The sequence below is a fragment of the Acinetobacter sp. ANC_7635 genome (assembly GCF_056779945.1).
On the sequence record NZ_JBWYIS010000002.1, the window covers coordinates 1 to 57,671 of the forward strand.

Here is a 57,671-nt window from a genome sequence, read left to right on the forward strand (position 1 = left end):
ATGTATAGAATGAGATGGCAGGGGCGGCTGGATTCGAACCAACGGATGGCGAGATCAAAACCCGCTGCCTTACCACTTGGCGACGCCCCTATCATTTAAACGATGATTTGATTCAATGGTGATTGTTCTAAACTATTCACTAAGTAAGCTTTACAGGGTGAATGAGCAAGAATGTCATCAATGTTCATTTCAGTCGTTACTTCAGTAAAAACACAAGCACCTGTACCTGTAAGTTTTGCAACACCGAACTGATCTAAATATTGCATTGCTTCATCGACTTCAGCATATAGACTTCTTGCCAGAGGTTCAAAGTTATTTCTGAAATCAGATGGCTTTATCTGATAGGCGCAAAATTTAGAGGTCTTCGTGTCTCTTGTCAACGATTTTTGTGAAAAAAGCAGTTGAGTGCTGATAAAACAGTCAGGTTTTAACACAATGTATTGTTTTTGATCTAAGTCTATGAATGTTAAGTGTTCACCAATACCTTCTGCCCATGCATTACGACCATGGATGAAGATGGGAACATCAGCACCCAGTTGTACACCAATTTCTGCTAATTGATCACGATTTAAGCCACATTGCCAAAGTTGATTCATGATTAATAACGCGGTAGCCGCATTTGAAGAGCCACCACCGAGTCCTGCACCCATCGGTATATTTTTTTCGATGTTGACATGAATGCCTAATTTTTCACTTTTGGCATAGGGTTTCAGCATCATCATTGCACGATAAATCAAATTTTGTTCAAGACTTACTTCTGATAGGCCTGAAATGGAGATAGATTGGTTAGAGATTGGAGTAAATTCCATCCAATCACAAAGATCTATCAACTGAAAAATAGTTTGCAACTCATGGTAACCATTTTCACGGCGCCCCGTAATGTGTAAAAACAAATTCAGTTTTGCAGGGGAGGGTACACGAATCATAAATAATCAAACTTAACGATTTTGAATTACCATTGTAATACGATTTTCAGTTCCATCTTCAAGTTGTTGCTTTAAAATCAAACGGTTTGGTTGTGTAGATTGACCGTTGTAAGATAATTGAATATGCCAACCTTGTTCTTTAATTTCACTGATTCGCATCGATTCGTCTTTTTGAATTTCAGCTTCTTCAGTCGCTTGCTTAGCTTGTACCCAATCGACTAAATAAGTAATTGGTGCTTCCCAACCTGTTGCACGAAACAATAACTCTTCAGGTGAGTTGGCTGTAATTTCACCAGTTTTGGCACTGTTCAGTGTCACTTGACCAGGTTGACCTGAGATTTGAGTTTTACCGACTCCAAGAATTCCGCTTAACTCGATATCAAACTGTTCATCTTGCTGTTGCCAAGTAAAAAAAGCACTGCCTGATTGCTTGGGGGTTTTGACGCCAATTTTACCCTGAAGATTAAATTGATTTGATTGTTCAAGGTTTTGCGTTGTTGGCGGTGATGGTTGAGTTTGAATTGCTTGACAGCCAGTTAACCCAAGAAGCGCACTACTTGTGGCAATCAGCAATAATGATTTTAAATTTAAGATCATACAGTATTAACTCTTTTTGATATTTTGTGGCAACAATAAACTATCGAGTTGATCCAATTGAGGATGATTTGGATGATTTTTATGGAGTTGATGTAACACTTGGCTAAATTCTTCCAGTGAACCCAGCATATAAAGCGATTTAGCATATCGAATGCCGATATTTGGACTTTGGCTGAGTTGATATGCTTTCGCAAGTACACGGGTGGAAGTGTCGAAATCGTTTTGAAGAAAGCAGATATAGCCTAAGGTATCTAAGATAGATGCTTGTTCTGGGGCATTGTCTAAAGCTTGTTCGGCATATTGTCTCGCCTCATCTAAACGACGATTTTGCAACGCCAGAGTATATGCATACGCATTCAGATATGTTGGACTATTGGGTTCGATCGTGAGTAATTTTTTAAGCAATTCATCTAATTGATCGCGATCCGTAAATGGATCAAGTAATAAGACTTGAGAATATAAAATTTCAGGGTCATCAGTTAAATTTTTAGCCGCTTCTTTGAGTAAGCCCAAGGCAGCTTTGTTATTGCCCATTTTTTTGAGTATTTCAGCTTGTGCTTGATATAAGAAACTCGCATGTTGGGGGTAATTCACCCGTTCCTGAGTCAGAAAGCGCAGCGCATCACTTAAGCGATTTTGTTTGTCATAGATTGAAATTAGATTTCGTCTAGAAACCATATATAAATTACCATCTACAAGTCGATAATAAGCTTTAGCTGTTTCAAAATGTTGTTTTCGTTCAGCATTTAATGCCAAATAAAAATAAGCATCATTTTGATACTGTCCAGATGCACGTAGTTCGACCAAATACTGTTCAGCAAGCTCATATTCTTTGAGATCAATTGATGTTAGACCAGCGATAAAAAGAGCTTCTTCCGAATCAGGCCATTTTTTTATGATGCGTTTTAATTTGCTTAACGCCTGTTCATTTTTATTCAGTTTAATTAAGTAGCGGATTTCAGCCAGACTGAGCTCTAAATTATTACGATTTTTACGAGCACTTTTTTCAAACCATTTTAGCGTCTCTTCTTCGTCGCCTAAAGCCATGAGTAAGTTTGCTTTCAGTAAGATAAACCCTGTTGATTTGGGGCGTTTTTTTAATGCTTTATTTAAAGTAATTAAGGCATTTTCGATTTCATTATTTTGTGCTTGTAAACTCGCAATCAAAACGAGAATTGAAGGATTGTTACGCGTTTTACTATTACGCAAAGTGTTTAATAAATATGCTCGATCCTCAGGGGATTCCGGAGAAATTCCTTCAAGAATTTGTTCTAAATCTGATTCAGGATCTAAATTTAAAATATCATCGAGCACATCAGCAGCAAGTTCATATTCGTGTGACTTTAATGCGATATGCGCAAGATAGAATTTTGCAGGTACATCTTTGGGTTCTTGCACGACCCAATGGGTTGCAATATCTAAAGCGGCTTGTAAGTCGTTTTGTTCGAGTGCGACGTTAAGTGCACGTTGTTTTAAAGCTGTTGAACTGGTTTGGATTGCAAGTACGGTATAGTTGTGTAAAGCAGTCGGTGTGTCATGTGCAGCTAAAGCAAATTCTGCAACCATAGCCTGTTGTAAAACTTTATGATTTAAATTGGCATGGTAAAATTCTCCAGATGCTCTAATATGAGCACTGTAAGTCATGCTACTCACTAACAAGAGTGTGGTAGAATACTGTCGAATTGTCATGCCGGTTGTGCGGCTCATTGTTTGACGCAATTTTTTTATCCAAGTACTGCTTTTTATGACACCGTTATTGCACAATAGCATAAATTTAGCCAATTGATGATCTGATATGTCTTTCTTTGCATTGGGTGTCAACCATCAAACAGCCTCAGTTGAATTACGAGAGCAAGTTGCTTTTAACCCTGAAAAGTTAAAACTATTGTTGGCTGAACAAAGTCACCATGACCAGCTGAACGATATGGTTGTGGTGTCAACCTGTAATCGTACTGAAGTCTACGCCATCGCTGATAATGCGGAGATGGTATTAGATTGGCTCGCTCAAAAAAATGGCATTGATGTAAAACAATTACAAAATCATATTTACCGTTATGAAAATACAGATGCTGTGACACATTTGATGCGTGTTGCATCAGGATTAGATTCACTCATGCTTGGAGAGCCTCAGATTATGGGGCAAGTGAAGTCTGCACTTAATTTAGCAAAAGAGTCTGAAGTTGTTTCACAAAATTTAAATCGTATTTTTGAATATGCATTTTATGCTGCTAAGAAAGTGCGTTCAGAAACAGCGGTCGGTAGTCATGCTGTATCCATGGGGTATGCGGTAGCACAGTTAGCACTACAAGTTTTTAGTAAGCCTGAACAATTAACCGTTATGGTGGTTGCAGCAGGTGAAATGAATAGCTTGGTTGCAAAGCACTTAGCTGAAATGGGCGTTGCTAAAATTTTAATTTGTAACCGTGGTCAGGAACGGGCGGAACTTTTAGCGCAAGAAATATCACATCGTGTTGCGGTAGAAATTATTCCTTTTGTTGATTTAGCTCAAAATTTACATCGCGCTGATGTGATTTCAAGTTGTACAGGAAGTTTACATCAGGTCATTTCCTATCAAGATGTTAAGTCAGCACTAAAAAAACGTCGTTACCGTCAAATGTTGATGGTGGATTTGGCTGTTCCTCGCGATATTGAATCTAAGGCTGAAAGTTTGGATGGTGTTTACCTTTATGGGGTGGACGATCTTCAAGGTGTTATTGATGAAAACTTAGCGCAGCGACGCCAAGCCGCTGTTGAAGCTGAAGTGATGGTCAATCAACTAGCAACACAATTGGTGACTCAGCAGAAAGTTTCACAAGCTGGAGCGACAATTAGTGAGTATCGTGCTCATGGAGATAAAGTTAAAGCATTTGAATTAGAGCATGCATTAGATCGTTTAGCCTCTGGCGATGATGCAGCCATTGTCATGCAGGAAATGGCGCATCGTTTGACGCAAAAGCTATTACATCCTACATCCATCTTACTCAGAGAAGTCGCTAAAGATGAAAATCCTGATGTCTATGAAACGATTAAAGAACATTTAGAAGATATTTTTAGTGCTCAGCGAAAACTAAAAAAATAAAAGCGGTCACTGACCGCTTTTATTTATTCATGTAGTAAGCGTAGTCCAATTTTTTTGGTTAGCTCATTCAGTTGTTGTCTTAAGTTTTTAGACTCATTTAATGATTTTGCTGCTTTAAATTTGATTCTCAGATATTTTTCTTGGAGTGAAAGTGAGTATTCTGAGGCAAGTTTATCAGCCATTTCAGGGGCTTCAGTGAGTGTTTGAATATTAGTACGTTTTAAAATCTCAGAGAGTTCATGATGAAATGGGCTACATGCACCCAAAATATAATAACTCGCCAACTCTTGGTCATCTGGCAGATCATCAAAAATGACATTAAAAATTTTTAATACTTTTGCAAGCAATTCATCTTCAGGAATCACTGCGCGTAATACTTCAAAATGAATATAAAGAAAAGGATGGTACATTAACATTGCCACTGCGAAATCTTCATCTCGTGTGCGAATATTAAATGATAATGAAGCGTCAAGACTCACTTGAGGCTGCCACTTTTTATTGAATCCTAATTTTTCTTTGAAATATTGACGAATCAAATAGCGATACGAACCTTGCTTAGGCATCAGATTGGTGAGTTGATTTAGCTCAGCCATGACCTGACTTTTACCTTCAGGTGTATTGATTTGATATTGTTGACTGAGAAGTGAAAAAGCAAACTCTGATAAGAGTGGTGATTGTTGCCAAAGTCGATTGAAAGTTTCAACACCGTCCTTACGAACTAATGAGTCAGGATCATGCTCCGCAGGTAGAATAAAAAATTTCAGTTCACGACCATCATTTAAGAGGGGAAGTGCAATTTCTAAAGTGCGTCGAGCAGCTTTTTGACCAGCCGAATCACCATCAAAAGCAATAGTTAACTGATTGTTTTGTTTAAATAATAGATTCAAGTGATCAGCATTGCTCGCCGTCCCCAAGGTGGCAACTGCGCCAGGAATGCCAGCTTGCTGTAATGCGATGACATCCATGTAACCTTCAACCATTAACCAATGATTGGCTTTGAGCTTACGACCTTCATATAAGCCATAGAGTAGTTGGTTTTTATGGAAAACTTCAGAGTCTGGAGAGTTGATGTATTTGGGTTTGATCTCGTCATTCAATGCTCGTCCACCAAATCCGACAACGCGACCTTTTGCATCACGTATAGGAAAAATGACACGTTCTCGTAGTAGATCAAAATCACGACCAGAATCACTGGTTCTGATCAATCCGAGTAGTTTTAATCCTTCAATATCTTGCGGAAATGCTTTTTCAAGATGTTGCCAATCTTCTGGGGCATAACCTAATCGCCAATACTTAATCGTGGTATCACTTAGTCCGCGTCGCTGAAAATACTGTTGCGCAATTTGGCTATTTGGAAGTTGTTTTTCATAAAATAAAGCAACATTTTCAAGAAGATCGTATAAATTACCTTCAGGTGCGACCTCAACTGAATTCAAGTTATCTGTATTAAGTTGATACTCATCGAATTCATAGTTTTGAAATGCTTCAAAAGGATCTACATCAAAAGCTGAAGTAGGCGGAGAAATGATTTCTGCTGCATCTGCTTCAATGGGTGCCTGCGGTTGCTTTTCTTGGTAAGGTTTAATAGGTTCTCTCTTGTATGAGAGTTTTTTATTGTCTTGATTGTCTTTAGGTAATTCGATACCGGTTTGGCTTGCCAGGTCTTTAATCACCTCGATGAAATTGCGATTATCAATATCCATCATAAAGCGAATTGCATTTCCATTGGCTTGGCAACCGAAACAGTGGAAATATTGCTTATCACGGTAGACGTGAAAAGAAGGTGTTTTCTCTTGATGAAAAGGACAACAGCCTGAATAGGTACGACCTGACTTTTTTAATTTCACACGTTGGCCAATAAGATCGACGATGTCAGTTCGATCTAAAATTTGATCAATCGTATGTTGTGGAATTGCCATAATTAAAAAGCCAAAAGAATGAGGAATAAAGTGATTGAATTAAGTCTATCCTAAACACTTAAGACGATAAATAAAGCCATGCAATAAAAAAGGTGGGTAATCCCACCTTTTTTGATTCATAAGAATGGATTATTGACGCTGTGGGTCGTACATACTTTCATTTGCTGGCGCACTTTCCACATTGTGATCTTTATTACCAAGCAAGCCAAAGCTTAAGCGATTCAATAAACTGGGTTGTGTATTGGTGTTGTCAGATTGCTCTGCTGATACTTCTGCTGTTGTTTGACTGCGTGCTTCACGACCTAAAATACCTAAGGTTGCACGATTTAACCAACTTCCATCTTTACGTGCTGCGCGTAAATCGACCTCACCATTAGACTTCACAAGATGAGGGTAGTTTAGCTTTAGCACTTCAACGTATTGTTGAGATGTTGCCTTGTCACCGAGTTTATCGTATCCGTAAGCAATCGTTGCAAGCGCTTCTGGTACTTGAGGTGTTTGAGGGAAATGTTCCACAACCCATTGTCCACGCTCAACTGCTGCAAGCCAAGCTTTACGCTTTAAGTTAAAGCGAGCCGCATTCATTTCACTTTCAGCAAGTTCTTGACCAATAAACTTCATGCGCTGAGCAGCATCTACAGCATACTGACTACTTGGGAAACGACGAATGAAATCAACAAAATTTTGATATGCAACTTTCAAATAGCTGACATCACGATGAGCCTGTTGGAGTGATGTGTAGCGGATGAGACCATCATAGTTTTGCTCCATATTCGCCACACCACGAACATAGTAAGCATAATCAACATTAGGATGTTGAGGGTTTAACCGAATAAAACGGTCTGCTAGAGCAATAACAGCTTCATAGTCTTTTTGTTGAAAACGAGCATATAAAAGATCGAGTTGAGCTTGTTGAGTATATTGACCTGTAGGGTAATAAGTTTCAATTGCTTCTAATGATTGTGCTGCATCGCTATATTGACCACGATCTAATGCTTTTTGTGCTTTATCGAAATAAGATTGTTCGGTTGATTTAGGTCCAGTATCCACAACATCCTTCTTGGGATTACTGCTACAGCCCACAAATGTTGCTGCTAAGCCTAGCGATAAAGCAAGCATTGTAACTTTATAACGTGGTAGCGACATAAAAATTCCTCTGTTTATACGGGCAATAGGCTACAATTGCACTATTAAACCACTTTTGTCCGAATGAGCAAATGACTTCAGCACAAACTTCTAATTCTAATTTCCCAGAAATCGACATCAATTTACTTGAAGACTCTGAGGATGCAGATAACCATACTTCAGCCCCAACTGCAACACGTTTATCGTTGCAATTTCAAGTGGATGAGAGTTCTCTTGGTCAGCGAATAGATCAAGTTGCAGCACTCGCTTGGAACGAATTTTCGCGTGAAAAATTGAAACAATGGTTGAAGGATGGTCATTTGTTGGTAAATGGTCAAGTTGTGAAACCAAAATATAAAAGTGAAGGGAATGAGCTACTCACGCTTGATGTAGAGCTTGAAGCCCAAGTCACCAGTCAACCTGAAAATATCCCTTTAGATATTATTTATGAAGATGATGACATCTTAGTCATTAACAAGCCAGTGGGGATGGTTGTACATCCTGGCGCAGGAAACCCGAATGGTACTTTGGTTAATGCACTTTTATATCATTTTCCTAAATCAGCAGAATTATCTCGAGCTGGTCTAGTACACCGTATCGATAAAGATACTAGTGGTCTCTTGGTTGTAGCTAAAAATTTAGAAGCTCAATTTTCCTTAAGTAAACAGTTAGCGAAAAAATCAGTTTATCGAATTTATGATTTAATTTGTTATGGCAATATTATTGCAGGCGGTAAAATTGATGAGCCGATTAAACGTCATCCTGTAGATCGTGTAAAAATGGCGATCTTACCAGGTGGTCGTGATGCCGTGACTCACTATAATGTGAAAGAAAGATTCCAAAATTTCACACGTGTTCAAGCACAATTAGAAACTGGACGTACTCATCAGATTCGTGTGCATTTCACTTATATTGGTTTCCCTTTGGTCGGTGATCCAGTTTATGTCAGTCGTGTCAAAGTACCTGCAGGTGCTTCGGAAAAACTTGCTACTCATTTACGAGAGTTTAGACGTCAAGCACTTCATGCATCAAAATTGGGGTTAGTACATCCACGGACAGGTGAAGAAATGATGTTTGAAGCACCATGGCCTGAAGATTTCACAGCATTACTTGAGACTCTTCGTACGGAAAATAAGGCTTACTAAATTAAAGGAAAGTTTACATGCAAATTGTGCAAGGTTTGCCCAAAGGTGTCGTGGTAGGACAAACAGAATTGAGTCACCCTCACGCACTGAAAACACCACAGACTGATTTAGAAGGTTTTAACTTGGCGTTGCATGTAAATGATCAACCAGAACGTGTTCATCGGCATAGAATGAGCTTGTTAAATGACTTTTCAGTCTATGGGGTGAATCGATTAACTTGGATGAACCAAACGCACAGTACAATCTGTCACGTTGTAAATGATGACATGAGCTTACACGCCCTAAATGGCGATGGTTTAGTGACACAGCAAAAACAACATGCATTAATGATGATGACGGCAGATTGTTTACCGGTGGTTCTCGGTAACAAAGATGGTACTGAAGTCGCTAATTTGCATGCAGGTTGGCGAGGATTGGCAAATGGCATTATTGAAAATACAGTCAATGCCATGAGCACTCAACCCTCTTGGGCGTGGTTAGGTGCGGCAATTAGTCAGCCATGCTTTGAAGTGGGTGAAGAAGTAATGCACACATTCTGCGATAGGATTCCAGAATTAAGTTCAGCATTTCAAAAGGGAGATCTAGAGGGTAAGTATTACGGAGATCTCTATGCGATTGCTCGCCATATATTGAAAAGTTTAGGGGTGGAACAGGTTCTTGGAGGTGAGCGATGTAGCTACACGGAGGATCAAACATATTATTCTCATCGCCGTAATTCAAAAACCGGCCGCATGGCGACATTTGTCTTCATGGAGTGAAAAGAATTTATTTAGTTTCAATCAGATCGTTTGGGTATTTAAATGATGACTTTCTTAAAGCTCATCATCTTTACTTATGTTTGAGATTTTATTTAATCACTTCGATCTGTTGTATATTTAAATGAAAGATTTAAATAAAAATACATTAATTTACAAGTTGCTAAGTTGATATAAGTGATTCATTACTAGACCATTTTTTTTGAAATATGAATTATTTAAATACAAAAAATGTTAGATCAATCACAATTTGATAGTAAAAATTTATATAATAGTGAATATTACATTGTCTTTTTGTTAGACAAGACATAAAAATAAAAAATTGTGGAGACAATGATGATCTTAATAGGATTCGCGAAATCAAGAAATTTTTGTATTCCTGTCATCTATGGATTGACTTCAATAACATTAGCGTATGCTGCTCCAATGCAAGAACTGACTGACGCTGAACTTTCACATGTTGAAGGTAAAGCACTCATGAGCTTAAGCTATATTTCACCTGCAGATTCCGTCAATAAGAATTCTGGTCAAAATATTGGATTTTATAAAATGGGAATGGAAGCCCAATTAGATTTAAATGCTAACATCAAAAGATTGCAACTTGGATGCGGTGGAGTAAATGGTGCAAACGGTTGTGATATTGATATCGATAACTTAAGTTTGTCAGGGGTTGCAGAAACTCGTGAAGGACGAGTCCAATCAAGTGCCCAACTAACCAATCCATTTTTAGAGTTTGCTATAAAAAACCCAGATTCAGCTTCCACACGTGAAATGGTTGGTGTTCGTTTAAGTGCAGAAAAAGTACTAGGATTATTAACGCTTGGTAGTGAGAACTCTGAAAAACCAAATGGTATCAATAGTTTAAGTGGCTATCTGAAGATTAGGGACGCTGTTGGAACTGCGACAACAGCAGCTCGTTCTGGTGTAAATTTTAACAATCTTGGAGAATTAGTTTACGGAAAAGCAAAGAGTACAATAGGTTTCGTAAGTGCAGACTTTACGTCTAATGATTATGCTTTAAATTTAGCTGAGGGAAGCGGCTCTTTAAAAATTAATGGCCAAACTATTAGTGGTAACAGAATGTCAAATGTCTATTTAACAGGTGTTGCTCGAATAGATAACATTGCATTGTCAGGTAAAATTTCTGCAAATGCTAAACTCTGGGGGCTTGTGCCTATACCACTATCTGGTGACATTACGGGTAATGTTTCAAACCTAAATGTAGATGTTAAAGTTTCAGAGAACCTTGGATATATTCACCGCTTACCTTTGAGTAATCCATTTTCTCTATCGGTGCAAAAACAAGATATACATTGGACTGGAGCGAGTGTTGCTGCTCAGACAGGTTGGTGGCTTTCAATCGAGGACCCAATTGATATAGGTAATGTTACTCCGAGTCAAAAAGTGGTTGTGACAGATGCAGTGATTAAACAAGTTGTACCGCTAATTAGTAATTATTTACAGGCTAATCCAATCGAATGTGGTTTTTTAGCAACAAGTTGTTTAGCAGGTAATTTTAGATTAGGTGAGGTTCCATTAACAAATTCAAGAGTGAATATGGATTTGGTAAACTTACAGTTAAAAAATCAATCCTTTGCCCCAAACTGTTATGGAAGTTTAAAATTCTGCTAAATAATAGATATACTTGAGTTTTAAGTTTGCATTTCATCGGATAAATTGGAATATACATCACATTTTAAAAATCAATAATGTGATGTAAGTCTCTAGAAAATATTAAATTTTATTTTAATTTCTATATTTTAATTCATTTAGCAAGTTTTAAGCCTCTTTATTTTTTTCATTAATTTATAGATAGTAATGATGTTGCTTATGGATTAAGCCTGAATAAAAATAATATGGAGACTCTAATGTTGAAGAGTTTACTTGGTTCTATCAAATTGATTTTCTCAACATCATGCTTAGTGTTGATTCCTTTGTATGCAACGGCTAATAACATTCATAATGATTTAAAAATGATGAGTGATGAAGAGTTATCAGCGACAAATGGCCAAGCTTTGTTAAGTATGAGTTATATTGATCCCAATGATGGGGCAAACAATATGCGAGGTAAAGGTGTTGGCTTTTATAAGCTTGGAATGGAAGCAGATATAGAACTCAATGCAAATATTAAGCATTTACAACTTGGCTGTGGTGGTATTAATGGAGCAGGTGGATGTGACATTGATATCGAAAATCTGAGTTTGAGTGGTATGTCAGACACTAGAGAAGGTCGTGCTGGTTCTTCAGCCAAGCTAACCAATCCATTTTTAGAGTTCGCGGTAAAAAATCCAACATCTGCATCAACTCGAGAAGTTGTGGGTTTGCGTCTCAGTGCTGAAAAAGTATTAGGTTTACTGACGCTTGGTGATGAAAACTCTGACAAACCGAATGGTATTAACTCACTCAGTGGTTATTTAAAAATTAATCCCACTCAGGGTATGGGCTATACTAATGCTCGAAGTATGACTTATGCTGATACTGGTCAAACTATCGATGGAAAAGTGAATGCAAGAATTTGTTTAATTTGTATTATCGCACCTACTTTGACACTCGATTTTAAATCGAATAATTACAATTTAGCATTACAAGAAACGACGGCACCAATTCAGATTAATGGAACTACGGTCTCTGGTACTCGAATGAGTTCTGCACAATTGACAGGTGTTGCCAATATTAATCAATTGAATTTTGGTGGTAATCTCACGGCTAATATCCAAGTGCTAGGGGTAGGATTACTGAATTTGCAAAAAGAGGTCAGTGGTAACATTACGGGCTTAAAAGCCAACATTACGGTAGATCAAAATCTAGGTTTAATTCATAAAATCCCTATAAACAATCCATTCTCACTCTCTGTTCAAAATAGTGAGATCTGGTGGCCAAATGCTGATGTTGCTGCACAGCAAGGTTGGTGGATGGCATTTAATGATTCGATCAATATTGGAGATGTTACACCTGAGAAGCGTATTGATATTACAAATGATGTGTTAAAACAAGTGGTTGGACCAATCAGTGATTATATCAGTCGAAATCCTCCATCTTGTAATGCACTTGATTGTCTGTTTGGTGACAAACTTGGTGTTGGAAATGTTCATTTGCCGAATACCAATGTAAATTTTCCATTAAAAGATCTACAACTTAAAAATCAAACCTTTGCTCCAAACTGTTATGGAAGTTTAAGGTTCTGTTAATAAAAAAACCGCTCATATGAGCGTTTTTTTTATTTATGAAAAATTCTTGCTTTATCACGCTGCCAATCGCGGTCTTTTTCAGTGGCACGTTTGTCGTGTAACTGTTTACCTTTAACAAGCGCAATTTCGAGTTTGACTAAACGACCTTTCCAATAGCACGCCAAAGGTACACATGTGTAACCTTTTTGATTGATCGCCCCTTGGAGTTTCTCGAGTTCACGACGTGAAAGAAGTAGCTTACGAGTACGTGTTGCTTCGGGAACGATATGAGTTGAAGCAGAAAGAAGAGGTTGAATTTGAGCACCAAATAAATAAGCTTCATTATTTTTGAAAATAATATAGCTTTCCGTGATACTCATGCGTCCAGCGCGAAGAGATTTTACTTCCCAACCTTGTAACGCTAAACCAGCTTCAAATTTTTCCTCAATAAAATAATCGTGACGTGCACGTTTGTTGAGCGCAATAGTGCCACTATTATTTTTTTTTACTACAATCGATTTCGACATAATACAAATATTCCAAGATTAGGCCTATTTTGCCTCAAACTTGGCTTGAGGTGAAGTCATTTCACTGTCAACAAGTGTGCGTGTGAATTGAGTTTTTGTTAAACTATGCGCCTACATAATAATCTTAGAGTATAAATGGATGTCTAAAACTCGTGTCATCTATCCGGGAACATTCGATCCTATTACCAATGGTCATATTGATCTTGTCTCTCGTGCTGCAAAAATGTTTGATGAAGTTGTAGTTGCGATTGCAATTGGTCATCACAAAAATCCAGTGTTTAGTTTAGATGAGCGAGTTGCGCTTGCAAAATCATCATTAAGCCATTTAGATAACGTAGAATTTGTTGGTTTTGATGGTTTGTTGGTGAATTTTTTTCAAGAGCAAAAGGCAACAGCTGTACTCAGAGGTTTAAGAGCAGTATCTGACTTTGAATATGAGTTTCAACTTGCAAATATGAATCGTCAATTAGATTCAAATTTTGAAGCTGTATTTTTAACGCCGTCAGAGCAATACTCGTTTATTTCATCCACGTTAGTTCGTGAAATTGCACGTTTGAAAGGTGATGTGACGAAATTTGTGCCAAAAGCAGTTGTTGAGGCATTTGAACGTAAGCATCAGCAAGGTTGGTAGAGTGTCTTTAATTATTACGGATGAGTGCATCAATTGTGACGTTTGTGAGCCTGTATGTCCAAATGAAGCGATTTATATGGGTGAACTGATCTATGAAATTGATCCAAACCTATGTACTGAATGTGTTGGTCATCATGACCAACCCCAGTGTTCATTATTCTGCCCAGTAGACTGTATTCCTAAAGATTCTAATCATGTGGAATCTGAGGATGAATTGCTGGAAAAGTATAAAAAACTAATTGCTCAAAAAAGCACGAGCAATTGATCTCAAAGTTTGTTAAGATGCGCCACTTGAAGTGAGCCAGACGATCGCTGCTGTGGAGGTCTTCGTGACTAAAGCAGGGGAGGAAAGTCCGGGCTTCATCGGGCAAGGTGCCAGGTAACGCCTGGGAGGCGTAAGCCTACGGAAAGTGCAGCAGAGAGTAGACCGCCATTTTGCAACTGAACTTCGGTTTAGCCTAGAGAATGGTAAGGGTGAAAGGGTGCGGTAAGAGCGCACCGCATGACTGGTAACAGTTCATGGCATGGTAAACCCCACTTGAAGCAAGACCAAATAGGAATCCTTAAGGTATGGCCCATACTGGATTCGGGTAGGTCGCTTGAGCATATGAGTGATTGTATGCCTAGAGGAATGATCGTTCTAGACAGAACCCGGCTTATCGGCTCACTTCAACAAATTTTGATCAAACAGTGCCGATATTACTTGACGGATACATCAATCAAGTAGATAATGCGCCCACAGTTTACGGCTATGTAGCTCAGTTGGTTAGAGCACCGCACTCATAATGCGGGGGTCACAGGTTCAAGTCCCGTCATAGCCACCATTTTTATAGACCACACTCACTAGTGTGGTCTTTTTTTATGTGTGAAATCTTGAGTTTTCATTGGCACTGAATAAGCTGAGAATCTAACTTAATTTTTGGAAACTCTTGTTCAAATTGTGCTAAAACGGCTGTCTGATTTACATTTGAAAACACAATATTTTGCAAGCTTTCAATTTTTTGCTCAGACAAATAAAGCTGTGCACAATGAAGAGCAACCGCATTCTCTTTACTCACGGCAAGTTTATGATCTTCAGGAATGACATCAATATGCACGAGCTTTTGTTGAGCACGGCTTAATTGAACTAGAGTTCGTTTTTGTTGCATGGTTATAAAGTTTTGAGCATTGATCCATTGAGCGACATCCATGCGTACACCGTGATAATTCACAAATATGGGATAAATCGTTTGGCATCCGCTCACAAGGCTTAAAGAGCATATGAGAATGAAATATTGAGGATTGAGCATGATTTTGATGTCATTGAAACCTTACTATTACAATAAAATCATATAATTATGGATTAATTTTGTTCAAATAAGGTTTATTTGTATAAAGGGTGATCATTAGTGCTTTCGTATGCTTGACGATACAACGATAACTTAAGATAATGCGCACACAGTTTACGGCTATGTAGCTCAGTTGGTTAGAGCACCGCACTCATAATGCGGGGGTCACAGGTTCAAGTCCCGTCATAGCCACCATTTTTATAGACCATGCTCACCGCATGGTCTTTTTTTTATTTCTCAAAATGTTTTGAGATAATATCAAGTGTAGATTGTGCTTGATAAAAAGGCTGAATCAAACTTTGAATTAATTGTTCTAGAACGCCAAAATCATTTAACATGCTGATAAGCTGAGGTGCAAAACGATGGGCTTCGATCACTAAATCTTCTTGAGTTAGTCCAACAGCCGTGAGTAAAGCTTGTAAACTGTAATCACCAAAATATTCATAGAACTCATCAACCACTTCTAAAATGATGGACTGAATCTCAGAGGACTGGCGTAAATTTCTCCAGGTTTCATAGACCAGAATAAAAAAATCTTCGACATCAATGGCCTCAATCTGCTCAAGCTGAGCTGAAATTTTTTGAAATTGGAGATCTGACCAAATATGTTGAATGATTTCATAAAGTTCATTTTGAGGCAGTGTGATAATTTCGCCTAATTGAACCAATATTGCATTTGCAAGTTGGGATTCTAGTTTTAACTCTAATGTGTGTTGCTGATCTTGGAGAAAATTAAAAATCTTTGATTTGACCGTATTATTTTGAACTTTATTTTTTCGAAGCCTATCCAGCCAAGGTGTATATTTTTCTAAAATTTGATTTGCTAATTGAAGACTTACTGCATGCGCCTTCTCATTACTTAAAATTTGTTGTTTTAAACCATAACGTACTTGATCTAATTCAAGAATTTTATTTAGCCAAAGCCCAAAATCATGGTCAGAAATTAAATCTCCGATTAAAGCATTTGAATCCTTTAAATGAAGGTAAATACGTTGTGCAACTGCGCCAATAAACTCTAGTAAATCAGGTCCAAGATTTAATTCAAAAGCATATTTTGAAACAACAGCATGAAGTTGTTCAAGATTTACAATGTCTTTTAGTTTGATTCGATTGAACTGAGCATAAGCCTCTGAAACAAACGTGTCTAGTACAGCATTAGATTCAGCATTTAATAAATACTGTTGCGTAAACCGAATTTGCTCAAGCATAAGTGCTTGAGCAAATTGATTGAGTTGTGTCGAGTTAGACACCTGCTTTCCATCCATTTACGATTGGATAGCGGCGTTCGCGGCTAAATGCACGAGAGGATATACGTGGACCAATTGCACCCTGACGGCGCTTATATTCGTTGCGATCAACCAATCCAATGACTTTAGTCACGATATCTCGATCAAAACCTTTAGAAATAATATCTTCAAGACTCTGATCTTCTTCAATATATGCATATAAAATTGCATCAAGAACATCGTAAGGTGGTAAAGAGTCTTGATCTTTTTGATCAGGGCGCAATTCAGCAGAAGGTGGGCGAGTAATCACACGTTCAGGGATTACAGGCGTATCTTCCAAACTATTACGGTATTTTGCTAACTCAAATACAATCGTTTTATAAACATCTTTAAGTACAGCAAAACCACCGACCATATCACCGTACAGTGTGCAGTAACCAACAGATAATTCAGATTTGTTACCTGTAGATAAAACAAGATTACCAAATTTATTCGACAGGCCCATTAATAAGGTGCCGCGTGCGCGAGCTTGTAAATTTTCCTCAGTTGCATCAGCAGGAGAATTGCCGAAGAATGGGTGTAATGTCTGCATAAAGCTGTTGACGATTGGGTGAATTTCCGCAATACCAAAAGTTACTCCCATGCGTTTTGCCTGCTCAGTCGCGTCTTCAACACTGATTTGAGAGGTATATGTGTAAGGCATCATAACCGCTTGAACTTTATCTGCTCCAATAGCATCGACAGCGATTGCAAGAGTGAGCGCTGAGTCAATACCACCAGAGAGACCAAGAATGACACCAGGGAAACCTGAGCGTTGTACATAATCTCGTGTTGCTAAAACCAAAGCTTGGTAAATTTCTGCAATCGTATCTAATGCAGGTGCTTTGGTAGCGGCTTTAAAAGATTTAAGCTCTGCTTCATATTCAACATGAAAAAGGTCTTCTTTAAAGCTTGGTGCTTCAAGTACAACTTCACCATTTGCATTTACAACGAAACTTGTTCCGTCGAAAATGAGATCATCTTGCCCACCCACTTGGTTGACATAAACAAGATTGAGATTCAATTGTTTAGCTAACTCTTTAAGCGTAACAACACGGTGTTGAGGCTTTCCAACTTCGTATGGTGAGGCATTTAGCACAAGAACAGTTTCAACATTTAGTTTGGCAAGTTGTTGTACACTCTCTAGCGTCCAGACATCTTCGCAAATTAATACACCGAATTTATGTCCTAAATATTCAAATACAAGGTGTTGATGACCCTCAGCGAAATATCTCTTTTCATCAAAAACACTATAATTTGGTAAATTTTGCTTGTTATAAATACCTAATACTTGCCCATCTTTCATAACGGCTGCAGAGTTATAGCGTGCACCCGAATCAGCTTGATTAACAAAACCAAATACCATCACAATGTCTTTCACTTCAGCCAGTTTTTCGAAAGCTGATGCTGTACGTTTGCTTAGGCTTGGACGAAGTAGGAGATCCTCTGCAGGATAGCCAATGGTCGAAAGTTCAGGAAACACAATGATATTGGCATTTTGCTGTTTGGCTTCGTTAGCGAGTTCAATCATTCGTTGAACATTGGCTTCTAAATTGCCGACAAATGGAGAGAATTGAGCAAGAGAAACTTTAAAACTATTCATTTAAACCAAGTCCTATCCTATAGGTTTATATACAGCACGTGCTGATTTTATTGGAGTAATTATTCAGCTGTGTGTATGTGATATTACATAACTGCCAAATGGCTCAAATTTACATCATTAAAACATGATAAAAGATCTTATTTCTTGCACAGCAAAAACTACGATTCATATGTATTCTATCTAAAATAAAAGTAGATACTAGCTTTTGCCATTGTTTGTACATAAAAAATTAAATCGTAATGGATTTGCGACACAGTAAATCAGATGTCAAAGCTGATATGGTGTTTCTGATTCACAAATCAATAGCTTGAATAAAAAATATTCTTTTAATTTTACAATTTTTATTGATTCAAAATAATATTTGGAATCTTTTTCAAAAATATATCTCTAGCTATATCGCCTTGTTGTTCAATGTTGTAGTCATTGAAATTTTTTTTAGGGTCAAATTTATAGGCATAAGGATTATACTTTTTGAAGGAAATAAAATACGCACTTTGAAGAAAAGCGCCTTTGAGCAAAACATTTTGTCCTTGTTGGTGTTGTAAAATATGAGTCATCTCGTGAATGAAAATTCCTTGATAGATTTTATTTTCTTTCGAATAGTCAGTTTTGAAATGTTTGTTGCGAATATGCAAATAGCCCTTTGGCGCCATAAATACCGCTGAGGGTTGCCACGGTAGAAACGGATGATTCATGATTTTCACCCTGTCATAATCTATAAGATCACCAAAGACACTTTGGCTCAACGTGATTTCACCTTGGGTGAGTGATCTACATCTAAAAGCGTCAAATTTTATCCATTTTAAAATAAGTGGCATCCACAACATCATACTTATTTCTTAATCTACTTAAAGTTTATGTGACATTCAAAATATCACTATTTGGAATCATTACTTGTTAAAAATGGTGTTGACCTTTAATGATAATGAAATGGTATTTACTGATTAAAACTTAATAATTTTGTTAGACAATCTTGATGAATGAGCAATTATGCCATCTCTAAAGATTTATTATGCAAATGGCTATTTCGTCTTTTTATCTTAATTTTTTAGAAACGTCGAAGAATTCACATTATTTGAATTTATTCACTGAGATAAAAGAGAAGGTTCGCCATGTTATTAACTCAGCCACTAAAAAAAATTTCTAAATTTCTAAACGGTTCTAAATTTGATCCTGAGAATCAATCAAAAGCTATTCCAATTCGTCATATGAAATTTGATTTTGATCATCAAAAGATTGATCCAAAATTTTATTTGAATGCGGAATTAGCAAGTGCTTACTTTGCCTCACTTTCAATTTTTTTAACCTATGGTGAGGATCTCGTTATTGATACAGCACGTTATCATCGTGACTTTATTCAAGATCCATTACTGAAGCAAAGAGTGACAGCGCTGATTGGGCAAGAAGCTTTACATTCTAAACTTCATGAAGAATTAAATGACGCTTTTTTAAAGGCAGATTTGCCTGTCAAATTGTTTAGATTTCTGGCGCATCACGTTTTTGAATATGGTTTTAATCGGTTGCCTCAGCCAATGAAATTATCGCTTATGGCTGGGATTGAGCATTTTACCGCAGTGCTTGCTGAATACATGATGAATCATGAGCATATTTTCTTCGAATCTCAAGATGAGAAACAACGCGCAATTTGGATGTGGCATATGCTTGAGGAATCAGAGCATAAAGATATTGCATATGATGTGTTCCAACTTCTTTCGAGTAACTATGCTTTAAGAATAGCAGGCTTTTTCCCAGCGCTTATTACGATTTTAGTGCTGATTTCTGCTGCATCACTAGTTGTGCCATTTTATCGTAAGCCATCAAATCTAATCAGTTTAAGTTATTACAAAGATATGTACCGAAGTGTAGGTTTGATTTTTGGTCTAAAAGATGGTGTTTATGGCAGTTCGATCAAACATATTTTCGAATATCTCAAACCAGACTTCCATCCGAATGATCATGATACATCAGCGTTTTTAGAGTACTACAAAGAACGTTTATTAAATCCAGTGGATGGTATTTTAACACCATACTTTACGAAGGAATTCATGCCTGCTTTAAAGGTATAAGAATAAGGATAGTTCATGCTTTTTTTTAAGAAGAAAATTAAACCGAGCCATCAGGCTTATGCTGTGGTAACGGGTGCGGGAAGTGGTATTGGACGCAGTTTTGCATTGGAAATTGCAAAACGTGGTGGTCAAGTGGTGTGTGCTGATATTAATTTAGCTGCAGCTGAAGAAACTGTTCAGCTGATTTCTCAGACCACAGGGCAAAAAGCATTTGCTGAATCCTGCGATGTGGGAAAAAAGGAAGATGTTGAGCGAGTGGCGAATCAAGCAGAAAACCTTTTTAATCATCCTGTGACACTTGTTATTAATAATGCTGGCGTGGGGTTAGGTGGTAAGTTTGATGAGATGACACTAGAAGATTGGCAATGGTGTATGCATGTCAACTTATGGGGCGTGATTCATGGTTGCCACTTTTTTGTACCGAAGTTTAAACAACAAGGTTATGGGGCAATTATTAATGTTGCTTCAGCAGCAGGATTTACAGCTGCACCTGAAATGACAGCTTATAACGTGACGAAATCTAGTGTACTTGCATTATCTGAAACGTTATCTGCAGAACTACATCAAGATAATATCCGTGTGAATGTGCTTTGCCCAACTTTAGTACCTACTAATATTATGAAGAATGGGCGATTACCTTCCAATTACTCGGGTTTAGCGGATGATTTATTGCAGAATCATGCATTTGTCACAAGCGATCAAGTTGCACAAAAAACCTTAAACAATTTAGATAAAGGCATTCTTTATACGATTCCACAACCAGACGCGAAATTATTTTGGTTGATGAAGCGTGCTTCACCGACCTTATATACCAAAATGTTAGGTGTAGGTTATCCATGGTTTAAGCGTTTTGTAAAATAATAGAGAGATAAAAGAATGACACTCGATAACGAATTAGAGAGCAATGCAGATTTAAAAATTCAAACTGCTGATCAATCTGAAAAAGCAGAAGTAAAAGTAAAGAAAAAAAATAACGCAGATAAAGAACTTAAAGTCGAACAATCACAAAAGGTGTATGACACGATTGTTGTTGGTGCAGGTATTTCCGGTATCGCTGCGGCATATAAAATGAATCAGGCAGGATATCGCGACTACATTGTGCTGGAAAAAGCGAACCGAGTTGGTGGTACATGGCGCGATAATAATTATCCAGGATGTGGATGTGATGTTCCTTCAGCCTTATATTCTTTTTCCTTTTCGCCAAGTCACAAATGGAGTCATTTGTTTGCCAAGCAGCCAGAAATCTTAAGTTATCTTGAGGAAGTGGTTGAGAAGCATCAATTGACTGAAAAAATCCAATTTAATCATGAATTAAAAACAGCACGTTGGGATAACGAGAAGGCGCAGTGGTCGTTAGAAACTTCTCAAGGAAAGTATCTAGCAAAAACGGTAATCTTTACAACGGGACCGATTACTGAGCCATCATTTCCAAAAATTAAGGGCATAGAAAGTTTCAAGGGGGAAATGTTTCACTCTGCAAGATGGAATCATGAGTACGATCTGAAAGGTAAACGTATTGCTGTTATTGGTACAGGTGCTTCAGCGATTCAATTTATTCCTCAGGTTCAGCCATTAGCGAAAGAACTCTTTGTGTTTCAGCGTACAGCACCTTGGGTGTTGCCAAAAGCTGATATGAATTTGAATGATCAAGCGAAATCACTGATCCAGAAATTTCCCGTTATTCAATCCACTTGGCGGAGCAGTATTGCCCAAATTTTAAATGGCATTAACTTTGGTTTGCGTAATCCGAAAGTGCTGAAGCCTGTGAATTTCTTAAGCAAACAATTATTGAAGTTGCAAATTCAAGATGATGAATTAAGAAAAAAAGTCACACCAAATTTTGATATTGGCTGTAAACGTCTTTTATTTGCCAACAATTACTATCCAGCATTGCAACAAGATAATGTGAAACTAATCAATGAGGGGTTGGTTGAGATTGATGGGAATACGGTCGTTGCGGCCAATGGTGAGCGTCATGAAGTAGATGTCATCATTTGGGGTACGGGTTTTGAGGTATCGCATCCGCCAATTGGTAAACGCATTTACGATATGGATGGGAAGCTCTTAGCAGATCGCTGGAAAAATAGTTCACCAGAAGCTTATTTAGGTGCAAGTATTACCAATGTACCAAATGCATTTTTGGTGCTAGGACCAAATATTCTGGTTTATGACTCATTTATTGGTATTGCTGAAGCTCAATTAGATTATATTCTTGATGGCCTACTAAAGATCAAAAAGCAAAATATTAACAAGCTTGTGATTAAAGACGACGTTGTTAAGCGACATAATCAATTGGTTCAAAAGCATCTTAAAACCACTGTATTTAATGCAGGGGGCTGTAAGAGTTACTATTTGGATGAAAATGGTCGTAACTTTGCAGCATGGCCATGGTCTCTTGCAAAATTAAAACAGCAGTTAAGCTCATTAAATTTGGATCATTATTCACAACACTGATCAAAAAAGCCTGATTTAATCAGGCTTTTTTTTGTTTGTAGATATTCTAGATATACGAGGTTTCTATTTCATTAGGGCTGAAAACAATATTTTGTTGTTAATCAGATAATAAAAAACCACCCAAAGGGTGGTTTTTTGACTGTCGACGCAGTTCGAATTAACGAACGATATCGCGTTGAACTTCGCCAGTGTAAAGTTGACGAGGACGTCCAATCTTGTATGGGCCGCTGTGCATTTCTAACCAGTGGCTGATCCAACCAACAGTACGTGCAAGTGCGAAGATTACAGTGAACATTTCTGTTGGGATACCAATCGCTTTAAGGATGATACCTGAATAGAAGTCAACGTTTGGATAAAGGTTACGCTTGATGAAGTATTCATCAGAAAGTGCGATACGCTCCAATTCCATTGCTAAAGCTAACTGTGGATCATTGATACCTAAAGCACCAAGAACTTCATCACAAGTTTCTTTCATTACTTTAGCACGTGGATCGAAGTTTTTATAAACACGGTGACCGAAGCCCATAAGTTTAACTTCTTTAGTCTTCACTTTTTCCATGAAGCCAGCAACGTTTTCTACAGAGCCGATTTCATCAAGCATCTTAAGAACAGCTTCGTTTGCACCACCGTGAGCAGGGCCCCAAAGTGCAGAGATACCAGCAGCGATACATGCATACGGATTAGCACCAGTAGAACCAGCTAAACGTACTGTAGACGTAGAAGCATTTTGTTCATGGTCAGCATGAAGCGTGAAGATACGATCCATTGCTTTTGCAAGAATAGGGTTAACTTTGTAATCACGATCTGCTGGAGTAGCAAACATCATGTACAAGAAGTTTTCTGCATAGCTTAAGTCATTACGTGGGTAAACGAATGGTTGACCAACAGTATACTTGTAGCTCCACGCAGCAAGGGTAGGAATTTTAGCAATCAAACGGATCGCAGTAATTTCACGGTGATCAACATTTTCGATATCAAGGTTGTTGTGATAGAACGCTGATAACGCACCAACAACACCAACCATAATCGCCATAGGGTGTGCATCACGGCGGAAACCGTTATAGAAGCGGCTAACTTGATCGTGAACCATAGTGTGGTTACGAACTTTAGCGTCAAACTCTTCTTTTTGCTCAGCTGTAGGAAGCTCACCATTTAATAATAAGTAGCAAGTTTCTAAATAATCAGCTTTAGTAGCTAGTTGGTCGATTGGATAACCACGGTGTAATAGAACACCTTTATTACCATCGATAAATGTGATTTTAGACTCGCAAGACGCTGTAGCCATAAAACCAGGATCAAAAGTGAAGTGACCTGCGGCCAATACATCTTTAACGTCGATTACATCTGGGCCCAATGTGCCGCTGTAAATTGGTAATTCAATTTCTTTGCCATCAAGCTGTAATACGGCTTTTTTGCCAGTTGCTTCAGACATTCAATAGATCTCCTGTCCTGGTGAATGTTTTATCTAACCCGAAATAATCTGTTGTAATCCGTGAGTTAGACGGTTTCAAAATTTGCTCTAAGCTTAGTGAGTAGTCAAAAATTGTCAATTATACTTATGGATAAAAATGACGACCTAAAGTGACTGGTTCTAAACTCAGTTAATCAGTAGGAATTTATCTGCTTTTCACTAGCGCCGCCGTATAATAAGACAATTTCAACGGTAGTGGCATAAAAAAAAAGACAAAAACGTGCATATTTTGATGATTTAAACCAAGTAATGCTTGATTATTAATACCTTTTATCAATATGTTAAAGGTTGTGAAAAGCGATTGTTTATAGAATTTGTCTGTTTTTTTAAGATGATAGACTGAATAAATAGACCAATAATGACAATGAAATATTTTTTTTCACTTTATTTACTAATTGATTAAAAAGTGTCTAATTTATAATGTTTCATTACATTTTAAGTGGTGAACTCAACATTAGAAAATGAAGTTTATTTTGTAATTAATTTATAAGTGCATATGATTTTTATCCTTTTTTACATTTGAAATTACTCAATTCAATTAGATAAAAAAACAATGACCATGTGAGCAATATTCATTTTTCTAATTAGTTTTAAAAGTACAAATTATTTGAGAATTAATTTTCTTTAAGTTTTTGAAAAATAAAATGAATATTATATTTCTTAAAAAAATATATTTTTGTAGTGAGTCGTGCTTTAGTCTAATTAAGACAAATCGAACATTTGAGTTCAGTAACACTAAATTAAAATAAATTGATATAAATATTAATAGCTTAGTGTTTGTATTTAAATAGAGAGATGACTTAACTGTAAGAAAGTAGATGTAAATGATTCTTATTTAAAAATATTTTATGGTTGACGCCTGCTTCGTAGGTTTGTAATTTGAAATTGCACGTTTTATAATTCCGTGTCGTATAAAGGTTTAGACAATTTATTTGTCTAACAAATGCCAGCTTTCCTTCGAATTAATTCCAACAAACTCCGGATGGAGTTTTTAACTACAGGATGCCCGCTGTGAAAAGCAACAGACCTGTCAATTTGTCCATGGGTCAAGTTTTAGACGTAAACTTAAAATCCCCTGTGGCTATTGCATCTATTTTACACCGTCTTTCAGGTGTCATCGTATTTTTACTCGTACCAGTTCTTTTATGGATCTTAGACAAATCATTGTCTTCTCCTGAGGGCTTTGCACAAGTTCAAGCTATTTTTGATAGCTTTATCGTGCGCTTCATCGTATGGGTATTTGTCGCTGGCTTAATCTACCACTTCATCGCAGGTATCAAGCATTTGCTTGCTGATATGGGTATCGCTGAAGAGTTACAAAGTGGTCGTGTAGCAGCAACAATCGCATTAATTTTATCTGCAATTGGTATCGTTGCATCATTTGTATGGATCGTACTCTAATGAAAAGTGCTACTGGTTTAACGGGTTCAGGTTCTCGCGATTGGTTTATCCAGCGTGTAAGTGCTGTAGTTTTAGCTGTTTATACTGTTGTGGTGTTTGGTTGGATCCTTTGTAATGGTGGTTTCAACTTCGAACAGTGGTACGGCTTTATGATGACATTACCGATGAAGATTTTATCTTTATTGGCAGTCTTATCTCTTGTTGCACACGCATGGATTGGTATGTGGCAAGTATTCACTGACTATGTGACGACTCGTCAAATGGGTCCATCAGCATCAGGTTTACGCCTAGTACTGACTTCAGCAGTCATTATTGCTGTATTTGCATATGCGATCTGGGCAATCCAGATTTTTTGGGCGAATTGATAGGAAACAATCATGGGCGCTATAAACCCTAAAGAAGATTATACAAATATTCCACACGAAACTTTCGATGCTGTCATCGTTGGTGGTGGTGGTTCTGGTATGCGTGCTTCTTACCAACTTGCTCAAGCTGGTTTGAAAGTTGCGGTATTGACTAAAGTATTCCCAACGCGTTCTCACACTGTAGCTGCACAGGGTGGTATTGGTGCTTCTCTTGGTAACATGCAAGAAGATAACTGGCACTACCATTTCTATGACACAGTAAAAGGTTCTGACTGGTTAGGTGACCAAGACGCAATTGAGTTTATGACTCGTGAAGCGCCACAAGTTGTATATGAACTTGAACATCTAGGTATGCCATTTGACCGTAACGCTGACGGCACAATTTACCAACGTCCATTCGGTGGTCACTCTGCGAACTATGGTGAAAAAGCTGTTCCTCGTGCTTGTGCTGCTGCCGACCGTACAGGTCACGCACTTCTTCACACGCTTTATCAAAGCAACGTGAAAATGGGTACACAATTCTTCGTAGAATGGATCGCGCTTGATTTGATCCGTAATGAAGCAGGTGATGTACTTGGTGTTACAGCAATTGACCAAGAAACAGGTAAAATTGCAGTATTCCAAGCGAAAGCAACATTGTTTGCAACGGGTGGTGCTGGTCGTGTTTACCGCGCATCTACAAACGCATATATCAACACTGGTGATGGTCTTGGTATGGCTGCTCGTGCAGGTATTCCATTACAAGATATGGAATTCTGGCAATTCCACCCAACGGGTGTTGCAGGCGCAGGCGTATTGTTAACTGAAGGTTGTCGTGGTGAAGGTGCAATCCTTCGTAACAAAGACGGCGAACCGTTTATGGAGCGTTATGCTCCAACTTTGAAAGACTTGGCACCACGTGACTTCGTATCACGTTCTATGGACCAAGAGATCAAAGAAGGCCGTGGTTGTGGTCCTAAAGGTGATTATATCCTTCTTGATATGACGCACTTGGGTGCTGATACGATCATGAAACGTCTTCCATCTGTATTTGAGATTGGTAAGAAGTTCGCGAACGTTGACATCACAAAAGAGCCAATTCCTGTTGTACCAACAATCCATTACCAAATGGGTGGTATTCCAACTAACATTCATGGTCAAGTTGTTGTTCCTGAATCGCGTGAAACTACTCCGCTAGAAGCACATTACGACAAAGACAGCGATACTTATTCTACCAATGCTGCGGATCGCAATTTCACTAAACCAGTGAAAGGTTTCTATGCGATTGGCGAATGTTCATGTGTGTCTGTACATGGTGCTAACCGTTTAGGTACAAACTCATTGCTTGACTTAGTTGTATTTGGTAAAGCTGCTGGCGAACATATCATTGACTATGTGACTAAGCATCACGGTGATGAATATGCGCCGCTTCCAACAACTGTGCTTCAGCAAACTGTCGAGCGTATCCGTCGCTTAGATGAGTCAACTTCTGGTGAGAATGCGCAAGAAGTTGCTGATGCAATTCGCGATATCGTTCAAGATCATGCAGGTGTATTCCGTACAACTGAACTTCTTGAAAAAGGTGTGAAAGAGATTCTGGCACTTGAGCCTCGTATCCGTAATATCCACTTAAAAGACAAATCAAAAGTATTTAATACTGCGCGTATTGAAGCACTTGAAGTGGAAAACTTATACGAAGTTGCAAAAGCAACCTTAATCTCTGCTGCTGCACGTAAAGAATGTCGTGGTGCGCATACTGTTGTAGATTTTGAAGAATCTCCAGATCATCCAGCATATCCTTACGGCCGTCGTGATGATGAGTGGATGAAGCATACTTTATGGTTCTCTGCTGATAACCGTCTTGAGTACAAGCCAGTACGTTACAAGCCTTTATCAGTTGATGCTATTCCACCTAAACCACGTACATTCTAATTGGGAGAAGTAAGATGAGTAGAGGTACTCGTACATTTAATATCTACCGCTACGATCCTGATAAGGATAAAGCACCGTACATGCAAACATTCAAGCTTGAGTTGACTGATAAGCACCGTATGTTGCTTGATGCGCTACTTGCATTGAAAGTTCAAGACGAAACTTTAACGTTCCGTCGTTCATGCCGTGAAGGTATTTGTGGTTCAGATGGTGTAAACATCAATGGTAAAAATGGTTTAGCGTGTCTTTGGAACCTAAACGATTTGCCAGAAGTAATTACTATTCGTCCATTACCAGGTCTTCCAGTAATCAAAGACTTGGTTGTAGACATGAATCAGTTCTATGATCAGTACGACAAAATTCAACCGTTCTTGATTAATAATCAACCTGCACCACCTAAAGAGCGTTTACAATCTCCAGAAGAGCGTGAGCATCTTGATGGTTTGTATGAATGTATTCTTTGTGCATGTTGTTCAACGTCTTGCCCATCATTCTGGTGGAACCCTGATAAATTCTTGGGTCCTTCAGCATTGTTGAATGCATATCGTTTCATTATTGATTCGCGTGATACTGCTACTCAAGACCGTTTGGCTCGTTTAGACGATCCTTTCAGTTTATTCCGTTGTAAAGGTATCATGAACTGTGTATCAGTATGCCCTAAAGGTCTAAATCCAACAAAAGCGATTGGTCACATTCGTAGCATGTTGTTAGATCAAGCTGGATAATGCTGTTCCAAAAAAAAGCACACTTAGGTGTGCTTTTTTTTTAATCAAAACTTGATGTTAAATTTAGTTTTCGAGATATTTTGGTTGAAGTGGTTAGATTTGCCCCAATCATAAAAAAATATGCACTTTAGGGATAAATGAAAACGTTTTGCATCTGCAAATATCTTTTTAAAATGTTAAGATATCGGTTTTATGATCCAAGTTGCATGTATTTAAATCTATAATTTTAGGCTTTAGTCTAATAATTATGAATTTTAATAGAATTTATCTAAATGCACCTTATATTATCTCAATGGTTTATAGTTGTATTTAGCTAATTTATGAATGGTATGTGTCAATAAAATCAGTTTGAAGTGAAGTTCATGGTAGGATTTGAACAAAATTTTTAGCATGAATATTATTCAATCTGTACATTAAATCAACATTTTGGTGGTTTGGTGTTAAGCTGAAAGCAGGGATAATGAAATTGAAAAGTTGCTTTAGAAAAGACTAATATTTTTATTTTTTTCTAAGTCAATTTGCAAAAATTGCTCGGTAATTTTATCGAGTATAAAGATGAGTGATGATGCCAATGAGGGCGTTATGATTCGTCATTGGTATTAGAAACTCTCTAATGCTATACGCCCCATGGTCTTTTGTACCAGATGGGTGAATGTCAATTTACCGATTTGGCATTATCAATCATGGGCGAGCTTAGAAAGCTCCCTGTAATGTTTTGCAATAGGAAATGGGTCCACAAATGCAAGAAGTTGCTGACGCATTGCGTCTTGACACTGAACTTTCCGCTGACAGTGCAGCGTATATTGAAGAACTTTATGAGCAGTATTTAGTTGCTCCAGAATCAGTCGGTGCTGATTGGCAAGAATACTTTGGTAAGTTCCCAAAAGGGGATCAACCACACAGCAATGTACGTGAGCAATTCCTTTTATTGGGTCGTAACTCAAACCGTATTCAGCCTGTCGTTCAAAGTTCAGTTAGTTCTGAGCACGAGCGTCGTCAGATTGGAGTATTACAATTAATCGCTGCATACCGTAACCGCGGTCATCAAAAAGCAAAATTAGATCCATTAGGTTTGGCAAAACGAGAAGAAGTGCCTGATCTTGATCTAGCGGCTCATGGTTTAACCAAATCTGACTTAGATACTGTATTCAATACAGGTAATCTTGCAATTGGCAAAACTGAAGCAACTTTAGGTGAAATGGTCAATGCGATGGAGGCGACGTATTGCGCTTCTATTGGTGTTGAATATATGCACATTGTTGACACTAAAGAGAAACGTTGGATTCAACAACGTCTTGAAGGTGTGAAAGGTCAATTTGGTTTTTCAGCAGAACAAAAGAAACATGTTCTTGAACGTTTAACTGCAGCTGAAGGCTTAGAGAAATACTTAGGCAATAAGTATGTTGGTGCTAAGCGCTTTGGTGTGGAAGGCGGTGAATCTTTCATTCCGATGGTTGATGCTGTTATTCAACGCGCAGGTTCTGTGGGATGTAAAGAAGTTGTGATCGGTATGCCACACCGTGGTCGTCTCAACTTGCTTGTCAATATCATGGGTAAAAACCCAGCAGATCTTTTCGGTGAATTTGAAGGTAAATCACTTCACAAGAAAGGTTCTGGTGACGTTAAGTATCACCAAGGTTTCTCGTCAAACGTAATGACTCCAGGTGGCGAAGTTCATTTGGCATTGGCATTTAACCCATCACACTTAGAAATCGTAGGGCCTGTAGTTGAAGGTTCAGTACGTGCTCGTCAAGTTCGTCGTAAAGACATTGGTGGTGATGACGTATTACCAGTAATCGTACATGGTGATGCTGCATTTGCTGGTCAAGGTGTGAACCAAGAAACCTTCCAAATGTCACAAACACGTGGTTATACGGTAGGTGGTACAGTTCATATTGTTGTCAATAACCAAGTTGGTTTTACAACATCAGATCCACGTGATGCACGTTCTACTGAATACTGTACTGATATCGCGAAAATGATTCAGGCACCAATCTTCCATGTGAATGGTGATGATCCTGAAGCTGTATTGTTTGTTGCTCAACTTGCACATGATTTCCGTCATACTTTCCGTAAAGACGTTGTTATCGATATGTTCTGTTACCGTCGTCGCGGTCACAATGAAGCAGATGAGCCAGCAGCAACTCAGCCAATGATGTATCAAGTCATTAATAAGAAAACGACGACTCGTGCATTATATGCTGACAAATTAGTACAAGAAGGTGTAATTGATCGTGCGACTGCAGATCAGATGATCGAAGATTACCGTGCTGATTTAGAAGCAGGTAAACATGTTGCTAATGCACTTGTACTTGAACCGAATAAAAAAATGTTCGTTGACTGGACGCCATACTTAGGTCACGAATACACTGACGTTTGGGATACTACTTTCCCTGAAGAGCGTTTAAAAGAACTTGGTCGCAAAATGCGTGAGCTTCCTGAAGGCTTCGTGATGCAGCGTCAAGTTTCTAAGGTGATCGATGATCGTCTTAAAATGCAAACTGGTGAAATGCCATTGAACTGGGGTGCAGCTGAGACTCTAGCTTATGCTTCGTTATTGGACGAGGGTTATCTTGTTCGTTTAACTGGTGAAGATGTTGGTCGTGGTACATTCTCGCATCGTCATGCGAAGCTTCATAACCAAGTAGACGGTTCGACGTATATTCCACTTTGCCATATTAAAGAAAATCAACCGCGTACAGCGATTTATGACTCATTATTGTCTGAAATGGCAGTATTGGCATTCGAATATGGTTATGCAACAACTCTACCTAAGAGCTTAATTATTTGGGAAGCACAATTTGGTGACTTCGCGAACTGTGCTCAAGTTGTTATTGACCAATTCATTGCTTCTGGTGAGACAAAGTGGGAGCGCGTTTGTGGTTTAACGATGCTTCTTCCACATGGTTTTGAAGGTCAAGGCCCAGAACACTCATCTGCACGTTTAGAGCGTTTCTTACAGCTATGTGCTGAAGAAAACATGCAAGTGATGACGCCTACAACTCCTGCACAGATTTTCCATGCTTTACGTCGTCAGGCGATTCGCCCAATTCGTAAACCAATGATTATCATGTCTCCAAAGTCATTATTACGTCACAAATTAGCGGTATCTAATCTTGATGAATTGGCGAACGGAACTTTCCAAACTGTGATTGATGAAGTTGATAACATTAATAAGTTGGATGTGACTCGTGTAGTGCTTTGCGGTGGTAAGGTTTATTACGATTTACTTGAAAAACGTCGTGAAAATGAATTGAACAACACTGCTATTGTTCGTGTTGAACAATTGTACCCATATCCAGAAGCACGTTTAGCGGAAGTACTTGCACAATATCCAAATATGAAAGAGCTTGTTTGGGCGCAAGAAGAACCGAAGAACCAAGGCGCATGGTTATTCATCGCACCACGTTTATACGAAGGTGTTATGAAGTCAGGTCAACAAATTCAAATCAGCTATGCAGGACGTGAAGCATCTGCTGCACCGGCTTGTGGCTCACCATATTTACATGCAAAACAACAAGCACAACTCGTTAACGAAGCGCTTGCGATCGTAGCAGAATAATCAGGAGAATCTTAAGAATGGCAACCGAAATTAAAGCACCGGTATTCCCAGAGTCAGTTGCAGACGGAACAATTGCAACTTGGCACAAACAACCAGGTGAAGCGGTATCACGTGATGAAGTGATCTGTGATATCGAAACGGATAAAGTTGTACTTGAAGTTGTTGCTCCTGCAGATGGTACGATTGCAAATATCATTAAAGGCGAAGGCGACACAGTTCTTTCTGATGAAGTAATTGCTACATTTGAAGCAGGTGCTGTTTCTGGTGCTTCTCAAACTCAAGCTGTTCAATCTGAAGAGAAAGTTGAACAAGCTGCGGCTGCTACAGAAGCGGGTGCTGCTCCGGTTGTTGAACGTGCTCAAGCTCCTGTTCAAGACCAAGCTCCAGCTGTTCGTAAGGCATTAACTGAAACTGGTATCAATGCATCAGAAGTTTCAGGTACAGGTCGTGGTGGCCGTATCACTAAAGAAGATGTGGCGAATCACCAATCTAAACCTGCTGCTCCTGCTGCTGCACCATTAAGCGTAGCTGTAGGTGAGCGTATTGAAAAACGTGTTCCTATGACACGTCTTCGTAAGCGTGTGGCTGAGCGTTTACTTGCTGCAACGCAAGAAACAGCAATGTTAACGACGTTCAACGAAGTCAACATGAAGCCAATCATGGACATGCGCGCTCAGTACAAAGATGCTTTTGAAAAGCGTCATGGTGCTCGTTTAGGCTTTATGTCATTCTTTGTTAAAGCTGCAACTGAAGCACTTAAACGCTACCCAGCTGTAAATGCTTCAATTGATGGTGATGATATCGTTTATCACGGTTACTATGACATCGGTGTAGCGGTATCTTCTGACCGTGGTTTAGTAGTTCCAGTATTACGTGATACTGATCGCATGAACTATGCTGAAGTAGAAAATGGTATTCGTGATTACGCATTCAAAGCACGTGATGGTAAGCTCGGCATTGAAGATATGACAGGTGGTACATTCACGATCACTAATGGTGGTACTTTCGGTTCATTGCTTTCAACACCAATTTTAAATACGCCACAAACTGCAATTTTGGGTATGCATAAAATCCAAGAGCGTCCAATGGCGGTAAATGGTCAAGTTGAAATCTTACCAATGATGTATTTAGCGCTTTCTTATGACCACCGTTTAATTGATGGTAAAGAAGCAGTAGGTTTCCTTGTAACAATCAAAGAATTGTTAGAAGAACCAGCTAAACTTATCCTTGATCTTTAATTCTAAAGAATAAATCCATGGGCTTAGAGCGATCCTCTAGGCCCATTTTTGGAGAGAAGAATGTCTCAACAATTTGATTTAGTAGTAATCGGCGGTGGTCCAGGTGGTTATGAAGCTGCTATTCGTGCAGCACAACTGGGTTTCAAAGTTGCATGTATTGAAAAGCGTATTCATAAAGGAAAACCATCTTTAGGTGGTACTTGCTTGAACGTGGGTTGTATCCCATCTAAAGCACTTTTAGACTCTTCACATCGTTATGAAGATACTGTTCATCATTTAGATGATCATGGTATTACGACGGGCGAAGTGAAATTCGATCTTCAAAAGTTACTTGCTCGTAAAGATAAAATCGTCAACCAACTTACAATGGGTATCGATGGCCTATTGAAAGGTAACGGTATTGAATGGTTGCAGGGTACAGGTAAATTATTAGCTGGTAAAAAAGTTGAGTTTGTTCCACATGAAGGTGAAACTCAAATTTTAGAACCTAAATATGTCATTCTTGCCTCTGGTTCTGTTCCTGTAAATATTCCTGTTGCTCCTGTAGATCAAGATCTTATCGTTGATTCTACCGGTGCGCTTGAATTCCAAGAAGTACCTAAACGTTTAGGTGTAATTGGTGCAGGTGTAATTGGTCTTGAACTAGGATCAGTATGGCGTCGTTTGGGTGCAGAGGTTGTTGTTTTTGAAGCAATGGATGCATTTTTACCAATGGCTGATAAAGCTTTGGCTAAAGATTACCAAAAAGTATTAACGAAGCAAGGTCTTGATATTCGTGTTGGCGCAAAAGTAGCTGGTACAGAAATCAATGGTCGTGAAGTGACAGTTAAGTACACTCAAGGTGGCGAAGACAAAACTCAGACTTTCGACAAATTGATCGTTTGCGTGGGTCGTAAAGCGTATGCAGAAGGTTTATTAGCAGAAGATTCTGGCATTAAACTTACTGAACGTGGTTTGGTTGAAGTAAATGATTGGTGTGCAACTTCTGTTGAAGGTGTATATGCAATTGGTGACTTAGTACGTGGTCCAATGCTTGCACATAAAGCAATGGAAGAAGGCGTAATGGCTGTTGAACGTATTCATGGTCACGCAGCTCAAGTGAACTATGACACGATTATTTCTGTGATCTATACACACCCTGAAGCGGCGTGGGTTGGTTTAACAGAAGAACAAGCGAAAGAAAAAGGTCACGAAGTTAAAACAGGTCAATTTGGTTTCGCAGCGAATGGTCGTGCGATGGCAGCAGGAGAAAACGCTGGTTTCGTGAAATTTGTTGCTGACGCTAAAACGGATCGTTTGCTTGGTATGCACGTGATTGGACCTGCTGCGTCTGATATCGTTCACCAAGGTATGATCGCACTTGAATTTGTATCAAGCGTTGAAGATCTTCAATTAATGACATTTGGTCACCCAACATTCTCTGAAGTAGTTCATGAAGCTGCGTTAGCAGTAGATGGGCGAGCGATTCACGCGATTCAGCGTAAACGTAAATAACACAAAAAAGAGCGGCTGAGGCCGCTCTTTTTGCATTTGGTGGTTGTTTTTGTTTGAATAATCATCTAAAACTAGAATACTAAATTTAATAAATGCCAATATTTATTGCGAAGGAAGTTTAAATATTGGTGTGTCATAAAAAGTGAAAAGTAGTAAAAGGTAAAACAATGAATTTACACGAGTATCAGGCGAAATCGCTGTTAAAAAAATATGGTATGCCAGTTCAGGAAGGCATCATCGCTACAAATGCAGAGGAAGCAGTAAAAGCATTTGAACAGCTAGGCGGCAAATTCGCTGTTATGAAAGCACAAGTACATGCCGGTGGGCGTGGAAAAGCTGGCGGCGTTAAAGTTGTTAAGTCAGCTGATGAAGCAAAAGAATATGCTTCGCAAATTATTGGTACTCGTTTAGTTACATATCAAACGGATGCAAATGGGCAACCAGTTAACAGTGTACTCGTTGCAGAAGATGTCTATCCAGTTGAGCGTGAATTGTATTTAGGCGCAGTTGTTGATCGTTCATCACGTCGTATTACTTTCATGGCTTCTACTGAAGGTGGTGTCGAAATTGAAAAAGTCGCTGAAGAAACTCCAGAAAAAATTATTAAAGTTGAAGTAGATCCATTGGTTGGCTTACTTCCTTTCCAAGCTCGTGAAGTCGCTTTTGCTTTAGAGCTGAAAGATAAACAGATTAATCAATTTGTTAAAATTATGTCTGCAGCTTATCAAGCGTTCGTAGAAAATGATTTCGCATTGTTTGAAATTAATCCATTGTCAGTCCGTGAAAATGGTGAAATTTTGTGTGTTGATGCCAAGGTCGGTATTGATTCGAATGCTTTATATCGTTTGCCAGAAGTTTCTGCTTTAAGAGATAAATCGCAAGAAAATGAGCGTGAGCTCAAGGCATCTGAGTTTGACCTTAACTATGTTGCTTTAGAAGGTAATATTGGTTGTATGGTGAATGGAGCAGGTCTTGCAATGGCAACCATGGACATCATTAAACTCTATGGTGGTCAACCAGCAAACTTCTTGGATGTAGGTGGTGGCGCAACCAAAGAGCGTGTAATTGAAGCATTCAAGATCATTTTAGCGGATCAGTCAGTACAAGGTGTGCTGATCAATATCTTCGGTGGTATTGTGCGTTGTGACATGATTGCTGAAGCAATTATTGCAGCGGTTCAAGAAGTAAATGTAACAGTGCCTGTTGTTGTTCGCTTAGAAGGGAATAATGCAGAACTAGGTGCAAAATTACTTGATGAATCTGGTCTTAAACTAATTTCTGCAAACGGCTTATCTGATGCCGCAGAAAAAATTGTTGCTGCAGTAAAAGCATAAGGAGTATCAATCATGAGCGTATTAATTAATAAAGACACTAAAGTATTGGTACAGGGCTTTACGGGTAAAAATGGTACATTCCACTCAGAACAAGCTTTGGCTTATGGTACTAAGGTTGTGGGTGGTGTGACTCCAGGTAAAGGCGGTCAAACTCATTTAAATCTACCTGTATTCAATACAATGAAAGATGCAGTGAAAGAGACTGGTGCTGATGCATCGGTCATTTACGTTCCTGCACCATTTGTATTGGATTCTATCGTTGAAGCAGTTGACTCTGGCGTTGGACTGATTGTTGTTATCACTGAAGGTGTACCAACCATTGATATGCTGAAAGCGAAACGCTATCTAGAAACCAATGGAAATGGCACTCGCTTAGTGGGTCCAAACTGTCCAGGTGTTATCACGCCGGGTGAATGTAAGATTGGTATTATGCCAGGACATATTCATCAGCCAGGACGAATCGGTATTATTTCGCGTTCTGGTACGTTGACCTATGAAGCTGTTGCACAAACTACGAAGTTAGGATTAGGTCAATCAACGTGTATTGGTATTGGTGGAGATCCAATCCCTGGTATGAATCAGATTGATGCTTTGAAACTGTTCCAAGATGATCCAGACACAGATGCAATTATTATGATTGGTGAGATTGGTGGTACAGCTGAAGAAGAAGCGGCAGAATATATCCAATCAAATGTGACCAAACCTGTTGTTGGTTATATTGCTGGTGTGACTGCACCGAAAGGTAAGCGAATGGGTCATGCTGGTGCTATTATTTCAGGTGGTAAAGGCACGGCAGAAGAAAAATTCGCTGCGTTTGAACGTGCTGGAATGGCATATACACGTAGCCCAGCTGAACTTGGTTCAACGATGCTAGAAGTACTTAAAGAAAAAGGTCTAGCTTAATGCTTTAAGTAAAAAAGCCTCCTGAGTGGAGGCTTTTTTTCATGCATAATAATAAGATATAGAAACGTAAAATTAATATGATTCAAAATTTAAAACTTTATTTACAAGCTTTGATGTTTTTTTCAATTTCTGCTGTTCACGCGAATTCCTTGGATCATGATGAAAATACGAATGATCAAAATCTCATTTTTAATTTTTTTGAAGCTCAGCAAGAACTTCACTATGAGCCTGCCATAGAAGATTTAAATAGTGAACAGACCAAGATTGCAGAATTAAATGAGAAAGAATATTCGAGATTTGATGTATTGACGCATTCAATTTTTCAATCCGAACGTATTCAATTTTTTAATTTCACGGCTTTTGATCGGAATGAATTGAAGAATAAACTTGATACAGGTCATTTTGACTTATCAAATCTGGAACAATTAAGCATTACGTTTGGATACGGTGTTGAGTATTTACTGAAAGAGAATCAAACGATAGGATACGAGTTTTTATCCTCGTTTCCCTACGATCGAGGCAGATTGATTCGGATTTTTTGGAATCAGACATTTTAAATGTCTAATCTATTTTTTGATAAAGGCCTGATTTAACAGTTCCAGCTTTGGTTTCTTTTATGAGACGCCATGAAGAAGGTAGATTAAGTGATGACAATGGTTGATCGGCTTCGACATAAATAAATGCATCTGCTTTGAGTTTTGGGTCAATCAATGAAGCCAACTCCTCCCAAAGATTTAAACTATAGGGAGGATCTAAAAAAACTACATCGAATTGATTGTTTGAGAGTTGTTTTAGCGCGATTTGGGCAGTGCTTAGAATCAGTTTTGCATTATTCACATTTAAAAGCGCTAAGTTTGATTTTAAAAATTTATTTTGCTCTAAATTAGGTTCGATCATCGTGACATGAGCTGCCCCTCGAGATAGCGCTTCAAAACTTAATGCACCAGATCCAGCGCAAACATCTAGCACCTGCGCTTGTTGAATATCCCACATTAACCAATTAAATAAAGTTTCGCGTACACGATCTGGTGTTGGTCTTAAACCCTCAATAGTGGCAAAAGGTAATACACGTCGTTTCCATTCACCACCAATGATGCGGAGTTGATTTTTCATTTATTGACTCGTGTTACGTTGAGTGTCAGTGGTTGCATTCGTTGCATTCGTTGCATTCGTTGCATTCGTTGCATTCGTTGCATTCGTTGCATTCGTTGCACTGTTGCTGTTACGTGATGTTTGGAGTTCACGAGGAAGTGCATTTGGATCGGCTGATAAATTACTAGATCCGCTAGGTAATTCACCAGGCTTAATGCCTGCTGTCATTAAGCCGCCGCTGACAACATGATTCATCGGCTTTATTGGCTTACGATCACGATGGAGTAACCAATAATCTAATACAGGACGTGCGAGCGCGGTTGCTCCTGAACCTCCACGACCATTTTCCCATATCACTGCAATCGCTATTTCTGGGTTGTCGGCAGGGGCGAAGCCTACAAATAAGCCGTGATCGAGTTGACGTTCAGTTAATAAAGCTTCGTTATACTTTTTACCTTGCGCAATACTCTTGACCTGAGCGGTACCTGTTTTACCCGCAATTTGATATTGCAGTCCACCACGAATCCCTTTACCTGTTCCAGATTGGATCACATCCACCATGGCATCACGCATCTTAATCCAATCTTCATCAGTACCATTGAAGGCAATTTTATAATCTGGTGCATTGTGGACTTTGAATTGCTTTGTTCCTTTGGTTTCACGTAATACATGCGGTGTAACATGGGCGCCATGATTTGCAGTAATTGCAGTTGCCATCGCAAGTTGCAAGGGGGTAGAAGTGAACGCACCTTGCCCAATACTGACTGAGATTGTTTCCCCTTTGAGCCATTTAGAATTGCGAGTACGCATTTTCCATTCTGGCGAAGGATACAATCCTGTACTTTCGCTAGGAAGGTCTACACCCGTTTTCTCACCAAATCCAAACTGACGCATCCATGTGTTCATACGATCGATCCCCATCTGGTAAGAAAGAACGTAATAGTAAGTATCACATGAGACAACAATGGACTTGTGCATATTGACTACACCATGCCCCGTTTTTTTCCAGTCGCGGAATTTGTGAGAGTCTCCTGGTAAGTGGAAATAACCTGGATCTGAAATAGCAGTTGACCAATCGACAATACCGTAGTGAATACCCCCTAATGCAGCCATAGGCTTAATGGTAGAACCTGGTGGATAGGTCCCTTGAACTGCGCGGTTATACAACGGCTGATCTAAATTGTCACGCAGTGCACTATAGTCTGTATGACTGATACCAGTCACGAATAAATTGGGGTTGAAACTCGGACTCGAAACGAGTGCCAAAATTTCACCTGTACGTGGATCCATTGCAACAATTGCACCACGACGCCCCGCAAGTTGCTCAGCAGCTACTGTTTGGAGACCATAATCAAGTGATAAATAGAGGTCATTACCGCGTACAGAATCTTTACGCCCTAACTTCCGTAAGACATTACCAAATGCATCTGTCTCAATAGATTCAAAGCCAGGTGAACCATGCAACAGGTCTTCGTAAAATTTTTCTACGCCAATTTTACCGATCAGGTTGGTGCCTGCGTAAGCATCTTTATCAATGCTTTTAAGTTCTTTATCATTAATACGACCGACATACCCAATAACATGGGCAAATAATTCACCATGTGGGTAATAACGCGTCATTTGGGTTTCAATGGAAACACCAGGAAATTTAAACTTTACTTCGCTAAATTTAGCGATATCTGTTTCAGTTAAGTTTAGTTTAAGCGTTACACGTTCAGTCTTTTTTGCGGTTTTTACACGACTCATGAAGCGTTCAATGTCTTCTTCGCTCAAGTCAATAATCTTTCTAAGGCGTTCTACCGTGTCTTCAATATCAGGCACATCCGCTTTACTTAATGTAGCCGTAAAAACTGGATAATTGTCAGCCAGTAGAATGCCGTTACGATCAAAAATATAACCGCGGGCAGGGGAAATCGGTTGTAAACGAATTCGGTTTTTGTCCGATGCATCTTTAAACTGGTCGTAATGCACAATTTGCAAATAAGCATATCGAGACAATAGAACAAGTAAAAAAAAGATTACCACGCAAATAGCAAACACCACTCGACTACGAAAAATTCGCTTTTCTTGTTGTACATTCTTCAGTGGGAACTGCTGCTTCATAGATCTTTACTTTTTTGCGGGTAAAAGCTGACTTTATATCAAAGTATTTTAACTCAGATTGACTATAAAATTTGTAAAATTAATAAATAGTTCGTATGTTATAAAAATTAAAATTTGACCAAATAGACACTAATTTTAAAGCTTGTTGTATATAAGAACGAAAATTATTCTGTTAAAGTCGAATCACTATGGATGAATAATAATATTGTTCTCAGTTTGAGAAAATGGAGAAAATAATGAGAAAAATCGTTTCCTTTGCTGTCATGATGTGGGTAGGGAATTTAGCATACGCAGATTTTTCATCGTTTTATCCTGAAGCAAAATTGAAACCAGAACAATTTTCTAAAATAAATGTGGGTGCTGGTGTTACACAACGGTTAGCGCATGGGAATTTAGAATACGTCACTCCATACGGTATTGGATACGGAAAGCTTGGCGCTTTCTTAAATGACGACCACGATGTGGGTGCTCAAGTCGGTTTTCGTTACCCAATAATTCTCGGAACTAAGGACTTAAATGGATTTTATGTAGGTGCATTTGCTGGTCATCTAAAATCAAAAACAGTCAATGGTGAAAAGGAATCTCAACTCGGTGGTGGTATAGATTTATCTTATGTCATGCTGAATAAAGAAAGAATTAGTACATTTAGTGTAGGGATAAAAGCAGGAGAGGAAATCACGCAAGGAAACCAAGTGATTTTTGAAACTAAACCAGAACTACAGTTTGCTTACACCTTAAGTGTAGGATTTTAGAAAGCTTTATGGTTTTATACCTCAAGTTCGACTGCAATTAGATATATGAATATGAGAGTCATGAATGTTTGGATATGTGAGTGATTTGTGGCAAGCCTTCGTCAATCGACCTGATTTTTATGCAGTACTGAGTATTATCCCAGTAACCGCATTTGTGACTTGGGCTCACGTCTGGATGGCACTCAAGATGGTGTTTTATCCAATTAAGTTTTGGGGTTTTCACTTAGGTCCGCTTCCGGTGGGATGGCAAGGAATTGTTCCACGTAAGGCAGGACGTATATCGGGTATTATTACCGACAATACACTATCAAAACTTGGCTCCTTACGAGAGTTCTTAGATGCGATGGATCCCGAGGATACTGCTCGTATCATTGGTGAACAGGTTGGCTTTGAGTTAGAGCACTTAATTGATGAAGTGATGATGGATCGCAATGCGGTTCTATGGGAAAACTTACCTTACTCAATCAAGAGACGTATTTATGCGCAAGCACATAAGCAACTTCCAAATGTTTTGAAAGAGCTCGTAACCGAATTAACTTTAAATGTTGAGTCGCTCGTGGATATGCGTGCGATGGTAGTGAGTCAAATGGAAGGCGACCGTCAATTGATGGTCAATATGTTCCTAAAAGTGGGTCAAAAAGAAATTAACTTCATTTGGCATATCAGTGCATTAATCGGTATGTTCTTCGGTATCTTCCAAATGATCGTTTGGTTTGTGGTGCCTTGGCATTGGACTGTACCATTCTGGGCAGCAATTTGGGGCTTTTTAACAAATTGGATTGCAATTTGGATGGTATTTAATCCAGTTGAACCACACTATATACGTTATCCACAATTCTTTGAATTAACGAAAGATCGTAAATTCCCTTGGATAAAACCTGTCATTCCACGCATTGGTTCTTATAATATTCAAGGTGCGTTTATGAAGCGCCAAGAAGAAGTATCTGATGTATTTGCACGTGTAGTGACTGAAGATTTGATTACATTGAAATCTATTATGATGGAAATGATGTATGGTGGAAAAAAAGACAAAACACGCCGTATTGTTAAACGTCATATCAATGAAATCATGGAAACACCATTGGTTCGTACATCATTACAGCTATCTTTAGGTCCAAAAGAGTATGCAAAACTCAAGACAGACTTGATCGATCGCTCAATTGAAATTACGATGGTGCCTGTATGCGACCCAGCTTTTAATGCGAGCCGCGCACAGAAAATCTATCAAATGTTTAAAGAACGTATCCGTGAATTAACGCCGCGCGAGTTTCAAAATCTATTACGTCCTGCATTCCAGGAAGACGAATGGATCTTAATTGTGCTAGGTGGGGTAACAGGTTTCTTCGCGGGTCTGATTCATTTATTTGTGGCTTTCTTATAAATAGATGCTGGATTGGTGCCTACCAAAGACATTAACCAAGTATCGTCGATATAGTTAAAATGAGGATGTTTATTTATGCGCATTATATTACTCGGACCACCTGGAGCAGGTAAAGGTACTCAAGCTCAGTTGATCTGCAAGCGCTACAATGTCCCACAAATTTCAACCGGTGATATGCTCCGTGCTGCAATTCGTGAAGGAACTGAACTCGGTCTACAGGCAAAATCTGTAATGGACAATGGTGGTCTAGTTTCTGACGAACTGATTATTGGTCTGGTTAAAGAGCGTATTGCACAACCAGATTGTGCAAATGGTTGTATCTTTGATGGTTTCCCTCGTACGATTCCTCAAGCTGAAGCTTTGGAAAAAGAAGGCATTGATATTGATCACGTGATCGAAATTGATGTGCCTGATGAAGAAATCGTTAAACGCTTATCGGGTCGTCGCCAACATCCAGCATCAGGTCGTGTTTATCATATCGTCTACAACCCACCAAAAGTGGAAGGCAAAGATGATGAAACTGGTGAAGATTTAGTTCAGCGTCCAGATGACCAAGAAGAAACAATTCGTAAGCGCTTAGGTTCGTATCATACTGAAACTGAACAGTTGGTTGGCTTTTACCAAGGGCGTGCAGCTTCAGGTGAAAATGCGCCAACGTATGATAAGTTGAATGGACTTCGTCCTATTGAAGAAGTTCAAAAAGAACTTTTTGCAATTTTAGATCAAACTAAATAACCATTATTCAGCTTTGACAAAAAAGAAGCCCTAAGTCATATTAGGGCTTCTTTTTTATGATGTTAAGGTAAACAAGTGCAAAATATTGCCATTATTTTATTGATGCTTGCATGTTTGGCAGTATTGTCTTTTTTGGTATTTATAAGTTTTAAATTACTTCGCGATAGTCAAAAACAGATGAAATTAGATAAAGAGAAAAAAGATAAAAAAAAATCTCTTGATCGTTAAACCTGTTTTAAATCGATCTGTCTTGTCGCTCCATATTCGAAACGTTCAGGCCAGTTGCACACATCACTCACAACACATTCATTGCACTTTGGCTTCCGCGCAATACAGCAATAACGTCCATGTAAAATTAACCAATGATGAGCGTCTACAATAAACTCTTTTGGAATCACTTTAACTAGACGGTGTTCAACTTCGAGTACATTTTTTCCTACCGCAAGTCCAGTACGATTACCTAATCGAAAGATGTGGGTATCAACGGCCATGGTTGGTTGACCAAAAGCGGTATTTAATACCACATTTGCAGTTTTTCGACCTACGCCCGGAAGTGCTTCTAAATCAGCACGGTTGTTAGGAACAGTACTGTTGTGTTGTTTAATCAATATTTCACAAGCTTTGATGACATTTTCAGCTTTAGAGTTATAGAGACCTATTGTTTTAATATAAGATTTTAATCCTTCTACACCTAAGGCATAGATTGCTTCAGGTGTGTTTGCTACAGGGAAAAGCTTATCTGTGGCCTTATTTACGCTTACATCAGTGGCTTGTGCTGATAAGGTCACAGCAACTAACAACTCAAAGGGTGAAGAATAATTCAGCTCTGTTTTAGGGTTTGGGCGTTGAGCTCTTAATCTTTCAAAAAAAATTTGAATTTGGTTTTTTGTCATGTTTTTTACAGTTTTAGGTGTTTTAACGTTCATTTAAACACCCTCAATTGAATTGAGTTTTTCATATAAAGTATTGAGTTGCTCTTGCTTATCGACACTCTCACGTACAGCAAGTTGTTTTTCAAGCTTTTTAATTTGTGTACGTAATTTGGCAAGTTCGATTGTAGATTTTGCATCTAATGTCTTATGAAGCGCTGTTTTTTTTATCGTTTGAATAGTAGGTACTGATTGTAATTGTTTTGAAAATTGAGCAAAAAGCGCAGTATCAATTTCAGCTTTAACGACAGGACCTTTGCGATGAAGACTGCGATTTTCCTCACGTTGAATATGAGCATAATAACGATTTCTAAGATCATTTTGTTCTAGGATGCGGGCTTGCTCATTTGGTATGGGCTGTAAATCTTCAACAAGATCGATACAGTCAACTGGACAAGGTGGTATACATAATTCGCATCCAGTACAAAGATCAGTTAACACAGTATGCATTAACTTTCCTGATCCAATGATGGCATCTACAGGGCAAGCACTGATGCATTTAGTGCAACCAATACACTCGTCTTCACGTATGATCGCTTTCATACGCTGTGGGCGACCATCAGATTGAATTGGCCAAACGCTTTCTTCAGCTTTAAGCTTAGGGCGATTCAGTAAGTGAGCAATTGCGTCAGCAACAGGTTGACCGCCAGGGACACATTTATTCGCGTCTTCTCCTTCTACAATAGCTTTAGCATAAGGTAAACAACCATCACGGTGGCCACATAGACCACATTGGGTTTGAGGTAGGAAAGCATCAACTTGTTGTATCAATGAGATTTGTGCGTGCATGTACGTTAAAACTTAATCAAGCGAAAAGGAGATCATAGGTGCGAAATATGAATGATTTTAACATGATTAGTGTTAGTTTGGGGTGCGCTGTTATGGGTCATTTATCGGGCAATAAAAGCGCCGAATAAGCATTAATTGATAATTAAAAGTAATGAATTTGATAATTTAAAATTATTAAATACTATAATTAAGTAATTGAAATTAAAAAAATATTAAAAAAAATTATGAAAACTATTGTACAGTGCCTGTAAAAGATATTTAATACTTTGCGCCAAAACTTATCAATATATTGAAATTTTGACCAATTTTGATCCATTTTCTGCTGAGGATTAAGCGTTGAAATACAACAGCCTTAACGACTTCCTAGACTACGTTAAAACACGTGATGCACATCAACCAGAATTTCTTCAAGCTGTTGAAGAGGTGATGACAAGCTTATGGCCTTTTATTGAAAAGAACCCTAAGTATGCAGCTCATGGTTTATTAGAACGTTTAGTTGAACCTGAACGTGCGATTCAATTCCGCGTTTCTTGGGTTGATGATCAAGGTCAAACACACGTTAACCGTGCGTTCCGTGTTCAGTACAACTCAGCAATTGGTCCATTCAAAGGTGGTATGCGTTTCCACCCTTCAGTGAACCTTTCAATCCTAAAATTCTTAGGTTTTGAACAGACTTTCAAAAATGCGTTAACTACACTACCAATGGGTGGTGGTAAAGGTGGTTCTGATTTTGACCCTAAAGGTAAATCAGAAGGCGAAATCATGCGTTTCTGCCAAGCACTCATGATCGAGTTATACCGTCACTTAGGATCTGACACAGATATTCCTGCGGGTGATATTGGTGTTGGTGGCCGCGAAGTTGGTTACATGGCGGGTATGATGAAGAAGCTCAGCAATGACACTTCATGCGTATTTACAGGTAAGGGTTTAACTTTTGGTGGTTCACTAGCGCGCCCTGAAGCAACTGGTTACGGTACAGTGTATTTCGCTGAGGAAATGCTTAAGACTCGTAACGACAGTTTCAAAGACAAGGTAGTTACAATCTCTGGTTCGGGTAACGTTGCACAGTTTGCTGCTGACAAAGCAATGTATTTGGGCGCAAAAGTTGTTTCACTTTCAGATTCAGCTGGTACTGTATACATTAAAGACGGTTTAACTCCAGAGCTTTTAGCTGAAGTAATGGAGCTTAAAAACGTTCAACGTGGTCGTATTTCTGAGTTTGCAGCGAAGCATGGTTTTGAATATCTTGAAGGGCAACGTCCTTGGGGTATTAAGTGTGATATCGCACTTCCATGTGCAACACAAAATGAATTAGATGCTGATGATGCGGATAAATTGCTTGCAAATGGTGTGATCTGCGTAGCTGAAGGCGCAAATATGCCTTCTACACTTGCTGCAGTTGAAAAATTCGTTGATGCAAAAATTCTGTATGCTCCAGGTAAGGCATCTAATGCAGGTGGTGTTGCAACTTCTGGTCTTGAAATGTCTCAAAATGCGCTTCGTTTAGGTTGGTCTTTCGAAGAAGTAGATGAGCGTTTACATGCAATCATGAAAGAAATTCACCGTAACTGCGTAAAATTCGGTACTCAAGAAGATGGTACTGTGAATTATGTAGATGGTGCGAACATTGCTGGTTTCGTAAAAGTTGCTGATGCGATGTTAGCTCAGGGTGTATTCTAAGAATATATTCAAAAATAAAAAAACCGAGGCTTAGCCTCGGTTTTTTATTCTTTATAAAGAACCTTTTACAGCTTCACGCTCTACAGCCATATCAAAAATATAAGCATACTTTGATTGATCTGCAGCAGGATTTTTAATTTCATAACGTTTTACACGAATGATTTGACGTTCATTCGGACTATGTGAAAAACCTTCAATTTGATCGTAGAATAAAGTCCAGTCTTTATCGACTTGCGTTTTAATACCACTATCGTTGTATTTTATTTCTCTGACTTGTAGACAAGTTTGGGGAGTTACACCAGTACATTGTTTAGTTTCTGGCGAAATTTCAAGAAATATGGTTTCACCTTGGGTTTTGTATTTGGTTTCAGGTGTCATTTTACCCGTGAAGATAATCTTTTCACCATTCGGCTGTACCAAAGTCAACGTTGGATTATCACGATCATTTAAATTAAGCACGAAAGGAACAGCAGCTTGGGAAAATAGATTTCCAGCAAAGCGTTCTTGTTCGGCAGCCAAACCATTACATCCCTTCATGGTAGATGCAAGTTGAGCAGCTACGATAGTATTGTTTTTTAGCTCAAACCCGCCAAATAAAGTATTGCAGCTCGTTTGAATTGAAAGTTTTTTATCAGCGGTGAAGTTTAAAGTGATTGGTTGAGGCGCATTTTGTGGATTGGCTTGCCATTGGTATGCAGCGAGAGTTTGATCAGCATTTTGTTGTTGAAGCACAGACACAGCTAAATCCCCAACTTTTTGTAGATCGGAAGTCTGACACGCAGCAAGTGTGATAGGCAAAATAGCCAAGGTAATTAATTTTAATTTCATAACAAGCTTTCTAAATTGTATTGATCCGAGGAAGGATAACGCAGGAGATCTAAAAAATTATGGATACATTCTGCACTTTTCAGTATCAAAATGTATCCATTGATCGATGATTATTTCGTGATGGTCATTTAAAAAATGATATTTTATTTTCTCTCAATCAAAGCGATAAATATCCATCCCTAAAGCACCCATGGTAAAACTACTATGTACAATGCTAAAACGATCACCAGTGCCCATAGAAAAAAATAAAGGTGCAAAGTGTTCTATCGTAGGGTGGTTACGATGAACATGAGGAATCGTATTCCACGCTAAAATAGCAGGATAATCCGAATGAGTGAGCTGCTGCACCACGTAGTTTCTAAAAGTTGATGCCCATTCTGGAACTTCACTCGTTTCACCATGCCAAGCAAGCTCTCTTAAATTATGGGTAATGCTTCCCGAGCCAATTAATAATATTTGCTGATCTCTTAATGGAGCGAGAGCTTGACCAATTTTAAATATCGCTTCAGCAGACATCGTCATGGGTAAAGAGATTTCGACTACGGGGATATCAGCTTCTGGATACATATGTAATAAAGGCATCCATACGCCATGATCACGAGGTCGTGTACTATTGGCATGTGCAGTAATTTGTGCCTCAGCGAATAAATTTAAAACTTGTTCAGCAACATCTGGAGCACCAGGGGCAGGATAGCGAATTTCATAGAGTGCATCTGGGAAACCTCGAAAATCGTGCCATGTTTCAGGTCTAGTCCCCGTACTTACTTCGAGTGCATTGCTTTCCCAATGCGCAGACATGACGATTATCGCTCTAGGTTTGGGCAAATTGAGACTCAAGCGATGTAAAGCTGGACCAACCTGTTCAGGATTCAAAGCCAGCATTGGAGAGCCATGTGATATGAATAAACCAGGTAGCGTTTGAATAGTCATGAGGGTGGTTCCATTCTTAGATGTATGAGGTGATCATCGCAAATTTTAGAAGTCAGAGTAACCATTTAAATTTGAACATCATGTTGCAAATTCGGAACGATTATCCAGCACGATGGTACGGATGGTTATGATTAATGCTCATGGCACGGTAAAGTTGTTCAATCAACAGAATGCGAACCATAGGGTGGGGTAGCGTTAATTTAGATAAAGACCAGTGCCAAGCAGCAGCTTTACGAACTGCATCAGAATGTCCATCAGGTCCACCAATCGCGAGCACAACATCATTCCCTTCAAGCATCCAACCTTTCATGGTTTCAGCTAATTTTTCTGTACTAAACTCTTTTCCTCCCACTTCAAGTGCAATTAAAAGTTCATTTCCTTTCAGTGCATTTAAAATGCTATCGCCTTCGATATTACGGTATTTTAAAATATCAGCTTCAGAGTCATTCTTTCCGCGTTTCGCCATAGGAAGCTCAACAATTTGAGTTTGTACAAAAGGTTGAATTCTTTTGAAATAATCTTCAAAACCAGTAAGAACCCATGCTGGCATTTTTTGACCAATGGTCAAGATACGAATTTTCATGAAAATGTGTCACTAGAAGTTTCACGATATTATACATTTCAAAGTGATGAATTTATAAAATCAAAAGTTAAAACATAATGGGTTGTTAATTTTGCATCCATTGGCATCTTATAAAAAAGAGAGCCTAAGCTCTCTTTCTTCACTTAAAAGACCGATTAGTGTCGAGCAGATTTTGATTCGTCAACTGCTTTCACAATGGGTGTTTTGACTAATGGCTTGGGCATAGAGGTTAATGCTAGTGGTAAAATTTCATCAATTGATTTTACAACTTTGATATCTAAACCTTCTTTCACATTATCAGGAATTTCGACTAAATCACGTGCATTTTCCTGTGGAATAAAGACCATTTTTACACCGCCACGATGTGCAGCCAGTAATTTTTCCTTTAAACCACCAATACGCATTGCACGGCCACTCAAGCTGGTTTCACCAGTCATTGCAATGTCAGGTCGAATCGCAATGCCAGTAAACGCAGAAACTAATGCTGTCGTTAAAGCAAGACCAGCTGAAGGACCATCTTTAGGCGTAGCGCCTTCAGGTAAGTGCACGTGAATATCGGTTTCTTCAAAGCGAGTAGAATCGATACCCAAAGCATCAGCTCGTGTACGCACTACGGTCATCGCTGCAGTAATAGACTCCTTCATAACATCACCTAAAGAACCAGTGGTTACAAATTTGCCTTTACCTTTCATTGCTGCAACTTCAATTGTCAGTAGTTCACCACCAACTGAAGTCCAAGCTAGACCATTAACACGACCGACCTGAGCTTCTTCTTCAGCCATACCAAAATCGAATTTATGCGGCCCTAAGTAGTCAGGTAGATTTGCCGAATTAACTTCAATTTGAAGATTTTTCGCTTTTTTACTAACCGCTTCTTTAACCACTTTACGTGCGATTTTAGAGACTTCACGCTCTAAACTTCGAACACCAGCTTCACGTGTATAGCGTTGTACGATATCTCGAATTGCTTCTTCGTGTACACTTAATTCCTTAGCACGTAAGCCATTATTCTTGATTGCTTTAGGTACTAAGTAACGCTCAGCAATATTGATTTTCTCTTCCTCTGTATAACCAGGAAGGCGAATGACCTCCATACGATCTAACAAAGCTTCAGGTATATTCATACTGTTTGCAGTACAAATAAACATGACTTCAGATAAATCAAGATCAAGATCGAGATAGTGATCGTTGAATTTGTGATTCTGTGAAGGATCAAGCACTTCTAACAAGGCAGATGCAGGATCACCACGATGATCTTGAGCCATTTTGTCAATTTCATCGAGTAGGAATAAAGGGTTTTTTACACCGACTTTAGAAAGTGATTGCACAATCTTACCAGGCATCGCACCAATATAAGTTCTGCGATGTCCACGAATCTCAGCCTCATCACGAACACCACCAAGTGCCATTCGAACGAATTCGCGACCTGTTGCTTTAGCTACAGACTCACCTAATGAGGTTTTACCTACACCAGGAGGACCTACGAGACACAATACTGGTCCACGTAGTTTTTTTACACGTGACTGAACAGCAAGATATTCAACGATACGTTCTTTAACTTCATCCAAACCATAATGATCAGCATCAAGAATATCTTGAGCTTTAGCAAGATTGATACTTACTTTGCTCGCCTTATTCCATGGTGTATCTAATATAGTTTCGATGTAATTACGAACTACGGCTGCTTCACTCGATGCAGGCTGCATTGCTTTGAGCTTACGGAATTCACCTTCTGCTTTTTTACGAACATGCTCAGGAAGATCCGCTTCAGCTAAGCGTTTTTCTATCTCAGCAATGTCATCTTCAGCACCGCCATTCATGTCAGAAAGTTCACGCTGAATAACTTTCATTTTTTCATTTAGAAAATATTCGCGCTGATTCTTTTCCATTTGACGTTTTACATTGTCATGTAAATTTTGCTCAATCTGTTGTTCTTCAGACTGTTGAAGCAAATAAGTCATTAACTCTTGTAAATGAGCTTCAAATTCATCGTGTTCGAGGAATTTTTGTTTCACTTCAATGTTTAACGGCACGCGTGTAGCGACAAAGAACATGAGTTGCAATAAATCATCGATTTTATTTGCAGCATTAATTAACTCACGCGCATTACGTAGTTTCGCTTCAGCGTATTGGCTGAAAAGACCACGCAATTCTTCGAGGCGAGTTTGTTGAGTTGCCGACTCCATACGGATCGTCATTGGGCTAAGGCTGTGTTCAGCTTCTAAATAATCGTTTTGATCGTAAATATTAATCAATTTAGAGCGATAAATACCCTCGATTAAAACCTTAATGCAGTTTTCATCGTTTTCATGATTTACGACTTGTACAATCTTCGCGACAGTACCGTATTGATATAAATTGTCGTGATCAATTTCTTCTGTAAGAGAATCTTGTTGAGCTACTACAAAAACTAAATTGTCACTGTTACGAGCTACATCAACTGCTTTAATCGATTTTTCACGGCCGACAAAAAGCGCAATTTGCATGTGGGGATAAACCACAACATCACGCAAAGCTAATAGCGGTAACACGCTAGGGGTCTGAAGTTCTAAGTTTTCTTCATTCATAATAATATCAGTCATGAGCACTCCTAATGAGTGACAACGGTGTTGCCATATTTTTATAGTGATGTGTAATTTAAAAAATACAAGGGTGAAAATCGATAAAATTCGATTTATTTCTACTAATCTTGATAAATTCAGTTGGATTTAGGGTGAATTAATATTCTTCGTTTGAATTTTAATCGTTTTCTAGGGGTGATTAACTCATCTAATGGCTGATCCCAAGGTTGGCGCTTTAAAGGATCTAAGATTAATTGAAAGTCATACGCTAAACCGATGCGATAGGGGTGATTGCTCGCATGCTTTAACGTTCTATCATAAAAGCCGCCTCCCATACCCATACGTGTTCCATGATAATCACAGGCTACTAGGGGCATCAACAGTAAATCAATTTGTTTTACATTTTTCCCCAATCTATGCATAGGCTCATACATGCCTAATTTATGTTTAGTAAAACGTTTATTTAGATATTGATGCTTTGAAATTGGAACCCATTTTAAAGTTGAATCAAGTCTGGAGACTTTTGGGAGATAAACGACTTTATGCTTCGAAAAGCAATGCATGATTAGGATATGTGTTTTAACTTCACCGAATGCATCTAAATAAATCCCAATTTTTTGTGCAGATTTAAATTTAGAGTGAGATTGGATTTTTGACAAAACCTGAAAAGCAGAACGTCGTTGCGTAAAAATTGAGAGTTGTCTTCTACGAGAGCGTAGAGTTTTTCTTAAAAGTTGTGTTTGCAACTGCATTTCAAACTATACCAATCTAAGTGCATGTGTAAGGTAAGTAGTTTATCGATTTTTACTCAGGTTTAATCAACCTGATTTGAATATTTTCGATAGTATATTTTTCATTTACTCTAGGTGTAACAAATAAATGATTAGGGTCAATTTAATTTTAAATTGAAGCCGATAAGCTGAACTCTATCGGATCAGTTAAGTTCTGATCATAAAAAATAGAAAAGGGAACGATAATGAAAAATAAAAAATACGGTATTCTATTTAAAAAGAGCAAGCATGCTTATCGTATGGTTATGCTCACGACAGTAATTAGTCTTTCTGGTCTAATCACAAATCATGTAAATGCTCAAACTAGCTCTAAGTTGGATTTATCACTGTCCAGCCATTCTGTGAATAAAATAAAAAAACTACTGAATGATCCAAAAGTTTGGCAACAGATTCCGAAACAAGTCACCTTATGTGTGTATTCACCGAGCGGTGCTCATGGTGAAGCATTTGAGCAGGCGACGAGCTATATGAGTGAATTACCACGAATTGCTAAAGTTGCTCAAGATTTCGGCGTGCAAATGACTGTCAATCGTACGGCTAAGCTACAAATGCAGATAGATTTGAATTATCCAAAATTAAAGCAAAAAACATCCACTGAAGTTAATTTAAAAGTCTATACAGATGAACGGGTTTTAACTGAAGACTTTAGAAGTAAACGTTGTGATGGTGCTGGAATAAGTAATTTACGTGCCAAGCAATTCAACTCTTTTGTTGGAAGTATTGATGCAATAGGTGCAGTTCAAAACTATAAACAACTGACTAAAGTGATTCAGCTGTTAGCAAGACCTGAATTTGATTCGAAAATGGTCAATAAGGATTATGAGGTTGTAGGTATTGTGCCTTTAGGTGCTGCTTATATTATGGTAAATGATCGTAAAATTGATACTTTATCTAAAGCAGCTGGGAAAAAAGTTGCTGTAATGAGTTTTGACGCAACCCAAAAAAAATTAGTCCAAAATGTTGGTGCTCAACCAGTTTCAGTGGATTTAACTTCTGTAGGCGGAAAATTCAACAATAAGGAAGTTGATATTATCGCAGCGCCTGCAATCTTATTTGAACCTTTAGAACTCTATCGTGGAATGACAAGCAAGGGCGAGGTACGAGGCGCAATTATTCGTTTTCCACTCGTTCAAGTAACGGGTACATTGATTATGCATCGAAATAAATTTCCTGCTGGAATGGGGCCTATAGCAAGGGAGATTATTTCCAAGCAATTAACACCGGCTTATAAATTTATTAATCAAACTGAATCTAAAATTGATCCTAAATTTTGGATGAATATAAGAGATGCTGAGAAACCTGGATATTTGAAAATTATGCGCGAAGCTAGAATTCAGATGACAAAAGAAGGGCATTATCATCCTGAAATGATGTCTATCCTTAAAAAGATACGATGTAGTGATGATCCTAAGAATTATGAGTGTGCGCTTCAAGATGAGTAACTAATAATCTAAAAAATAGATTGTTTTTATAATTTTAATCGGTTTTATTTGTTTTTAGCCATGCTTTAAATTACTCACATCTAGGTTTAAGAGTAAATGTGAGATGAAAATTTTTATCGCAGTAGTTACTTCTACTTTGTTGATGAGTGCATGCGCATATGATCCAGTGCATTATGAGCAGCTTAGAATGTCAGAGAACGCGCAACACATGAAATTAAATGGGTAAAAAAAGCCCCCAGATGGGGGCTTTATACCTATTTCTTTTTAACGATATCGCTCCAAGACACATTAGTTGGCACGCCTGAGTTAAAGCGAACTGATGCGGATGATGAATAATCTTTAGTTTGTTCAACGACAATCTTTTGATTGTACTCATCAATAATTTCTAACTTACCGCCTGCTTTCGGGTAAATTCTCCACGACTCTTTTTCGAAGGGTTGAGTTACACTGAAGTTGAATGCATATGAAAAATTAGCATCTTTAGGTTGGCCAACGATTGTACCTTTACTTGACACACTTTGTAATTGATCATCAAAGAAACGGTATTCATAATCTTGTAGCCCCATATATTCCAATGTAGTGCTAGGGTTGTTTTTATCTAAAATCTGGAATTTTAAAGGATCTTTTACAGAATAAATTGCGCCATTAGAACCAACTGTATCTTTTACAATTTTACCAGTGACTAAATATAGTTTAGATGTATCAGTCCACGGTGTATAAAGCGCATTATTAAACTCTACTGTGGTTGAGCTTAATGTTTCAGTAAGCGAAATAGATCCTCCTTTAAATGTTACGACTTCCTTGCCGAAACTAGTAGCACAAGAATCATTACCACTTTTTAGCTTGATTGTTTGAGTAGTTCCACTTTTAGTTAGCTCAGTACAAATTAAATTTCTAAAAATTGTAAATGCACTTGTTCCTTGATCTGTTAATTCAATTACTCTACCTGTACGAGTAATGGGTCCATCACCCAATGTTTCGCCAATCATGTGTCCTAATGCTTGATTAAATCGATCATCCATGACATTTAAAGATTCTGAAAAACCAAGCGTTTCTTTAAGTTTTGTTAAAAAATCTTTATCTTTAAAAGGTATAAATGTAGAGCTCACATCGCCTGGTTTAATATAATTATCATTTGGCGTGTCAAGCTTCGAGTCACTTCCACCACCACATGCACTTAGTAATGCAGCAATACTCGCAACCCCAGCCAATTTTGCTAATTTAGACATATTCTCTTCCTTTAAATATAAATCTATTCTCATTGTTTATAATGTTTGACTAATAATATGAAGTCTTTAAACAATAAGAAGACATTAAAATGAAATACTTTTTGTGTAATTTCTATTATGGGGAATAATAATTTAAATTTTAGAAAAGTTACTAGGTCATTATTAACCAAATTTACAAATAATATGTCAATTTTTTTATATTGTTAAATATATATAAAGCAATAGGTTTAAATAATTAAATAATATTGAGGATTAAATATATTTATTTTAGAAAAGCGTGTAATAATTTGTTTATGGTGATGATAATGTGATAAAAATCAAAAATTATTAATATTGATTATTAATTTGGGATAAAGCGCAAGGATGTTTATTCAAAAATAAGAAAAAAGAGACAATAAAATAAAGACTCCGGAGATGCCGCTGCATGTGTCGTTACCCTGAACCCGACGAGTTCAAGGTGGACGCGACGTATACTTGCTGGGTTTCCCACTCGAGGTGGGCATACGCTCTAAATATACAGAACACAATCCATAAGTTTAAGTATCGGCAGGGGAATAGACCCGCTGGCAAACATCCCAGAGTTAAATTAAGTATAACGAAATGAGTGAGATTGGCAAACCTTGGTATACCCATTATTTGCGTGATAATTCACTCGGTAAAACTGACTGTGCAAACTTAGATCAAATTTATACAGTTTTTTCAACGTCTTCCAAGATTGTTGCAAGTAAGCGTTCACAATGAGAATATTCTTGTAAGGATTTGTTCATTGTTAAAACTTCTTGCATAAGCTCTAAAGCCACCATGATAACGAGCTTATTGTGTTCTACGTTAGGTGCTTTTCTACGAAATTCTTGAAATTTCTCATTCAGCAAATCACCAGCACGTTGTAAATCATCTTTCCGATCTTGAGTGGTTGAAAGTCTAAATGTTTGTTCAATTAGTCTTAACTCGACTGTAACGACTTCAGACATAATTATGCTTCCTCATTTTGTTCAGCCGGATTTTCTAATTGTTGGATTTCTTGGGCATGATGATCTTGATCAGTACCTAAAATGGCCAATCGTTGAATGATTTGCTCAACCTTAGTTTTAGCGAGTTCATTTTTTTTGATTAAACGTTGATTTTCAGCCTTCAATTCATCAATTTCTTTTTGAGCTTGACGTTGTTCAGCCAACATTTTTTCTTTGATGACTCTCAACTCATTCCTTTCAGCCAAGATTTCCTGAAATCTATTTTTTAAATCAGTACAACTCTTTTCTAAACGACTATAACGTTCTGCTAAAGCAGTAGCATCTTGATTTAAAGTTTTATAAATACCATCCAATTGATTGTATTTGTCATTTAGACTTTCAATCTGTTCTTGCTTTTGAGTGATGATGCTATTTTTTTGAGCAGTTTGAGTTTGATGAGTTTCCTGAAGTTCTTTCTGCTTAGCTTCAAGAGAACTATTCATTTGTTCGGTTTCGGACAAACGATGTTTAAGCGTGCCTAAATGCGTTTGTAAACGCTGTAATTGTTCTAACATAACGAGGTCGCGTAGTTTCGCAATCAAAGGTAATATATACAGAAGTATAGAGATTGGAAAAGCGAATGCAAGACGATATTTCAGGTTGGACAGATTGGAACCAACAATTCGGTTCAATTGAGGAAATTACTAGTCCTAGTGAGTTACATGGTCTACTTACAGGTATTGTTTGTGTAACTGAACCGCCATCTCATGAGGAGTGGATACAAATTTTGTCTACATTGAATGTGCCTCAATTAGAACCTACTGCGCTTAATTTACTGGCTGAGGAATCTGAAGATGTTTCACATGCTTTATCAGAAGATGAATTAGATTATTTACCCATTTTGCCTGATGATGAACATGTATTGTCTGAGCGTGTTCAAGCTTTAGCAGATTGGTGTGCAGGAGTGGTATTGGGGTTTGGATTAGCGTCTGGGCATATTCGTGCTGATGAAGCTGAGTTGATTGAACACTTGCAAGATATTGCAGCAGTCGAGTTTGAAGATTCTGATAATGATGAAGAAGGTGAAATTAGCTATCAAGAACTTTATGAATTTGTTCGATTAATTCCAGTGAGTTTATCTGTTGGACGAACCAAGATTGCTGTTGAAGAAAGCTCATTACTGAAACATGTAAAACCAACAATTTCGAAAAAAAATGAGCAAAGTGTCGTTGAGATGTTTACACCTCATCGACCAAGTTGATTACATTTAATCAAGAGTACTACTTAACATATAAGTAGTACTGTATTTTCTTAAATTAAATAGCATAAGCTGCAGAAAAGATATGAAACTTACTCAATCAGATTTTCAAAAACGACGTGATCAATTAGCCGCTGAAATAGGCCTAAGAAGCATTGCAATTATTGCAACACGTGAAGAAATGTTTAGAAATCGTGATGCTGATTATAAATATCGCGCTGATAGTAGCTTTTTTTATCTAACGGGATTTGCAGAGCCTGAAGCAGTTGCTGTAATTGAAACATTTGATACTGAAGAAGAAGGTTATACCTACAGTTTATTTTGTCGTGAACGCAATCGAGAGATGGAAATCTGGACAGGTTACCGTGCAGGGATTGATGGTGCAGTCGATGATTATGATGCGGATGAAGCTTATGCGATTGATCTACTAGACGAAGAAATCATCGCAAAGCTTCAAGGAAAAGAAAGATTATTTTATAGAATTGGTCAACAAGCCAGTTTTGATGCAAAAATTACAAAATGGATTGCAGAAGCAAGTGGTGAAAGCCGACGTGGTACCGCTGCACCGACACAATTGATTCAGTTAGATACAATTTTAGATGAGATGCGTCTACACAAAGAGCCAAAAGAAATAGAGTTAATGCAAA

51 protein-coding genes, 3 tRNA genes and 2 other RNA genes (1 of these 56 running past the window's edge) are annotated in these 57,671 nt (G+C 38.3%); 31 read left to right on the forward strand and 25 right to left on the reverse strand.

From position 1 onward, the window contains the following. Positions 1-15: 15 nt before the first annotated feature. The 4 genes from AC1M89_RS03970 to AC1M89_RS03985 form a co-directional block, all read right to left on the reverse strand. Positions 16-90 (reverse strand) — tRNA-Gln (locus AC1M89_RS03970). Between the two features lie 5 nt (positions 91-95). After that, positions 96-926, reverse strand: coding sequence for a 4-(cytidine 5'-diphospho)-2-C-methyl-D-erythritol kinase (ispE, locus tag AC1M89_RS03975; RefSeq protein WP_035269285.1), 831 nt, complete (start codon positions 924-926; stop codon positions 96-98). A 12-nt stretch (positions 927-938) separates the two neighbouring features. Continuing rightward, positions 939-1,523 carry a lipoprotein insertase outer membrane protein LolB gene (lolB, locus tag AC1M89_RS03980; RefSeq protein WP_092766842.1) on the reverse strand — a complete coding sequence of 195 codons (585 nt, stop codon included), beginning with the start codon at positions 1,521-1,523 and terminating at the stop codon, positions 939-941. A gap of 6 nt (positions 1,524-1,529) precedes the next feature. After that, entirely contained in the window at positions 1,530-3,242 is a 1,713-nt protein-coding gene (locus AC1M89_RS03985; protein ID WP_481595844.1) for a tetratricopeptide repeat protein, read from the reverse strand. A gap of 76 nt (positions 3,243-3,318) precedes the next feature. On the opposite strand from AC1M89_RS03985, the gene hemA reads away from it, so the two are divergent. Further along, positions 3,319-4,602: a glutamyl-tRNA reductase gene (gene hemA / locus AC1M89_RS03990; protein WP_481597262.1), complete on the forward strand. Its 1,284-nt coding sequence runs from the start codon at positions 3,319-3,321 to the stop codon at positions 4,600-4,602. A 23-nt stretch (positions 4,603-4,625) separates the two neighbouring features. Here hemA and AC1M89_RS03995 read toward each other — a convergent pair whose 3' ends face one another. Together AC1M89_RS03995 and AC1M89_RS04000 are read right to left on the reverse strand one after the other, a co-directional pair. Next, a complete protein-coding gene (locus tag AC1M89_RS03995) occupies positions 4,626-6,521 on the reverse strand; it encodes a DNA primase (protein WP_481613938.1) in 1,896 nt (631 codons plus the stop codon). Between the two features lie 129 nt (positions 6,522-6,650). Next, positions 6,651-7,667 carry an outer membrane protein assembly factor BamD gene (locus tag AC1M89_RS04000; RefSeq protein ID WP_180027950.1) on the reverse strand — a complete coding sequence of 339 codons (1,017 nt, stop codon included), beginning with the start codon at positions 7,665-7,667 and terminating at the stop codon, positions 6,651-6,653. A gap of 71 nt (positions 7,668-7,738) precedes the next feature. Here AC1M89_RS04000 and rluD point away from each other — a divergent pair, with 71 nt between their 5' ends. From rluD to AC1M89_RS04020, 4 genes are all read left to right on the forward strand, one after another. Then, positions 7,739-8,791, forward strand: coding sequence for a 23S rRNA pseudouridine(1911/1915/1917) synthase RluD (gene rluD / locus AC1M89_RS04005; RefSeq protein WP_035269298.1), 1,053 nt, complete (start codon positions 7,739-7,741; stop codon positions 8,789-8,791). Positions 8,792-8,808: 17 nt separating this feature from the next. Further along, positions 8,809-9,549 carry a peptidoglycan editing factor PgeF gene (pgeF, locus tag AC1M89_RS04010; protein WP_481597260.1) on the forward strand — a complete coding sequence of 247 codons (741 nt, stop codon included), beginning with the start codon at positions 8,809-8,811 and terminating at the stop codon, positions 9,547-9,549. Positions 9,550-9,882: 333 nt separating this feature from the next. Next, complete coding sequence (locus tag AC1M89_RS04015) at positions 9,883-11,178, forward strand: hypothetical protein (RefSeq protein WP_481613939.1); 1,296 nt, start codon at positions 9,883-9,885, stop codon at positions 11,176-11,178. A 236-nt stretch (positions 11,179-11,414) separates the two neighbouring features. Then, the gene (locus AC1M89_RS04020) at positions 11,415-12,734 is read left to right on the forward strand and encodes a hypothetical protein (RefSeq protein WP_481608732.1); all 1,320 of its coding nucleotides are present in this window, start codon (positions 11,415-11,417) and stop codon (positions 12,732-12,734) included. Positions 12,735-12,763: 29 nt separating this feature from the next. Here AC1M89_RS04020 and smpB read toward each other — a convergent pair whose 3' ends face one another. Beyond that, positions 12,764-13,240, reverse strand: a complete 477-nt coding sequence (smpB, locus tag AC1M89_RS04025; RefSeq protein WP_035269908.1) for an SsrA-binding protein SmpB — start codon at positions 13,238-13,240, stop codon at positions 12,764-12,766. Positions 13,241-13,379: 139 nt separating this feature from the next. Here smpB and coaD point away from each other — a divergent pair, with 139 nt between their 5' ends. From coaD to AC1M89_RS04045, 4 genes are all read left to right on the forward strand, one after another. After that, positions 13,380-13,871 carry a pantetheine-phosphate adenylyltransferase gene (gene coaD / locus AC1M89_RS04030; protein ID WP_035269911.1) on the forward strand — a complete coding sequence of 164 codons (492 nt, stop codon included), beginning with the start codon at positions 13,380-13,382 and terminating at the stop codon, positions 13,869-13,871. Position 13,872: 1 nt separating this feature from the next. Beyond that, positions 13,873-14,136 carry a YfhL family 4Fe-4S dicluster ferredoxin gene (locus AC1M89_RS04035; protein ID WP_481593080.1) on the forward strand — a complete coding sequence of 88 codons (264 nt, stop codon included), beginning with the start codon at positions 13,873-13,875 and terminating at the stop codon, positions 14,134-14,136. Between the two features lie 28 nt (positions 14,137-14,164). Next, positions 14,165-14,546, forward strand: an RNA gene (gene rnpB, locus AC1M89_RS04040) — RNase P RNA component class A. Between the two features lie 72 nt (positions 14,547-14,618). After that, positions 14,619-14,695 (forward strand) — tRNA-Met (locus tag AC1M89_RS04045). 57 nt (positions 14,696-14,752) lie between these two features. Here the strand turns inward: AC1M89_RS04045 and AC1M89_RS04050 are convergent. Further along, positions 14,753-15,061, reverse strand: a complete 309-nt coding sequence (locus AC1M89_RS04050; RefSeq protein ID WP_228133291.1) for a hypothetical protein — start codon at positions 15,059-15,061, stop codon at positions 14,753-14,755. A gap of 256 nt (positions 15,062-15,317) precedes the next feature. Here AC1M89_RS04050 and AC1M89_RS04055 point away from each other — a divergent pair. Further along, a tRNA-Met gene (locus tag AC1M89_RS04055) sits at positions 15,318-15,394 on the forward strand. A 35-nt stretch (positions 15,395-15,429) separates the two neighbouring features. Here AC1M89_RS04055 and AC1M89_RS04060 read toward each other — a convergent pair. From AC1M89_RS04060 to AC1M89_RS04070, 3 genes are all read right to left on the reverse strand, one after another. Beyond that, complete coding sequence (locus AC1M89_RS04060) at positions 15,430-16,449, reverse strand: hypothetical protein (protein WP_481597256.1); 1,020 nt, start codon at positions 16,447-16,449, stop codon at positions 15,430-15,432. Beyond that, positions 16,442-18,067, reverse strand: coding sequence for an NAD+ synthase (locus tag AC1M89_RS04065; RefSeq protein ID WP_481597255.1), 1,626 nt, complete (start codon positions 18,065-18,067; stop codon positions 16,442-16,444). The genes AC1M89_RS04060 and AC1M89_RS04065 overlap by 8 nt, the downstream gene beginning before the upstream one ends. A gap of 341 nt (positions 18,068-18,408) precedes the next feature. Then, positions 18,409-18,897 carry a hypothetical protein gene (locus AC1M89_RS04070; RefSeq protein WP_092766833.1) on the reverse strand — a complete coding sequence of 163 codons (489 nt, stop codon included), beginning with the start codon at positions 18,895-18,897 and terminating at the stop codon, positions 18,409-18,411. 282 nt (positions 18,898-19,179) lie between these two features. Between AC1M89_RS04070 and AC1M89_RS04075 the strand changes: the two genes are divergently transcribed. Genes AC1M89_RS04075 through AC1M89_RS04085 form a run of 3 tightly spaced genes read left to right on the forward strand, consistent with a single transcriptional unit; the run spans position 19,180 to position 22,587 of the window. Beyond that, entirely contained in the window at positions 19,180-20,133 is a 954-nt protein-coding gene (locus AC1M89_RS04075; RefSeq protein WP_481590217.1) for a metal-dependent hydrolase, read from the forward strand. A gap of 15 nt (positions 20,134-20,148) precedes the next feature. After that, positions 20,149-20,994 carry an SDR family NAD(P)-dependent oxidoreductase gene (locus AC1M89_RS04080; protein ID WP_180027941.1) on the forward strand — a complete coding sequence of 282 codons (846 nt, stop codon included), beginning with the start codon at positions 20,149-20,151 and terminating at the stop codon, positions 20,992-20,994. A 15-nt stretch (positions 20,995-21,009) separates the two neighbouring features. Next, a complete protein-coding gene (locus tag AC1M89_RS04085) occupies positions 21,010-22,587 on the forward strand; it encodes a flavin-containing monooxygenase (RefSeq protein ID WP_481594374.1) in 1,578 nt (525 codons plus the stop codon). A 157-nt stretch (positions 22,588-22,744) separates the two neighbouring features. On the opposite strand, the gene gltA is transcribed toward AC1M89_RS04085, so the two are convergent. Further along, on the reverse strand, positions 22,745-24,019 hold the full coding sequence (gltA, locus tag AC1M89_RS04090; RefSeq protein ID WP_035269948.1) for a citrate synthase: 1,275 nt from the start codon (positions 24,017-24,019) through the stop codon (positions 22,745-22,747). Between the two features lie 1,041 nt (positions 24,020-25,060). Between gltA and sdhC the strand changes: the two genes are divergently transcribed. From sdhC to AC1M89_RS04140, 10 genes are all read left to right on the forward strand, one after another. Further along, positions 25,061-25,459 (forward strand): succinate dehydrogenase, cytochrome b556 subunit, encoded by a 399-nt coding sequence (gene sdhC / locus AC1M89_RS04095; protein ID WP_179997761.1) that lies wholly within the window; start codon positions 25,061-25,063, stop codon positions 25,457-25,459. Beyond that, positions 25,459-25,824: a succinate dehydrogenase, hydrophobic membrane anchor protein gene (gene sdhD, locus AC1M89_RS04100; protein ID WP_035268511.1), complete on the forward strand. Its 366-nt coding sequence runs from the start codon at positions 25,459-25,461 to the stop codon at positions 25,822-25,824. The genes sdhC and sdhD overlap by 1 nt, the downstream gene beginning before the upstream one ends. A 12-nt stretch (positions 25,825-25,836) precedes the next feature. Further along, a complete protein-coding gene (sdhA, locus tag AC1M89_RS04105; protein WP_035268510.1) occupies positions 25,837-27,735 on the forward strand; it encodes a succinate dehydrogenase flavoprotein subunit in 1,899 nt (632 codons plus the stop codon). A 14-nt stretch (positions 27,736-27,749) separates the two neighbouring features. Next, entirely contained in the window at positions 27,750-28,460 is a 711-nt protein-coding gene (locus AC1M89_RS04110) for a succinate dehydrogenase iron-sulfur subunit (RefSeq protein WP_035268507.1), read from the forward strand. 739 nt (positions 28,461-29,199) lie between these two features. Next, complete coding sequence (locus AC1M89_RS04115; RefSeq protein WP_035268518.1) at positions 29,200-32,022, forward strand: 2-oxoglutarate dehydrogenase E1 component; 2,823 nt, start codon at positions 29,200-29,202, stop codon at positions 32,020-32,022. A 17-nt stretch (positions 32,023-32,039) separates the two neighbouring features. After that, positions 32,040-33,260, forward strand: coding sequence for a 2-oxoglutarate dehydrogenase complex dihydrolipoyllysine-residue succinyltransferase (gene odhB / locus AC1M89_RS04120; protein WP_035268505.1), 1,221 nt, complete (start codon positions 32,040-32,042; stop codon positions 33,258-33,260). Between the two features lie 60 nt (positions 33,261-33,320). Further along, positions 33,321-34,754 (forward strand): dihydrolipoyl dehydrogenase, encoded by a 1,434-nt coding sequence (gene lpdA, locus AC1M89_RS04125; RefSeq protein ID WP_035268502.1) that lies wholly within the window; start codon positions 33,321-33,323, stop codon positions 34,752-34,754. A 167-nt stretch (positions 34,755-34,921) separates the two neighbouring features. Continuing rightward, a complete protein-coding gene (gene sucC, locus AC1M89_RS04130) occupies positions 34,922-36,088 on the forward strand; it encodes an ADP-forming succinate--CoA ligase subunit beta (protein ID WP_035268500.1) in 1,167 nt (388 codons plus the stop codon). A 12-nt stretch (positions 36,089-36,100) separates the two neighbouring features. Beyond that, complete coding sequence (gene sucD / locus AC1M89_RS04135) at positions 36,101-36,991, forward strand: succinate--CoA ligase subunit alpha (protein WP_035268498.1); 891 nt, start codon at positions 36,101-36,103, stop codon at positions 36,989-36,991. Positions 36,992-37,068: 77 nt separating this feature from the next. Further along, a complete protein-coding gene (locus AC1M89_RS04140) occupies positions 37,069-37,548 on the forward strand; it encodes a hypothetical protein (RefSeq protein ID WP_481613940.1) in 480 nt (159 codons plus the stop codon). A gap of 4 nt (positions 37,549-37,552) precedes the next feature. Here AC1M89_RS04140 and rsmD read toward each other — a convergent pair whose 3' ends face one another. Next, positions 37,553-38,104: a 16S rRNA (guanine(966)-N(2))-methyltransferase RsmD gene (gene rsmD, locus AC1M89_RS04145; RefSeq protein ID WP_481608729.1), complete on the reverse strand. Its 552-nt coding sequence runs from the start codon at positions 38,102-38,104 to the stop codon at positions 37,553-37,555. Further along, on the reverse strand, positions 38,105-40,186 hold the full coding sequence (gene mrdA / locus AC1M89_RS04150) for a penicillin-binding protein 2 (protein WP_481613941.1): 2,082 nt from the start codon (positions 40,184-40,186) through the stop codon (positions 38,105-38,107). Between the two features lie 236 nt (positions 40,187-40,422). Here mrdA and AC1M89_RS04155 point away from each other — a divergent pair, with 236 nt between their 5' ends. The 4 genes from AC1M89_RS04155 (at position 40,423) to AC1M89_RS04170 (ending at position 43,282) form a co-directional block, all read left to right on the forward strand. Next, positions 40,423-40,938, forward strand: a complete 516-nt coding sequence (locus tag AC1M89_RS04155; protein ID WP_481613942.1) for a hypothetical protein — start codon at positions 40,423-40,425, stop codon at positions 40,936-40,938. 64 nt (positions 40,939-41,002) lie between these two features. Further along, on the forward strand, positions 41,003-42,319 hold the full coding sequence (locus tag AC1M89_RS04160; RefSeq protein ID WP_035268489.1) for a DUF445 domain-containing protein: 1,317 nt from the start codon (positions 41,003-41,005) through the stop codon (positions 42,317-42,319). A 75-nt stretch (positions 42,320-42,394) separates the two neighbouring features. After that, a complete protein-coding gene (gene adk, locus AC1M89_RS04165) occupies positions 42,395-43,054 on the forward strand; it encodes an adenylate kinase (RefSeq protein WP_035268488.1) in 660 nt (219 codons plus the stop codon). Positions 43,055-43,129: 75 nt separating this feature from the next. Continuing rightward, positions 43,130-43,282, forward strand: coding sequence for a hypothetical protein (locus AC1M89_RS04170; RefSeq protein ID WP_481608727.1), 153 nt, complete (start codon positions 43,130-43,132; stop codon positions 43,280-43,282). Here the strand turns inward: AC1M89_RS04170 and nth are convergent. Next, the gene (gene nth, locus AC1M89_RS04175) at positions 43,279-43,980 is read right to left on the reverse strand and encodes an endonuclease III (RefSeq protein ID WP_481597251.1); all 702 of its coding nucleotides are present in this window, start codon (positions 43,978-43,980) and stop codon (positions 43,279-43,281) included. The two genes, AC1M89_RS04170 and nth, sit on opposite strands and share 4 nt — an antisense overlap. Then, positions 43,981-44,772 carry an RnfABCDGE type electron transport complex subunit B gene (locus AC1M89_RS04180; protein WP_180027938.1) on the reverse strand — a complete coding sequence of 264 codons (792 nt, stop codon included), beginning with the start codon at positions 44,770-44,772 and terminating at the stop codon, positions 43,981-43,983. 336 nt (positions 44,773-45,108) lie between these two features. Here AC1M89_RS04180 and gdhA point away from each other — a divergent pair, with 336 nt between their 5' ends. Continuing rightward, positions 45,109-46,452, forward strand: a complete 1,344-nt coding sequence (gene gdhA, locus AC1M89_RS04185) for an NADP-specific glutamate dehydrogenase (protein WP_035268479.1) — start codon at positions 45,109-45,111, stop codon at positions 46,450-46,452. 51 nt (positions 46,453-46,503) lie between these two features. On the opposite strand, the gene AC1M89_RS04190 is transcribed toward gdhA, so the two are convergent. The 5 genes from AC1M89_RS04190 to AC1M89_RS04210 all read right to left on the reverse strand — a co-directional run bounded on the left by AC1M89_RS04190 (position 46,504) and on the right by AC1M89_RS04210 (position 52,106). Continuing rightward, positions 46,504-47,280 carry a DUF4377 domain-containing protein gene (locus tag AC1M89_RS04190; protein ID WP_481608725.1) on the reverse strand — a complete coding sequence of 259 codons (777 nt, stop codon included), beginning with the start codon at positions 47,278-47,280 and terminating at the stop codon, positions 46,504-46,506. A 153-nt stretch (positions 47,281-47,433) separates the two neighbouring features. Continuing rightward, on the reverse strand, positions 47,434-48,210 hold the full coding sequence (locus AC1M89_RS04195; RefSeq protein ID WP_092766821.1) for a DODA-type extradiol aromatic ring-opening family dioxygenase: 777 nt from the start codon (positions 48,208-48,210) through the stop codon (positions 47,434-47,436). 100 nt (positions 48,211-48,310) lie between these two features. After that, a complete protein-coding gene (gene rlmH, locus AC1M89_RS04200) occupies positions 48,311-48,793 on the reverse strand; it encodes a 23S rRNA (pseudouridine(1915)-N(3))-methyltransferase RlmH (protein WP_035268469.1) in 483 nt (160 codons plus the stop codon). A 155-nt stretch (positions 48,794-48,948) separates the two neighbouring features. Further along, positions 48,949-51,375, reverse strand: coding sequence for an endopeptidase La (gene lon / locus AC1M89_RS04205; protein ID WP_035269773.1), 2,427 nt, complete (start codon positions 51,373-51,375; stop codon positions 48,949-48,951). Between the two features lie 116 nt (positions 51,376-51,491). Next, positions 51,492-52,106 (reverse strand): 5-formyltetrahydrofolate cyclo-ligase, encoded by a 615-nt coding sequence (locus tag AC1M89_RS04210; RefSeq protein ID WP_481613943.1) that lies wholly within the window; start codon positions 52,104-52,106, stop codon positions 51,492-51,494. A 224-nt stretch (positions 52,107-52,330) separates the two neighbouring features. Here AC1M89_RS04210 and AC1M89_RS04215 point away from each other — a divergent pair, with 224 nt between their 5' ends. After that, positions 52,331-53,587, forward strand: coding sequence for a putative solute-binding protein (locus AC1M89_RS04215; protein ID WP_481608723.1), 1,257 nt, complete (start codon positions 52,331-52,333; stop codon positions 53,585-53,587). A gap of 254 nt (positions 53,588-53,841) precedes the next feature. On the opposite strand, the gene AC1M89_RS04220 is transcribed toward AC1M89_RS04215, so the two are convergent. From AC1M89_RS04220 to AC1M89_RS04235, 4 genes are all read right to left on the reverse strand, one after another. Next, positions 53,842-54,816 carry a hypothetical protein gene (locus AC1M89_RS04220; protein ID WP_481613944.1) on the reverse strand — a complete coding sequence of 325 codons (975 nt, stop codon included), beginning with the start codon at positions 54,814-54,816 and terminating at the stop codon, positions 53,842-53,844. Between the two features lie 401 nt (positions 54,817-55,217). Continuing rightward, positions 55,218-55,401, reverse strand: a non-coding RNA gene (gene ssrS, locus AC1M89_RS04225) — 6S RNA. Positions 55,402-55,502: 101 nt separating this feature from the next. Beyond that, positions 55,503-55,787 (reverse strand): cell division protein ZapA, encoded by a 285-nt coding sequence (locus AC1M89_RS04230; protein ID WP_180027932.1) that lies wholly within the window; start codon positions 55,785-55,787, stop codon positions 55,503-55,505. Positions 55,788-55,789: 2 nt separating this feature from the next. Next, complete coding sequence (locus AC1M89_RS04235; RefSeq protein WP_481608721.1) at positions 55,790-56,341, reverse strand: hypothetical protein; 552 nt, start codon at positions 56,339-56,341, stop codon at positions 55,790-55,792. A gap of 65 nt (positions 56,342-56,406) precedes the next feature. On the opposite strand from AC1M89_RS04235, the gene AC1M89_RS04240 reads away from it, so the two are divergent. Next, positions 56,407-57,027: a UPF0149 family protein gene (locus AC1M89_RS04240; protein ID WP_092766815.1), complete on the forward strand. Its 621-nt coding sequence runs from the start codon at positions 56,407-56,409 to the stop codon at positions 57,025-57,027. Between the two features lie 82 nt (positions 57,028-57,109). Continuing rightward, positions 57,110-57,671 carry the start of a Xaa-Pro aminopeptidase gene (gene pepP, locus AC1M89_RS04245; protein WP_180027929.1) on the forward strand. It continues 758 nt past the right edge of the window, so the window shows 562 of its 1,320 coding nt (coding positions 1-562); its start codon is at positions 57,110-57,112; the stop codon falls past the right edge of the window.

Excerpts from the sequence above, each read along its gene's own strand:
- AC1M89_RS04210 (WP_481613943.1), bottom strand. The coding sequence starts at position 52,106 with ATGCAGTTGCAAACACAACTTTTAAGAAAAACTCTACGCTCTCGTAGA.
- AC1M89_RS04160 (WP_035268489.1), top strand. The coding sequence starts at position 41,003 with ATGTTTGGATATGTGAGTGATTTGTGGCAAGCCTTCGTCAATCGACCT.
- adk (WP_035268488.1), top strand. The coding sequence starts at position 42,395 with ATGCGCATTATATTACTCGGACCACCTGGAGCAGGTAAAGGTACTCAA.
- AC1M89_RS04195 (WP_092766821.1), bottom strand. The coding sequence starts at position 48,210 with ATGACTATTCAAACGCTACCTGGTTTATTCATATCACATGGCTCTCCA.
- AC1M89_RS04085 (WP_481594374.1), top strand. The coding sequence starts at position 21,010 with ATGACACTCGATAACGAATTAGAGAGCAATGCAGATTTAAAAATTCAA.
- gltA (WP_035269948.1), bottom strand. The coding sequence starts at position 24,019 with ATGTCTGAAGCAACTGGCAAAAAAGCCGTATTACAGCTTGATGGCAAA.
- smpB (WP_035269908.1), bottom strand. The coding sequence starts at position 13,240 with ATGTCGAAATCGATTGTAGTAAAAAAAAATAATAGTGGCACTATTGCG.
- lpdA (WP_035268502.1), top strand. The coding sequence starts at position 33,321 with ATGTCTCAACAATTTGATTTAGTAGTAATCGGCGGTGGTCCAGGTGGT.
- AC1M89_RS04230 (WP_180027932.1), bottom strand. The coding sequence starts at position 55,787 with ATGTCTGAAGTCGTTACAGTCGAGTTAAGACTAATTGAACAAACATTT.
- pgeF (WP_481597260.1), top strand. The coding sequence starts at position 8,809 with ATGCAAATTGTGCAAGGTTTGCCCAAAGGTGTCGTGGTAGGACAAACA.
- rluD (WP_035269298.1), top strand. The coding sequence starts at position 7,739 with ATGACTTCAGCACAAACTTCTAATTCTAATTTCCCAGAAATCGACATC.
- rlmH (WP_035268469.1), bottom strand. The coding sequence starts at position 48,793 with ATGAAAATTCGTATCTTGACCATTGGTCAAAAAATGCCAGCATGGGTT.
- sdhA (WP_035268510.1), top strand. The coding sequence starts at position 25,837 with ATGGGCGCTATAAACCCTAAAGAAGATTATACAAATATTCCACACGAA.
- lon (WP_035269773.1), bottom strand. The coding sequence starts at position 51,375 with ATGACTGATATTATTATGAATGAAGAAAACTTAGAACTTCAGACCCCT.
- mrdA (WP_481613941.1), bottom strand. The coding sequence starts at position 40,186 with ATGAAGCAGCAGTTCCCACTGAAGAATGTACAACAAGAAAAGCGAATT.
- AC1M89_RS04070 (WP_092766833.1), bottom strand. The coding sequence starts at position 18,897 with ATGATGTTGTGGATGCCACTTATTTTAAAATGGATAAAATTTGACGCT.
- AC1M89_RS04075 (WP_481590217.1), top strand. The coding sequence starts at position 19,180 with ATGTTATTAACTCAGCCACTAAAAAAAATTTCTAAATTTCTAAACGGT.
- AC1M89_RS04155 (WP_481613942.1), top strand. The coding sequence starts at position 40,423 with ATGAGAAAAATCGTTTCCTTTGCTGTCATGATGTGGGTAGGGAATTTA.
- AC1M89_RS04190 (WP_481608725.1), bottom strand. The coding sequence starts at position 47,280 with ATGAAATTAAAATTAATTACCTTGGCTATTTTGCCTATCACACTTGCT.
- sucC (WP_035268500.1), top strand. The coding sequence starts at position 34,922 with ATGAATTTACACGAGTATCAGGCGAAATCGCTGTTAAAAAAATATGGT.
- lolB (WP_092766842.1), bottom strand. The coding sequence starts at position 1,523 with ATGATCTTAAATTTAAAATCATTATTGCTGATTGCCACAAGTAGTGCG.
- AC1M89_RS04000 (WP_180027950.1), bottom strand. The coding sequence starts at position 7,667 with ATGTCGCTACCACGTTATAAAGTTACAATGCTTGCTTTATCGCTAGGC.
- AC1M89_RS04015 (WP_481613939.1), top strand. The coding sequence starts at position 9,883 with ATGATCTTAATAGGATTCGCGAAATCAAGAAATTTTTGTATTCCTGTC.
- rsmD (WP_481608729.1), bottom strand. The coding sequence starts at position 38,104 with ATGAAAAATCAACTCCGCATCATTGGTGGTGAATGGAAACGACGTGTA.
- sucD (WP_035268498.1), top strand. The coding sequence starts at position 36,101 with ATGAGCGTATTAATTAATAAAGACACTAAAGTATTGGTACAGGGCTTT.
- AC1M89_RS04240 (WP_092766815.1), top strand. The coding sequence starts at position 56,407 with ATGCAAGACGATATTTCAGGTTGGACAGATTGGAACCAACAATTCGGT.
- AC1M89_RS04220 (WP_481613944.1), bottom strand. The coding sequence starts at position 54,816 with ATGTCTAAATTAGCAAAATTGGCTGGGGTTGCGAGTATTGCTGCATTA.
- AC1M89_RS04140 (WP_481613940.1), top strand. The coding sequence starts at position 37,069 with ATGATTCAAAATTTAAAACTTTATTTACAAGCTTTGATGTTTTTTTCA.
- AC1M89_RS03995 (WP_481613938.1), bottom strand. The coding sequence starts at position 6,521 with ATGGCAATTCCACAACATACGATTGATCAAATTTTAGATCGAACTGAC.
- coaD (WP_035269911.1), top strand. The coding sequence starts at position 13,380 with ATGTCTAAAACTCGTGTCATCTATCCGGGAACATTCGATCCTATTACC.
- sdhD (WP_035268511.1), top strand. The coding sequence starts at position 25,459 with ATGAAAAGTGCTACTGGTTTAACGGGTTCAGGTTCTCGCGATTGGTTT.
- AC1M89_RS04065 (WP_481597255.1), bottom strand. The coding sequence starts at position 18,067 with ATGAATAGTTTTAAAGTTTCTCTTGCTCAATTCTCTCCATTTGTCGGC.
- AC1M89_RS04215 (WP_481608723.1), top strand. The coding sequence starts at position 52,331 with ATGAAAAATAAAAAATACGGTATTCTATTTAAAAAGAGCAAGCATGCT.
- AC1M89_RS04115 (WP_035268518.1), top strand. The coding sequence starts at position 29,200 with ATGCAAGAAGTTGCTGACGCATTGCGTCTTGACACTGAACTTTCCGCT.
- nth (WP_481597251.1), bottom strand. The coding sequence starts at position 43,980 with ATGAACGTTAAAACACCTAAAACTGTAAAAAACATGACAAAAAACCAA.
- hemA (WP_481597262.1), top strand. The coding sequence starts at position 3,319 with ATGTCTTTCTTTGCATTGGGTGTCAACCATCAAACAGCCTCAGTTGAA.
- odhB (WP_035268505.1), top strand. The coding sequence starts at position 32,040 with ATGGCAACCGAAATTAAAGCACCGGTATTCCCAGAGTCAGTTGCAGAC.
- ispE (WP_035269285.1), bottom strand. The coding sequence starts at position 926 with ATGATTCGTGTACCCTCCCCTGCAAAACTGAATTTGTTTTTACACATT.
- AC1M89_RS04180 (WP_180027938.1), bottom strand. The coding sequence starts at position 44,772 with ATGCACGCACAAATCTCATTGATACAACAAGTTGATGCTTTCCTACCT.
- sdhC (WP_179997761.1), top strand. The coding sequence starts at position 25,061 with ATGCCCGCTGTGAAAAGCAACAGACCTGTCAATTTGTCCATGGGTCAA.
- AC1M89_RS04235 (WP_481608721.1), bottom strand. The coding sequence starts at position 56,341 with ATGTTAGAACAATTACAGCGTTTACAAACGCATTTAGGCACGCTTAAA.
- AC1M89_RS04080 (WP_180027941.1), top strand. The coding sequence starts at position 20,149 with ATGCTTTTTTTTAAGAAGAAAATTAAACCGAGCCATCAGGCTTATGCT.
- AC1M89_RS04050 (WP_228133291.1), bottom strand. The coding sequence starts at position 15,061 with ATGGATGTCGCTCAATGGATCAATGCTCAAAACTTTATAACCATGCAA.
- AC1M89_RS04020 (WP_481608732.1), top strand. The coding sequence starts at position 11,415 with ATGTTGAAGAGTTTACTTGGTTCTATCAAATTGATTTTCTCAACATCA.
- AC1M89_RS04110 (WP_035268507.1), top strand. The coding sequence starts at position 27,750 with ATGAGTAGAGGTACTCGTACATTTAATATCTACCGCTACGATCCTGAT.